This window comes from Bradyrhizobium sp. FW305-F6, assembly GCF_058782905.1.
Window position 1 is genome coordinate 1 of sequence record NZ_JBYSYD010000010.1, and the last position, 57,671, is coordinate 57,671.

Here is a 57,671-nt window from a genome sequence, read left to right on the forward strand (position 1 = left end):
TTCAGCTTGGCGACGTATTTGTCGTGCTCGTCGAAATAGATCCGCACCGGAACGCGCTGCACCACCTTAACGAAATTGCCGGTGGCGTTCTGCGGCGGGAGGATCGCGAATTGCGCGCCGGTGCCTGGCGAGAGCGAGCCGATCGTGCCCTTGAACACGTGGTTCGGGAAGGCGTCGACCTCGAGCGTGACGGACTGCCCTTCGGTGACGTGGGTGAGGTCGCTCTCCTTCGGATTGGCATCGACCCAGGGGTGCGCGACATCGATGATGGAGAAGACGGGCGTGCCGGCGGTGACATAGCGGCCGAGCTGAATCTGCTCGACCTGGGTCGCGACGCCATCCATCGGCGCGCGCAGGACCGTGTGATCGAGGTTGCGCTCGGCATCCTCCAGCTTCGCCTTAGCCTGGGCATAGGGCGGAAACTGCTCTAGTGGCAGTTCGGGGTTACCAAGCAATTGCGTCCTGGCATTGGAGAGCTGCTGCTTGATGAACTGCACCTGTGCGCTCGCGGTCACCATCGCATTGGCCGCATTGTCGAGGTCGAGCTGGGACCCGAAATTGCTTTTGACCAGTTGCTGTTTGCGTTCGACATCCCGCTGTTTCAGGTCGACGCCCTGCTGGGCAAGATCAAGCATCTGGCCATAGATCTTCACGTTCTCGACCAGATTGTCGTAGTTCGTCTTCGCCTGAGCGAGCTGCGCCTTAGCCTCGTCTACTGCGAGGCGAAACGGCACGGCGTCGATCTCGAACAGCTCGTCACCCTGCTTCACGGTCTGGCCTTCCTTAACCAGCACCTTGATGATCTTGCCGGAGATGTCGGGTGTAATCAGCACCTTCTGGGCGCCGACATAGGCATCGTCGGTGCCGACATAACGTCCGCCGTGCAGGTAAAACGCCAGTCCGCCGAGTGCGGCAGCAATGGGCAGCACCACCAACAGAAGGGGACGGCGATAACGGCGCAGACCCGCTATCATACGGCGGCGCGGTTCGGCAGCGACCTTCCTATTCGCGCCTACTTTGTTGATGGTCGTCCCATCAAGGCGATCTGCCGAGAACTTGGCGTATCGCGGAAGGTGGTTCGCAAGGTCATTCGTTCTCAAGCGACGGAGTTCCGCTACGAGCGAGACGCAGCCGCTCCCGAAGATGGATGCCTGGAGTGCCGAGCTTGATCGGTTACTGGCAAGGAATGAGAGCAAGGCGGCGCGGGAACGGCTGACGCTGATCCAGCTATTCGAGGAGCTCCGCGGCCTGGGTTATGCCGGCGGCTATGATGCGGTTCGTCGATACGCCCGACGGTGGAGCAAGGAACGCGGCACCTCGACAGCGTCGGCTTATGTGCCGCTGAGCTTTGCACCAGGCGAAGCCTACCGGTTCGACTGGAGCCACGAGGTCGTCCTGCTGAGCGGCACCACGGTGATGGTGAAGGCTGCTCATGTCCGGCTCTGTCACAGCCGCATGCTGTTCGTGCGGGCCTATCCGCGCGAGACGCAGGAGATGGTGTTCGACGCCCACGACCGGGCGTTCGCCCTGTTCAAAGGCACCTGCACCCGCGGCATCTATGACAACATGAAGACCGCCGTGGAGACGATCTTCGTCGGTAAAGGGCGTCTCTAGAATCGCCGCTTCCTGCAGATGTGCAGCCACTATCTGGTCGATCCGGTCGCCTGCACGCCAGCGTCGGGCTGGGAGAAGGGGCAGGTCGAGAACCAGGTCGGGCTGGTGCGAGAACGCTTCTTCACGCCGCGGCTGCGGTTCAAAAACCTTGCGCATTTCGCAAAAACGGGACAGTGGTTTCGCTAACTGCCGGACAGTAGTTTCGCTAAATCGCGGACAGCGTGGCGGCGCTGGTTTTTGGTTGCCTGGTTGTTGAGTCAATTGGTATTCGTTTCGCTGTTTTCAGCGTCGGTCAAGGGGCGCGTGGCTTTTTTCCTTCGCATGCTGTCGCCTTCAAGGGCGATGCGGTGGGCATTGTGGATGATGCGGTCGAGGATGGCGTCGGCGACGGTGGGCTCACCGAACACGTCAGAGTACCCCTATTCTCGAGCGGGTCGTGTCTCACGTCACGATCACTGACCCGCATCATTTTCTGTTCGGGCACCGGCTTGAGGTGCTGAAGGAGCGGTCGGGGCGCGGTCCCGCCTATGTCGTTGTCGCGCTGCCGGACGGCCGGCCGCGGGCGGTTCGCATCGCGTCGACGGATCTTGCCGAGACGATAGATTCTGGCCCGAACGCCGCCGATCTGCCGCGCATCAGCGCACGTACGCTGATCCCATTGATGCAACATTTGAGCGCGAGTCTGAGCCTTCTTGACGAGAAGGTGATTCGCGATGACCCACCCACCGCTTCCAGGTCGCGTTGCGTATCGACCCATGCCGACGTTGGCAAATCCACCCGGCCGTCCGACGGACGATATTCCTCCCCTGTGGCCGAATCTGTCGACCGCGACGCAAACCCAGATCGCTCAAATCCTCGCCACGCTGCTGCGGCGGATGCAAGCGGCTCCCGGCACGCCCGGAAGGGAACTGGGTCGTGCTGATCAACTTAAACGTCGCTGACGAGCGGCTCACGACTGCGCACAGAGCGAAGTTGGCCTATGTCTACGTGCGGCAGTCATCCGTGAACCAGGTGCGCCAGCATCAGGAGAGCACGGAGCTGCAGTACCGCCTCGTCGATCGCGCCATCGGTCTGGGCTGGCCGCCGGAGCGCGTCCAGGTCATTGACGAGGATCTGGGCAAATCCGGTGCTGGCGGTGTGGATCGTCATGGCTTCCAGAAGCTCTTTGCCGAGATCGGTCTTGGCAACGCCGGTCTTGTGGTGAGCCTCGACGCTTCTCGCTTGGCCCGCAACAACCGGGACTGGCATCAGTTGCTCGAACTGTGCTCGGTGTTTGGTGTGCTCATTGCGGGTGGCGAGCGGCTTTACGATCCGCGCGCCTACCACGACCGCCTGCTGTTGGGCTTGTCCGGCATAATGAGCGAGGCGGAGTTGCATCAGCTTCGGATGCGCCTTCACCAAGGGGAACGCCAGAAGGCGGCGCGGGGCGAACTGCGGCTGCCCCTGCCAGCCGGGCTCGCCTATGATCGCGCCGGAACGATTATTCTCAATCCTGATGAGGAGGTGCAGGCCCGCCTTCATCTCGTTTTTGCCAAATTCCAGGAACTGCAAAGCGCCCGCCGTGTGATGCGGTACTTGGACCGGAACGGATTGTCGTTGCCGGTTCGGCCGCTGCTTGGACCAGCTCCACACGAGACCGTCTGGCGTATGCCAGATAGTGCACGCGTCCTTAGTATCCTTCAAAATCCAGCTTATGCTGGGGGGTATGTTTATGGCCGCCGGCAAAAGGATCCGAGCCGATGCCAGCCGGGATCGCTGACGGGAACGGTCAAGGTGGCGATCGCCGACTCGGCGGTTTGCCTCCGCGCTGCTCACCCGGGTTATATCAACTGGGAGGAGTTCATGGCCAACCAGCGGCGACTGGCAGATAACGTCGCGCATTTTGAGGCAGGACACGCTGGCGTGCCGCGCAAGGGGGCAGCCCTGTTACAAGGAATTGCGATCTGCGGCCGTTGCGGACGGCGCATGAGCATGCGCTACACTGGCCTGAATGCCGACTATCCGGTCTATTGCTGCCGGTCGGATCGGGATCAGGAAGGCAGTGCACTGTGCCAGGAAGTCCGGGCCTTAGCGGTTGACGCCTTGGTCCAGCGGGTGGTCCTCGACGCCCTGGTGCCGGATCAGATTGAGATCGCACTCGCGGCGGCGAGCCAACTGGAGCAGGACAGCCGCCAGCTCGAGCGCCAATGGGCGCTTCGCGTAGAGCGCGCCCGCTACGAGGCCGAGCGCGCTCGACGTCAGTATGACGCCGTAGAGCCCGAGAACCGTCTCGTGGCGCGCTCACTTGAGCGGGCTTGGGAAGAGAAGCTGCGTGCCGTCGAGGCGGTCGAGCAGGAACATGCGCGTTGGCGTGGGCAAGAGCCGCTTCTGATTGGCCCGGTGGAACGCGCAGGGCTACAAGCACTCGGCGAGAACCTGCCGCAGATTTGGAACGCGGCCACCACGTCGGCAGCCGATCGCAAGCGCATTCTGCGATTTGTCATCCGCGAAGTCGTTCTTGATCAGAAGCGGATCCGAGGTCAGGTGTGGCTCAAAATCGTCTGGCAGACCGGCGCAACCAGCGAGCATCACGTGCAACGGCGCGTTCACACCTACCGCAATTACATCGACATTGATGGGTTGCGGCAGCGGATCGTCGAGTTGAATGCTGAACACAAAATGGACGCCGAGATCGCGATAATACTCAATCAAGAAGGCTTCGTCGCGGCCCGAGGCTGCGCCTTCAAAGGCGATAACGTCTGGCTGTTGCGCACCCGCTGGGGCATCCCCACCGTCAAGATCAACTGCGTGGACCAGAATCCCATGCGCTGGCCCGACGGCAGCTTCTCGATTCAGGGGGCAGCGGCTGAGCTTGGATTAACCCCGCAAACAGTGTTCGATTATCTTGCGCGCGGATTGCTGGTAGGTCGTCAGTTAGTCAAAGGTCAGCCATGGCAGATCGAGCTCTCAGACGAACAAATCAGTCAGCTGCGCAATCGGGTACGACGCACCAAGCATTCGAAGAAGGAGGCATCATGAAGTCATCGGCTCGGCAATGACGTCGTGCCATTGCGACACGGGGACCTGACTTGTGATCAACAAGGATCCCTTGTCGTAGCGATCATCGACAATCTCGAGCAGATCGCGGTGCTGGTCGGCGGTGAGCGGTTCGGGTCCCCAGTCATCAAGGATGAGGAGATTGACGCGTTCCAGGGCGGCGATCAGGCGCGCCAGACGGCCTTCGCCGCGCGCCTGGGCGAGATCGGCGAACAGGCGGGATGTTCGCTTGTAAAGGACGGAGAAGCCGTCGCGGCAGGCCTTGTTGCCGAGCGCACAGGCAAGCCAGGACTTGCCGGTGCCGGTTGGGCCGACGATGACCAGGTGGTTGGCCTCACGGACCCATTGGCAGGTGGCGAGGGTTTGGAAGAGCGAACGGTCAAGGCCGCGAGCGGTGCGATAGTCGACGTTCTCGATGGCGGCGACTTGACGGAGCTTGGCACTGGTCAAGCGGCGCGTGAGGCGGCGGTTGTCGCGGGCGGTGACCTCGCGATCGACGAGGAGGCCGAGCCAATGGGCGTGCGGCATCCCGGCCGCCTCTGGGTTGTTCTGCAGTTCGGCGAGGGTATCGGCCATGGCGGCGAGGCCGAGGGAGCGCAAGCGATCGACGGTGGGATGAATAAGCATGCTGATCTCTCCTGATCAATTGTAGTAACTGCGGCCACGGATGTTGGCGTGGAAGAGGATGGGCGCCTCCTCGGCGGGAGGCGCGGTTCTGTCGGTGCCGTTCTTGAGGATGGCGGCGACCGATTTGTACGAACGGGCGTTGAGCAGGAGGGCCCGGGCGCAGGCGGCGTCGACGCGTTCCTGGCCGTAGCGCTTGACCAGCCCGAGAATGCCGATAGCCGAGCGGAAGCCCTGTTCCGGATGCGGCCGCGACCGCAGGATGACATCGATCAGGGTGTCGGCGTCGGGGCCGACCTTGGCGGCTTCGGAACGAATACGCTCATGGGTCCAGTCGCGATAGCGGCGATGCGAGCTCGGCATATGCTCGGAAATCGTGGTCGGGCGATGCGGTAAGGTGCTGCGCAGATGCGAGGCCACGCGCTTGCCATGGAGGAATATCTCGACGGTCTTTTGGGTGATCCGAGCCTCGACCTCCTGATGTACGAGGCTGTGAGGGACGCTGTAGTAATGTTTGGCGATCTCAACGTGATAATCGAGGTTGACCCGGCAGCGCTTCCACTCGGCATACTCGTACGGTTCATCTGGCAAGGGGGTAAGCGCCGGGCGATCGAGCTCTTCGAACAGGTCGCGCCGGCTTCGTCCCCAGCTCCGGAGCGGTCGATTGTTGAGATCGACGAGCAGCGCGTGGATCGCCTCGTTGAGGGCGGCAAGCGAGAAGAAGCGGCGGTTGCGCAGGCGCGCCAGAATCCATCGCCCGACGATTTGGACCCCGACTTCGACCTTGGCTTTGTCGCGCCGCCGATACGGCCGTGCCGGTACGATAGCGGTGCGGTAATGGCGGGCGAGATCGGCATAGGTCCGGTTGACCATCGGCTCGTGAAAGCAGGCCCGGGTGACGCCGGCCTTGAGATTGTCGCTCACCGTCTGCCGGGCCACGCCGCCGAAATAGGCAAATACCCGAACGTGCGAGGCGATCCAGCCCGGCAGGCCCTGGCTGAGACTGGCCTCGGCGTAGGTGTAGTTCGAGGCGCCGAGCACGGCGACGAAGATCTGCGCGCTGCGCACCTCACCGGTGAGCCCGTCAACCACCTCCATGGTGTGGCCGGAATAGTCGACGAACAGCTTCTCGCCGGCGACATGAACCTGGCGCAGGGTTGGCTTGAGACGGCCGGCCCATTCCCTGTAGCGTTCGCAACCACGCATAGCTGAAGCTGTCGGAGTTTGCGTCGCAATACTCCTCTCACAAGAGCATCAGCGTGACGTTCGGGCGCCGCAGCTCGCGATGCACAAGCGCCCAGTCCGGATGCGGACGCTCGTCGCTGGGCCGATCGGACGGCGGCGGAAACAGGCGATTCTCGAGCCGGACGTCGTCATCGAGCTCCGGCGGCAACGGCCAGGTCAGGTCAGCGCGGCGGGCTTGGTTCACGTATTTGCTGACCGTGCCCTGGGCCAGGCCGAGGCTGCGGGCAACGGCGCGTTGCGACATGCCGACGCTGTAGTGCAGGCGTAGAACTTCGCGAATGTGGCGCATGGACAGTCTCTCGGTCGGCATCTCGATCCTCTGCGGTTAGGCAAAAGACCCAAGCTACCCGGGTTGCAGACTGTCAGCGGTGCGCGCCTCCTGATTGCCCCTGATCGCGATCGCTGGAAATAGCGATCACGATCGCCTGGAATCGGTGATCACGATCGGCTGGAACACGCACCACGGCATCGTCGCGACTGTGTGGGCGAGTTGATTCAGATCGACGGCTCTGAACACTGGTGGTTCGAGGATCGCGGCCCACATTGCACCCTGCTCGTCTTCATCGATGATGCGACCAGTCGTTTGATGCACTTGCGCTTTGCAGAGCCCCTTGCTCGCGCCCTTGGCCCGATCAATCGGGCCCCTCACATCCGATCACTGACTCGCCGACGCGCGGCGACCACAGGCGCGCCTTCTCGGCAGCCGCACTGGCTGCACTATCCCCATAGCGCCCACAACTCCGCGGCTTCGTTCAATCCGGCTTCTATGAGGTCGCAGGCTACGACAGAGCGCGCGGCTGGCCTTTGCCCGGCGACCTCACAGAACCCTCAAGAGTCCTAGCGCGTCCAATCTGTGATTCACTGCGTCGCATGGATGCCGATCGCGACGCTGCTCCGGGCGACGTTACCGCCCCGAAGGCGGCGCTGGCAGCCGAGCGCGCGAGGGGTTTGGAAGTAGCTGCCGAGCTCGCTGTCGCTCGTGCGAAAGCGTCGGAAGACGAGGCGCTGATCGCACAGCAGAAGCTGCAGATCGCCAAGCTAAAGCATCAGATCTATGGGCAACGGGCGGAGCGTTCTTCGCGCCTGATCGAGCAGTTGGCGCTGACGTTCGAAGAGCTGGAAGCAAACGCCACCGAGGACGAGCTTGCGGCCGAGCGGGCCGTGGCCAAGATGACGACGGTGCGCGGATTTACACGTAAGCGCCCCGAGCGTCAGACCTTCCCTGAGCATCTGCCACGGGAACGGGTGGTGATTGATCCGCCGACAGCTTGTGATGCTGCGGCAGCAACCGTCTGCGCAAGCTCGGGGAAGACGTCACGCGGACGCTGGAAGTGGTGCCGCGCCAGTGGAAGGTAATCGAGACGGTCTGGGAGAACTGCCGCGCCAGGCGAGCTTCCAGCTCCACACGTTGGCATTCGCCGCCGCCGGAGTTCCTTCCAGGCAAAGGCATCGTCGATGTTGTCGTGCGCAGCCAAGGGCCGGTGAAGATCCTTGTCGTTGAACGGCTCCTTGGCAAAACGGCGATTATAGTCCGCCATGAACGCCGGCAGGAACGCGTTGCCGGCCTCGATGGTCGAGATTCCGGCCAGCCGCATCTCCTTGACCAGGCGGTCCTGCAGTGTGCCGTTGGCTCGTTCCACGCGCCCCTTGGCCTGTGGGACATTGGCACAAATGATATCGATGTTGAGCTCGTGCAGCGCGCGGCCGAACTGCGTCATCCCGTCGCCGCCGGTGGCGCCGACCTTGTTGACCCGGAACGTTGCGTGCTTGTCTGAGTAGAACGCAATGGGCTGCCGTAGCGCTTCAGATAGGCGGTCGTCGCCGTAAGTAGTCAAAGGTCGACTCCGTCTCGACAAATTGCAGATGCATCAATCGGCTGGTGGCGTCGTCGATGAAGACGAGCAGGGTGCATTGCGGGCCGCGGTTCTCAAACCACCAGTGTTCGGAGCCGTCGATCTGGACCAACTCGCCAACGCAATCGCGGCGATGCCGCGGCTGGTGCACCGGCTTCAACCGCTGCCGGCGGTCCTTCTAAATCCCGTCCACCAGCATCCAGCGCCGCACCGTCTCAACGCCGAAATGCAAGCCATGCCGCTCCGCCCGCTTCTCTGCAGCAAGCGTCAGCCGGAGTGCCTGCCGCGATGTGAGCCGAAGCAGTTGCGCTGCCTCTCGCAATGTATCCGTTCCGCCACAACATCCCGCAACACATGCACCCGGTCGATCTCAGCCCGGCTCATCGACAGCACCGTCATCACTCAAAACCCCCAGGCCCATGCCTTAGACAAGTCCGATCGTGACATCTCTAGCACTACTTTGGCAGAATGTTGATTTTGTCGCGTTTTATAGGATTCCCGAATCGATTTTTCAATGATCATGGGTGGTCAGCTCTTGAAGGGCTGACCATGGCGGGATGGGAAGACGAACTCGAACGCTGGCTGATGCCGTTTCTTGGACCGGCTGGGTCATAAGACCCGGCAGCGGATGTGTCCTCTGTATGTCGCGGGATTGATTGGTCCTGGCGATCGCAAGAGCGTTCAGCCAATGGCAGAGCGCCTTGCCACGGGCAACTACGATTAGTTGCACCATTTCATTGCGGAGGTGTCTGGGAGGCGACGCCGCTGGAGACAGAGCTGCTCAATCAGGCGGACCGACTTGTCGGCGGCAGGGATGCGGTGCGGGTTATTGATGACACCTCACTGCCGAAGAAGGGTGAACGCTCGGTTGGTGTTGCTGCTCAATACGCGTCGGCTCTCGGCAAAACGGCAAATTGCCAAACGCTGGTGTCTTTGACGCTTGCGCGCGGCGAAGTGCCAGTGATGGTCGCGTTACGTCTGTTTCTGCCTGACAGTTGGACAAACGACGTGTCTCGTTTGAAACGCGCTCGCGTGCCAGTCGAACACCGAACGCCAGGAGATTGCTTTGGCCGAGATTGACCGCGCGATGGCAGCCAACGTGCGCTTTGGATGTGTGCTGGCGGATGCAGGATACGGGCTCAGCGCACCGTTTCGACAAGGGCTAACAGAGCGCGGGCTCGCGTGGGCTGTCGGTATCCCCCGGCACCTGAAAGTGTATCCGGTCGATGTGAAGCTCATTTGGCCGCTTACCAAAGTCCGCGGGAAACCACGAAAGCACCACGTACCCGATATCTTATCGATTGCGGCAGAACAAATGCTGGCCAGCGCCAAATGGAAAACCGTGAGTTGGCGCAGCGGAACGAGCTCGATTTGCAGCTCTCCGTGTCCGCGCCGCCGACGGCCCTCCTCAGCGGATTTGGGATAAGGGTCAGCAGCATCTCCCGGGCGACGAAGCCTGGCTCATTGGCGAGCAACGTGCCTCAGGGGAGAAGAAATACTATCTTGCCAATCTTCCTGCGGCGACGGATATGCGCACACTGGCCGCCACCATCAAAGGCAAGATGGATTTGTGAGCAGGCCCATCAGCAGTTGAAGGAGGAGCTTGGACTTGATCACTTCGAAGGGCGATCTTGGCAGGGTCTTCATCGCCACGCGCTGATGACAATGATTGCCTACGCCTTCCTGCAACATTGTCGCCTCGCACACGCGGAGCGGAAAAAAAGAATCAACGGTCCTCCGCCTCAACCAACCAGCCCGCCATACGTCACGCCATCGTCGATCTCATCCTATCCTTGAAAAACACTGGCGAAAACACATTCTGCCAAAGTAGTGCTAATGGGGAGGATGGTGACCTTTCTAATGAGCGTCTACATCCGTGATTCGCATAATATTGATTATGGAATACTTTTGCAACTCTTGGAATGTGGCCGCAGAGGACTTAGGATTACTTTGATATACTTGCACTAGCATTTTGTCCAGATCGGGCAGCTTGCAGCGTGTCGCATGCTGGCTCCAGGCACGGAAAGTGCCGCTGGACGTAACCACGGCGGGTTTTGCGCCTGAGCCAGGACTCAAGAGCCTCGACGGCCTGCACCTGACCATCGAATAGATCGAGCCGCCGTCGACCGCGCCCACCGAGACGGCCCCATTCACGCACCAATGCGGTATCGCCAAAGAGCGTCGGCTCGATCGTGAGCACATAGAACCGCGCCATGTTACGGGCCGGATCGCGACGCTCGAGCACGAGATATTGCACGGTGAGTTCGGACATGCGCCAGAATCGCAATTACCGAATCGAGCGTCCAATTAAATAAATGAATCGATCCGCGCCAACGATTCAGAAAATTTATGCAGGCAACGAGACAGTCGAGGTCAGGCTAGGGATAGGCGGCTGAGCTAAAGCCCGCAAGCTGGCGCACTCCCTGGAGATGTCGTCTGAACAAGTCGGCCCGCGCGCGCTCGACGGAGATCCCCTCGTCCGACCTCAGGCATTGCGCAAGACTTCCTCGAGTTGCGCGACGAGCTTCGCCCGTTGCGCGGAAGGAAGTTTGTCCAGATTGATCTGCTTCCAGCGCACCGCCGGCAGGTCCGCCGCGCCAGGGACGCCCAGCAGGCTCCAATCCGGCTCGCCGCGCTTGAATCTCATGAGGAAATCCTTGTGCGCTTGTGGCATTTTTCCGGCGATTTCGGCGATTAGCGTCTCCCGAGCTTCGAGCAACTCGTCCAAGGTTACTTCGTCGGCGGTCATGCCCTCGAAGCCGTGCGTGAATTCGTGCTGGATGTCCTTGCGACGAGGAACCACGACCTCGGAAATCGGCCTGTCATGGCTGATGAGGTAGACGATGAACGCCTTGCGGAGATCGTCTGTGATGCCTTCGTTGGCGAGCAGATCGCGGACATCGAAGAGGTCACGCGGATGCTGCCGGTCGAGCGCCGCGACGAGCTTGCCGGCGTATAGATCGGCGAACGAACGACTTTCATCTGTACGAAGCCGAACGTTTCTTCGACGCTCGGCGAGACGTCGCGCAGCTCTGGCTCGAAGACGCTGCCCCTGATCACCGGCGTGACCTCAATCTTGATCTGCGCATCACCTTTCTGGACGGTAAGCTTGGTGACGATCTTTTCACGGGCGTTGACGACTTCCGTCACCCGTGAGCCCGGCAATCCTTTCCTGATGGCCGCTGCCATGCGCTTCATCGCCGCATCGATCGCAGCAAGAGATTCGGGGCGCGGAGCCACCGGCAGATAGGTCAGGTCGATATCGACTGATAAGCGTGGCATATCGCGGTGGAAGAGATTGATGGCGGTGCCGCCCTTGAGCGCAAAATCGGGCTCCGACGCGACGAACGGGATCGTCTCGATCAACAAGACCACTTGATGCCGGTACTTTTCAGACAGGGGCATTGAGGTCGTCTGGGATGGTTATGAGGTATTTGGTGTCGAGTTTGCCGCCCTTGACGAGCATGCGCTTTCCCGTGCCGAGATTGACTTTCGACGTGTCGATCTGTTTGAGCCAGGCGTGTTGATGTCGCTCTGCGAACCAGAAGAACAGTCGTTTGACCTTGATGCTTTTGCAGTCGTTCAGAAGCGTTTGCAGCCGCCGGGGACTTAGGCTCCTCAATCCTTCCGCCAATGCATCGACTTGGTGGAAGCTTTCGTGGCGGGGCAATTCGTCGAGCAGTTCGAGGAACGCACGTTCGGGAGTCGATACCATGAGAGGCCAGTCGGATGGTCCCGGTATTTCCCGTGTCGTCCCCGACTTTGATCCGGGCGTGCTCCCGTGCGTTTTGAATAGACTTTGCGTGCGGTGAACACGGAATTTCTGTTTGAGCGGAAGTTTGCCGAGCCAGCCGGGAGCAGGCAGCGTTCCGTATAGATGTACGGTCGAAGGACCGGTTTGGCTCAGGTAGTGACTGAAGCCTTGCGCTTCGATGGCGGTACGTCCGCCGACGACGAGGTCGGAGCCGAGCAGCCGCTGGAGTGACACGACGACGCCCTGCCAGGAGAGTTCGCCGAGCGGACGCTTGAAGGTTCCCCGCGCCGGCTGAACCAGCCAGCCGGCCGATACGTATTGGCTGCGCAGGCTGGTGGAATATCCATGTCGTTCCATCCAGGCGGCATCGACCAGAAGTCCCTTGCGAGGCATGTCATTCGGCCCTTTAATTGCGGATTGTTGTCAATCACCTTTTGAACTTTCCGACGGCACGACGGTAGCGCTCGCGCTGTCGGAGCTGGTCAGGGTTGCGGAGACGGCGCGAGCGCGGCTGATGCGTACTTTGCCGGCCAAGCATTGGATCGCCCTGGCTGGTTATGTCTTCACTGGGGTCACGGTCCTTTCCGAGGTCGCGCAGCGCCTCATGATGATGTCCGGGTCGGACGCCTCAACGTTTGCAGCGGAGTACGGTCGAGCCGCCACCAGCCGAATGAACGAGGTCGCCTCAACACCGTCCCAGCGGGACATCGCCAGTCCGGCAGACCGGACCAGGAACTTGCGAGCAAATATCAGACTGGCTGCGGCTGCCCCCAGTCGAAGGATGTGCCATCGACCCAGATGCAGTGAAGGATGACTGCGATCTTTCGGGCGACGGCGACCTTTGCCTTCCTCATGCCGATCCGCTTGGCGAGCTTCATGCCCCAGGCCTTAAGGGAAGACCACTTCTTTGTCCGATAGAGAAGTACGGTGGCGGCCTCAAACAAGTAGGTTCGGAGAAGCCGGTCGCCCCATCGAGATATCTTGCCGTTGATGTCAGTTTCGCCAGATTGGTTGCGCCGAGGTGTAAGGCCGAGGTAGGCACCGACTGTCAACGCCGATCGGAAGCGCAATGGGTCATCGATTGTATGGCGGAAAGTCAAGGCGGTCACCACGCCGACACCGGGAACGGTCATTAGGCGGCGCGTCGTCTCGTCCGCCTTCGCCAACTGGCGAACTTCGTCGTCGAACTTGTTCTGCTGATGACAGATATGCTCATGGATCAACAGGAGCGGCGAGATCACGCTAAGGAGTGGATGATTATCGCCCAATAGCTCGCTGACCAGGTTGCGGAACTGCTGGCCGATTGCGCGCGGGAACAGCAAGCCGTATTCTTTGATCAAGCTCCGGACCTGGTTCTCGATGTCTCGGCGCATGGACACAAGCCGGGATCTCGCGACGAGTATCGCGCGGATCTTCTGACTTTCCTTGCTCTTGACCTTGACTTCTCGATACCAACCAACCCGCACCAGTTCGGCCAGACCTCGAGCATCATTCTGATCGCTCTTGTTCATGCGTACGGACAAAGCCGCGTGGGCATGCCGCGCGTCGATGCAAACCACTGGGAGATCGACCCTACGAAGTTCATGCCATAGCCAGCTCGCCATCGCCCCGGTCTCAAATCCGATGCGCTCCGCTTGTGGCGCCCGCTTGCGAAGCAATGCCGCGAGCGCCCCGGGGTCGGACTTTGCCTTTCCTTCGAACAAGATCTGACCCACTTCGTCGACTACACATACTGATGTTTCTTTTTGCGAGACATCCAGCCCAACATATTGCTTCATGGCCCCCTCCGATTCGTGAGATTGCGGGAAGGCTTGAAGATAGCGGACCTTTTGAGCCGCGGGCGCCGACCGCAATTACGACATCGTCTGCAATATTGACCCCCCGTATTGCCGCATCTACGAATGTTACCCTGATGGTGCCATTGCCGATGGCGATCCGATGTCGATTGATTGACCGCGCCAAATGGGCTTTCCGGCTTGCTCGACGAGAGGGGCTGTGGGCGGGTCGGGCCCTTCATAGCCCGAGCCGTCCACAACCCCGGGCAATGGGGCAGCGGTCGTGGCGTCGTCGAGCGGGCCCTGGGCGACCAACCGTTCGGCAGCCCTCCGTCTGAGCGCCCTCAGCAGACGTTGCACAATCGAATGCTGTCTCTTTCCGAACTCCTCGGGATATTTCTCGCGCAGCCGACCGACAATTGCGAGCGCCGTCAGCTGCGGCTGCTCTGCGAGCCAGGCTTCAATCGCAGCAATATGCGGATCGAGCTTGGACGGCATGCGAACTCTGGTCTTATAGGGCCGACGAGTTCGCCGGTGCGTGGCACGCGGCTCGCCGACCGTCGCGGTCTTGCCGAGCGTCTTCGCGAACGACGCCGCGGTCGCTGGCAGGGTGCTAGTGTGAGCGGGTTGCAGGCCGCGCGCCTGTCCGGCACGACGATCGACGCGATTGCCTAGTTCCTCTTGGGTTGCGCGAATCTCCGCCAACAGCGCGACCGGATCGAGCGAGCGATACTGATCGCGCAGCCGTTTCTTCACGGCCGCGGTCACCTTGGGATGCGCCAAGGCACGCTCATAGGGCGTCGATGGGAGATGATAGCGCTTGATCACTTTAGCCCCTTCGCGACGCTTCTCCTTCAGCTTGAACGACGGCTGGAAGAAGTTGACGTAGAGCCGTGCCGCCGCGTAGAGGCGGCCCATCATACGCGCCGTCTCGACGCCATCGAAGCGGCCATAGCCCATGAGGCGGCGGACGACAGCACCATTCTTCTGCTCGACGAACGCTTGATCGTTCTTCTTGTACGCGCGCGAGCGTGTGACTTCGAGTTTCTGTTCGCGACACCATGGCACGACGACATCGTTCATGAAGGCGCTGTCGTTGTCGAAGTCCACGCCGCGCAACAGCCAGGGGAACAGGCTCTGTGCGCGGTTGATCGCCTCGACGACCAGCGAACCTTCCCGCGTCAGCAATGGCAGGCACTCCGTCCAGCCGGTGGCAACATCGACCATGGTCAAGGTCTGGATGAACGAGCCAGCCACCGACGTGCCGCCATGGGCGACCATGTCGACCTCGCAGAAGCCGGGCACCGGGCTGTTCCAGTCATTGAACGTGCGGATGGGGACCTCGCGCCGGATTGCCGAATAGAATCCGGCACGGCGCCGCCTGCCGCCGCTCGCCGCGATCTTCACATCGACGAGCAGGCGATCGATGGTGGCGGCGCTGATAGCCAGGACACGATCACGGTCCGACTGGCTAAGCTGCAATCGGCCATGTTGCTCAAGGGCAGGTAGCAAGGTCGGGATCATCACCTTGAGCCGCTTGCCGCACACCCGATCCGACGCCTCCCACAGCGCCGTCAGCGCGTCCTTGATCGTCGCGCCATATCTGCGTCTTCGCTTTCTTTTTGCCTCGACCTCGCCCGGTCCAACCGTCTCGCGTCGCCGGAGCGCGCGCACCGCATGCTTGCGATGCCAGCCCGTCGTCGCGCACAGCTCGTCGAGAATCCGCCCCTTCTCCGCTCGTTTGGCCGACCGGTAGCGCTCCGTTACCGCCGATACCACCTCGCGCCGCGCGCCCATGCTGATCTTTCCCGCCATAGACGCCACCGAACCAATTCGATGGCACCGACCCAATCATCGGCGAGAAGTTGTCCAGTAACATTCTGGATGAGGCAATGCGCTCTGACGCAATTTTGGTGCAGCTCCGATTATTCTGCGCCGATTAGTCTCGCTTGAAGCAGATCGATCTTGCCGCGGCCGTACATCTGGCGTTTGACGAGCTTGAGGCGCGTGATCTGACCTTCAGTCTGGCCGTTAGACCAGGGCAAAGTGATTGCTGCTCGGACTGCCGCTTCGTCCCTGGCGACGCCGCTGGCGAACGAGGCGACGAGACTAGCGCGGGCGCGCTCGATCCACGTCATGAGACCCACCTCGATCTTGCGGCGGATCATCATGTGGAATTCGGCAATGATCTCGCGTGCCTCGACCAAGGTTGGCACGCCCGCTTCGATCGCCACGACCGTGACGGTCTCCGCTTTCGTGAGGGAGTCCCGCCCGATTGTCATGAGGCGCGCGATCGTCCTGGCCGACGGGATCCTCTGCAAGTTTTGTGTGTCGGCCCTCTCCGCTCGTCGTCTGCGGGTGGCCCACTCGCTGATGACGCGGAGCGAGCCTCGGAAGCCACGCCCTGTTAAGCGGCGCCACAGTTCAGCTCCATTGCGGCAGCCGGACGCCCACTGCTCGTCCAGCCAAGGCAAGTGCAGATCCAACGAACTTTGCCGGGTTCGGAAGACGTCGTGACGTTCGCCGCGGACCACCTGTCGTACCAGCTTCCTGCTGTGGCCGGTCTGACGCACAATCTGCTTGATAGGTATGCCGTTCTTCGACAATGCTAAGATGGCCGCGTTAGTCTCCTCGCGGCGCAGATAGCCCTCATACTGAAGGCGTTCGGCGGCCGTGAGCAGCTTGGGGTTGATTGTGGTGGCGCCGATGACGGTGCGTATCTGGCGCATCGATTTGCGTACGGCGTCGAGGAAAGCCCGACTGGCGTTCTCCATCAGATGCCAACGATCGGCGACCTGTACTGCATGCGGTAGAGCCTTGGCTGCCGCTTCGCCATATCCGCCGCCACGATCACGGGCGACGATTGCGATCGTGGGATGAGCAGAGAGCCACGCTTGGGCAGTTGCCGGTTCACGATCCGGCAGCAGGGTGACCACCCGGCGCCTTTCCAGGTTGCAGATGATGCTGGCGTATCGGTGATTGCGCCGCCAGGCCCAATCATCAATGCCGATAACCTTGAGCGGGTCAGTTGGAGGACGGCTACGGCGCCGAACTACCCGAAGAAGCGTATCTTTGCTCACCGGCAGCATCAGCCGCTTTGCAAAGCCTGCTGCCGGTCGACCGCCAAGCGCCAGGCCGAGGTGATGGACGATGGAGTCCAGCCTTGCCGTACGTCGCGCCGATGGCGCCAGTACGCCTTCAGCGAAGCGTTCGGTGAAGATTTGGCGCCCGCATAGAACCGCGTCACAGCGAAAGCGGCGGGCGATTACCAAGAGCTGGACGATCCGCCCCGAGAGCGGCAGATCGGTCACGCGGCGTCGATAGCGGCTATGGACACGTCGGGAAACCGTTCCGCAAGATGGACACAGGCCGACGCTTCCGGACGCCCCAACCACAACAATGGCCTTATCACCCTCGTAGTAAGCACTCTCTACAACAAATCCACGCGGCACCAAACTGGAGCGGTGGAGTGCCTGCTGCATGGCGCGATTCTCCTCCTATCAAAGCGCCAGTCGTCCCTCAAACTGCATCAAAAGTGAGTCAGAGCCCAAAAATTGACCCCCTACAGGTTGGTCTGTTGCGCTGCCTGCTTCGTAACAAAGCAGGTGGTGGAGGATGCTGGTCGTGGAGACGATTGCGCGGATTCGGCGCGAGCACTTCATCAAGGGCAAGACGATCAAGGAGATCGCCCGTGACCTGAAGGTGTCACGGAACACGGTCCCGAAGGTTCTGAGGTCGGGAGAGACCTCCTTCGAGTACGAGCGGCAGGTGCAGCCGCGGCCAAAGCTCGGACGATGGGCTTGACGGATTGCTCGCGGCGAACGCGGCTAAATCGGCTCGTGAACAGCTGACGTTGATCCGGATCTTCGAAGAGCTGCGCGGCCGCGGCTACGACGGCGGTTACGATGCGGTGCGGCGTTACGCCAGGCGGTGGAGCAAAGAACGCGGGCAATCGACGGCGGCCGCTTATCTCCCGCTAAGCTTTGCCCCAGGCGAAGCCTACCAGTTCGACTGGAGCCACGAGGTCGTCCTGCTGAGCGGCACCACGGTGATGGTGAAGGCCGTCCATGTCCGGCTCTGTCACAGCCGCATGCTGTTCGTGCGGGCCTATCCGCGGGAGACGCAGGAGATGGTGTTCGACGCCCACGACCGGGCGTTCGCCCTGTTCAAAGGCACCTGCACCCGCGGCATCTACGACAACATGAAGACCGCCGTAGAGACGATCTTCGTCGGTAAAGGGCGTCTCTACAATCGCCGCCTCCTGCAGATGTGCAGCCACTATCTGGTCGATCCGGTCGCCTGCACGCCAGCGTCGGGCTGGGAGAAGGGGCAGGTCGAGAACCAGGTCGGGCTGGTCAGGGAACGCTTCTTCACGCCCCGGCTGCGGTTCAAAAACCTCGACGAGTTAAACGCCTGGCTGCTCGACAAGTGCATCGCTTACGCCAAGGCTCATCGCCATCCGGAGCTGGTCGATCAGACGATCTGGGAAGTGTTCGAAGCCGAACGCCCCAAACTCGTTCCCTATGCCGGCCGCTTCGACGGCTTCCATGCGGTAACGGCATCGGTCTCGAAGACCTGCCTGGTGCGCTTCGACAACAACAAGTACTCGCGTGCCTTTCCGAGGCCCAGCCCAACAGCTCCGGCTCCGATCACAAACGAACGACGCGATACAGTTCCCATGACCCTCCTCCCCCTTTCAGATCATTGATTTGGCAATAACGTTGCGAAGAATTTCGCTGGTGCCGCCGCCGATGATGCCGATTCGCGAATCGCGGAAATACATCTGCATCTCCGAACTCATCATCAGGCCAGCGCCGCCCATCACCTGAATACCCATATCGGCACAGCGTGAATTGCCCTCGGTCGCATAGATCTTGGTGATTGCCGCGGCCGTACCGGGAGCGATGCCCTTGTCCATCAGCGACGCCAGCCGATACGTCATCACACGAGAAATCTCGGCGCCGATACGCATGTCGGCGAGCTTGTGACTGATCGCCTGATATTCGGTGATCGGCTTGCCGAACTGGACGCGCTGCCGCGCAAATTCCAGCGCCGTGTCGATAATACGGTGCGAGTTACCGCTGGCCGCCGCCGAGAGGCAGAGCCGCTCGACGTTGAGGCCGCGCATGATGTTCTGCCAGCCGTTATTCAATCCGCCGAGAATGCGCGCCGCCGGCACTGTCACCTGATCGAAGAACACCTCATTGGTATGGATCATCTTTCGGCCGAGGCCACGCAGCGGGCGAATGGTCACCCCTTTTGCCTTGGCATCGACGAGAAAACTCGTGATGCCACGGTGCCGTTGGTCGGGCGCGGTCTTGGTTGCGACCACGAGGTGGTCCGCGACGTGTGCGCACGTGATGTAAACCTTCTGACCATCGATCACATAGTCATCACCGTCGGCAACGGCACGCGTTCGAATGGCGCTTGCATCGGAGCCGGTGTCCGGTTCCGTCAAACAGAAGGCGAGCCGCAAATCTCCTGAAATCAATTTCGGCAGCAACGCGGCCTTCAGGCTCTCACTGGCGCCGAACCTGAGCTGCATTCCGCCATAGACAACCGTGGTTAGATAGGCGGAGGCCATCTGGGCGTTGTGTTAGGCAATCGCTTCGATCAGAACAGCCAGATCCATGTAGCTGCCATTGGCGCCGCCATAAGCCTCGTCATGCGGCAATCCGAGCCAGCCGGCTTTGGCGAGCGCCGCATAGGCATCGAACGGAAATTCGCTCGCATCATCCAACTCGGCTACTTTAGTCGCGGGTAAGGTCTCGCGAAGCAGGTGCAACACGCTGTCACGCATCCGCACCTGATCCTCGCTGAGATCGAACTCAGCGTTGTTCTGAAAAGAGGTCATCAACAAATCCCTGAGTTGCGTTTACAGACGCATGGAACGCCTTATCGATGATGGACGCCTACGCCGGCCTACGGCGATAGAGCAGCGTGGCCTGCATCTCCTGAACCACCTTGCCATCGTGACGCACGCACTCACGTTTGAAAGTGACGACGCCACGATCCGGCTTGCTGCTTTCCTTTTTATCGACGACCTTGGAGCGCAAGCGAATGGTGTCGCCGTGCTTGACGGCGTCGAGCAAACGCCACTTGTCGATTTGCAACAACGCCAGCAGCGTGCCGTCGTTGATACCACTCGCGTATTGCAAGCCGCCCATGATCGCGTAGACCAGCGGACCGTGCGCGATCGACTCGCCGAACTGCGTCGTCTTGCAGTATTCGAAATTGGTGTGGACCTCGTTGAAATCGCCGGACAGACAGGCAAAATTGATGATGTCGGCCTGCGTGACGGTACGCGCCGGGCTTTCGAACTCTTGGCCCACTTCGAAATCGTCGAAATAGCGGCCGCGCGGTTTTTGATTGCTCATTGTCTTCTCTCGTCAGTTGGGTTGGTTGCCAAGAATGAGTGTGCAGTGGGATGACAGAATGCCACCCTCGTTGTGGACCAGAGCGAGTTCGGCACCCTCGACCTGGCGCGGGCCAAGCCCGCCACGAAGTTGCCGGACGCCTTCCACGATGCCGAACAAGCCGCCCGCAGCGCCTGCATGAGCGTGCGACAGCATTCCGCCATGGGTGTTGATCGGCAGCTTTCCGCCGATCGAGGCTCGGCCGTCGGCAAAGAAGCGCCGCCCTCGCCCGGCTCGCAGAACCCGCGCTCTTCCAGCTCGATCAGCGGGACGATGGAGAAGCAGTCGTAGAGTTGCGCGACGTCGATGTCGGACGGCTTGACGCCAGCCATCTCGTAGGCGCGCTTGCCGGATTCCTTTGCGCCAATTCCGTCAGGCTTGGCGCGCACATGATGTGTTCGTGCGTGTGATGTTCTCCGATGCCCAGCAGATAGGCCGGCTTGGATTTGAGATCCTTGGCGCGCTCGGCCGACGTCACGATGAACGCGCCGCCTGCATCCGAGATCAGGCAGCAATCCAGCATCCCAAACGGATCGGCGATCGGCTTCGCCGACAGCACATCCTGCAAGGTGATCGGCGTCTTCATATGCGCATTGGGATGCAGCAGCGCGTGCCGACGGGTATTCACAGCGATATGCGCGAGGTGCTCGCGGGTCGTGCCATACACATGCATATGCCGTTGCGCGATCATGGCGTAGAAGCCGGGGATCGATCCGCCATAGGGCTGCTCGAAGTACGGATGGCCCACCGCCAGCAACGCCGACACGGCGGAATCACGCGATTGACCCGTCGCCCTGTTCTCCCCGGCGCAGACCAGGATGGTGTCCGCGCTGCCGGCCAGGATCGCTTCCGTAGCGTGCTTCAGCATCACAGCGGGTGATCCGCCGCCGACGATGACCGACGCATTGTACCGCGGCTTGAGGCCAAGATATTCACACAACACCGATCCGAGCATGAAGTACGGTTCGGTGAAGGAGTACGCGGTCAGAACCCCGTCGATGTCCGACACCTTGAGACCGGCATCGTCGAGCGCGCGCTTGGCGGCCTGCGCGTTCAATCCGAGACCGGTCATGTTGGGGACCTTGCCGATGTCGGATTCGCCGACACCGACGATCGCGACCCTGCCTGAAGCTGACTTGTTCATTGCTTATCCTCTTTCTCGCGCAGCACGATCAGCGCATCGACAGCGGTTGCGCTGACGGCCGACAGTTTCACGGGGTTGATATCCAGCTCGGCGACGTGGTCTTGCAGATCGAAGCCGAAGCGCTGGAGATGATCCAGTCGCTGCGCGGCGGCAGGCTGCTGTCCGGCTATCGCAACGCGGCTCTCGCGAATGTGGATGCCCTCGCGCAGGCCGTGTGCCGTGCGTCCGAACAGCGTTCGCGTCAGCGACAGGATGCCGGCCTTGGCAGCGGCGGCATGCGCCGCGCCCGGCTATCCCGACAGCGCCTGCATGGTAATGTTGTTGATGATGCAGCCGCCGCCACTCGACGCATCGAGATGTTCATAGGCGGCGCGGCAACCGTGGAACGTGCCATTGAGATCGATATCAACGACCGTCTTCCATGCGTTCGAAGACATCGCGGCCGTTGGGCAGAAAAAATTTCCCGCCGCATTGTTCACCAGAATGTCCAGCGATCCGAACCGATGGACCACCGCGCGCACCGCCTCGGAAACCTGTTCGTAGTTTCGAACGTCGGCCTGGACGCCCATGACATTGTCAAACCCGCGCTCCTTCAGCGCGGAGGCCGCTTCGGCCGGTATGCGATGCGTGCCATTCTTTCGAAACCCGGTGGGTCGAAGCATCGGGGCAAGGTACAATTCACAGCTGGACGATCACGCATCATCCGTTTCACGACGGTTACAGGTCCGATCTGCCCTACACGCTGGTGACGGTCGATCTGGAGGAAGGTGTACGCATGCTGGCGCGGCTACATGCCCCTGCGGACACACGGCTCGATATCGGCATGTCCGTCCGCCTCGTCTTTGAGAAAGCGAAACCTGGCCTCACTCTGCCTGGATTCGTTCTGGCAGCCCCCGCGACCGACATGTCCGTACCCAGCTCGGGATAACGATGATGGCTGCCGAAATCGACATTGACGGCTTGCGCAAACACATAGGCACCAAGATCGTGGAAGAAGACGAAGCTACGCGAGCGCCCCTCTTCGGTCTAGTCGCGGCATTCGATCGAGACGATGCGGTACCTACCAAGGGTGAAGCGATTCCGCCCGGATGGCACCTCGCCTATTTCAATTCATTCGCGCGCAGGGCGACGCTGGGCGAGGATGGCCTGCCAACTTCGGGAGGCGTCATTCCCGATGTGCCGTTTCCGCGACGCATGTACGCGGGGACAAGTCTGACGTTTCATCATCCGCTCCTCGTGGGAGACGCCCTCAAACGTGAGACGGAGCTGACGGACATGACGTTGCGTTCCGGCAGTACGGCCCACTCATCTTTGCCACACAAACGCGACGCATATTCTCGCCATGCGGCCTCGCGATCGTGGAGGAGAGTTTCACCGTGTTTCGCGACGCCGTAAAGCCGGGTGAGAAAAGCGGGATACCGAAACGAGACACGCCGCCCGCCGATCTACCTTGGACGCGGCAGATCACAACGGATCCGGTATCGCTCTTCCGCTATTCTGCTGTGACCTTCAATCCGCATCGTATTCACTACGATCGGACTTACGCGATGACCGTGGAGGGCTACCCCGGGCTGGTGGTGCACGGCCCTTATTCGCAGCAATGTCTCATTGATCTCGTCCGGGACAACAATGCGAGCAGGACTATCGCCTCGTTTACGCAACGCGCACGCGCACCCTTGTTCGATACTGCGCCGTTCAACGTCGCCGGACGTCCGGTCAACGGCGGCGCCGGCGCCGAGCTGTGGGCAATGACGTCGGGCGGGACCATCGCCATGGAGGTGCAACTTCGGTTCACCTGACCGTTTGGCCGCGGGAAGCGACGGCAGACACATCGTCAACTTCCGCCCGGGCTTAGAGATCGACGTCACCTGACAGTAATCGCTGGGCAATCATTCGCGTCGGGATTTCATTCGTGCCGTCGGCAATGTTGACGATTCTCAGGTCTTGCCAGGCGTGAACAAGACCGATTTCGTTCGTCAATCCCATGCCGCCGTGTGTCTGAATTGCACGATCCACGGCGCGAAATCCGGCTTGTACCGAATAGGCCTTTGCCATCGAAAGCTCCTTCGGCGCTTTATCGCCGCGGTCGAGGAGCATCGCTGCATTCAATCCCATCAGGTGCGCAGCGTGCAATTCCGTAGCTGCTTCGGCTATCGGAAACGAGACGGCTTGATACTCCGCGATCTTTGAACCGAAGGCCTCACGTTGCTTCGAATAGTCGATGGCCATTTCCAGCGCCCATCTTCCCTGTCCGACAGCTCGGGCGGCGTTGTAGACCCGACCCAGCGAGACTCCATATAGTGCGATCTTGAATCCCTGGTCGAGCTCGCCGACCAATTGCCAAGGGTGTACCTCTACCTCCTCAAGCACAAGAGCGCCCTCGTGCCCGCCAACGTGACCAAACAAGCGCACGACGCTCTCAACATGAAATCCTCGTGCATCGGTTGGAACGAGAAATGCGCTGATGCCTCCAGCCTTTCGCACAGCTTTCTCGACGTCGGTGACGGCGAAAACAATGCACCATTCCGCAGTGGGAGCGTTGGTTGTCCAGAGCTTGCGGCCAGAGATTTTCCAGCCTGTTCCGGTCTTGTCAGCCCGCGTCTTGATCATGCTGGCGTCTGAGCCGGCCCCCGGCTCGGAAAGACCAAAGCACATCGATGTCTTCCCGGCCATCATGCCCGCCAAGCATCTCTCGCGGGCTACCTCTGTGACCTGGGTGAGCAGTCGGCTGGGCCCGAAAGCCCAGTGTGCAATGACCCAGGGAATAATGACGCCCTGCCCCCCGAGCCGGCGATATATCGCCTCCCAGGCCACGTAGTAGACAAGGTGCCCCAGCCCACCTCCCCCGATTTCCGCCGGTGCGCACATCGCATAGAAGCCGGCTTCGGCCGAAAGCATCCTAACTTGTTGGATCAACGTGCGTACTTCGGCGCTGTATCGACCATATTCGTCGTACAGCCGTCGCTGATCTTCGAGAAGCGTGCGATTCCCATCGATCAGCGGCACGACCTGCGAATCGACAAAACGCAGAACGCCATCGCGCACTTCAACGACGTACTCGGGAAGTTCAAACGCAACACTGCCCACTGCGATCGCCCCGCTAGTTTCTAAATAGGCAACGCTCGTCACGGAACCTTGCGTTCTGATCTCCCGACAGAGCCGCTAGATCACGCGCACCCTTACCTGCCCTGCCAGACCGGTTTGCGCTTTTCGGCAAACGCTCTGGGACCTTCGATTGCGTCTTGGCTGGCATAGACAACTTCGTGAAGGCGTTTACCCTCTACCAGTCCCTCGCGGCATCCGAGGTCCATCGTCGAGCGAACACTGGCTTTGGCAGCAATGACAGACAATGGCGCACCGTTGGCAATGCGCATAGCCAAATCCTTGGCACGAGAGCGCACAGCGTGTGGTGTATCTTCAAGATAATTAGTGAAACCGTAATCGTGCAGCCGTTCAATTGGCATGAGATCGCCCGTCAGAACGATCTCCATAAGGATTGCCTGAGGTAGCATATAGAGGGCCGGAGCGGCCCAGGGCGAGCCACGACCGATCTTTACCTCCGTGATGCCGGCCTTAGTCCCTTTGAGACCGACGCGCAGATCGCACATCAGCGACAGCATCATTCCGCCCGCCATCAGCGAGCCGGTCATCGCGGCAATGATTGGCTTGGAGCACGTGCGCATGCGCTCGTGGAAAGGATCGCGCATTTTGGACAGGATATCGATCTGTTCGTTGCGAGCGATCTCGGCCGCCTCCTTGAGGTCAAGCCCCGCGCTGAAGACGCCACAGTCGGCAGAGGTTAGAATTACCGCCCGGATCTTGCTGTCCGCTTCGATCCGGTCCCAGGCATCGGCCAGTCCATTAGCCGCCGCCACAGATAGCGCGTTCTTGCGGTCAGGACGATTGATAAGAACGGTAGCAATATCTTCTTCGACGCTGACTTCGATTGGACTATCGATCATGGAGTTCACTGGCTTTCGCGCTGAAGGTTGGCAGTCGGCGGCGGATGCATTATCCACCGCCCCCGGGCGGTTGCACCCGCCGACACGTAGGATTTGAGCCAACGGGATCGCCGGAACTATTCGGCCTTAAATCCGGATGAACTCGTTTTCACGATCTGCCAGATGAGGTCCTGATAGTCCGCCAGCCAGCCGGTCTGCGGCACCCACTTCTGACCGTCCCACATTTCGATTCTTGTCTTGCCTCCGCCACCATGATCTTGAGCAGTGACGGTCAAAGGGGCAAGAAGGCCATTGGCATCGAAATCCTTGAGGCTCTCATAGCCAACTTTCATCGATGCGGCGGTCACTGGCCAACCGGCTTGTTTCACCGCATTTCGTGCGGCTTGAAAGGCAACCGAGTAGTTGGCGAGACCCAAGTTGTAATACACATCTTTCAGGTTTTTTTCGGGGCCACTTCCCTTACCCTTTGCGTAAAGCTCAGCCATTATTTCCTTAATGATGGGAATATCCTGGCCGCCGACCACGTTTGTGCCACGCTTGATGCCCTTGGCAACATCGGGACCAATATTGGCAATATCCACCTCGTTAAGCCAGTTGACCGAAATGTACTTTTCGATCGGATAGCCGTTGCGCTTCATTTCTTTGGCCGCGACGACATGTCCTCCGGCCAGGAGCCAGCTGATCATGAAATCAGGCCGGTCGCGCCTTACCTGCGTCCAAGCGCTCGTCTGATCGCTGCCGGGCAACGGCACCGGGTAGAGCTTCAACTCGAAGCCTTCGCGTTCAGCGAGTGTCTTCAAGACACCGATCGGCTCCTGACCGAAGGGATAGTCGAGATAGATAAATCCGATCTTGGCCCCCTTCAAATCGCCGCTGCGCTGTTGTTTGATGTAGGCGATATCGTTGGCGGCTTGCCCCCAATAAGTCGCACCCACGGGGAAGATTTGCGTGAACACCGAGCCGTCAACGGCATCACCGCGTCCGACCGATGACTGCATCAAAATGTTCTTATCCTTCATGATCCGCGGTAGGACAGCTATCGACACCGGTGTCGACAGCATGTCGAATACGAACACGCCGTCACGTTTAAGCCTTTCGTAGCATTCAATGCCGCGTTGGGGCTCGTTGCCGTGGTCCTGAACCACGATCTCTACCTTGTGCCCTTCGATACCACCCTTAATATTCGTCAGGGCGGCAAGGTCTTGCGCAGCTTGCGCCACCTGTGGCGAGACGAACGTGTAGGATTTGCTTAGATCGAAGCACAAGCCGAACTTCAGGGTTCCTTCCTGAGCCAAAGCGTCTGTCCAGCCTGCGGCACTGAGAGCGGCAGCGACCGCCAAGCCCTTTGTCACCTTCCCGATTAACATTCTACCTCCCAATCTGTTGGTCGAATTTCAGTACGCCTTCTGCTGTCCTCGGCCTTTAAGAGCGCTGCTGAACGGAGTTGGCGTTCGTCATGTCTTCAAGTGCTAGTTGTGATAGTTGGAAGAACTTTTCCTTACCACTTCCCAGATGATATCTGTGTAGGCGGCGATCCATTCTGTTTGGGGTATCCATTTTTCTCCATCCCACATCTCGATGCGGGTCTTCCCACCACCGCCGTGATCGCTTGATGTCACAGTTACCGGCGCCATAAGTCCACCGGCATCGTAACTTGCGATATTTTGGAGACCCTCGCGCATTGTGGCGGAGGAAATTGGAGTGCCATGCAACTTGGCAGCTTGGCGAGCGCCTTCAAGGACCATCGAGTACATCGCTAGTCCGGTGTTGTAGTATACATCTTTGAGATTCTTCTCTGGCCCGCTGCCCTTACCCTTCTTGTAAAGCTCAGCAATAATCTCTTGAATCACTGGAATATCCTGACCGCCCGCGACGTTGGTGCCACGCTTCAATCCTTTTGCAGCCTCAGCGCCGATATTGGCAATGTCAACTTCGTTCAACCAATTAACCGAGATGTACTTATCCATTGGGATACCATTGCGCTTCATCTCCTTGGATGCCACGACATGCGCTCCCGCTAGCAGCCAGCTAATGATGTGATCTGGCTGGTCACGGCGCACTTGGGTCCAGACACTCGTCTGATCTTTGCCAGGGAGCGGCACCGGATAGAGCTTCAATTCAAATCCTTCCACCTTGGCGAGCGTCTGTAAAATTGGAATCGGCTCCTGTCCGAACGGATAGTCGAGATAGACAAAGCCGATTTTTACCCCGCGCAGGTTGCCAGCGTGCACCTGCTTTAAGTAGGCAACATTATTGGCAACCTGTCCCCAATAAGTAGGACCCAGCGGAAAAACCCACCCGAATACGCCGCCATCGACAGCGTCTCCGCGGCCAACTAGTGCTTGGATGAGGATGTTCTTGTCCTGCATAACTCGCGGCAACATGGCGATTGAAACGGGAGTCGACAGCGTGTCAAAGATGAACACGCCTTCCCGCTTAAGTTTCTCGTAGCATTCGATGCCGCGTTGCGGCTCATTGCCGTGGTCTTGCACGATGACTTCGATCGGAGCGCCCCCGATCCCACCCTTGAGATTGGTTAGCGCGACCAGATCCTGTGCCGCCTGCGATACCTGAGGCGTGGCGAACGTGTAGGCCTTGCTTAGGTCGTAGCAGACGCCGAGCTTCAGCGGTTGTGCGGCGCCGGCAGGCGGAGCTACCGAAAGCGCCACAATGCCAGCGATTGCCGCAGCCACTGAGTATTTGAAAAATCCCATCATGAGTCTCCTCCGTTCACAACTGACACATTGGGGCGTTCTGATCAGCTGAGCCAGCGCTTGCGTCTGCGATAGTGCTTGATGTCGTGGAAACTCTTGGCTTGACTGCCCCCGAGGTAAAACTCCTGAATATCGGAGTTTGCTTTCAGCCTCTCTGCCGTGTCGTGCATGACGACACGTCCATTCTCGATCAGATAGCCACGCGAGACGATATCGAGAGCTGCGAGCGCATTTTGCTCGACAAGCAGGACGGATAGGCCATGATCGCGATTGATCCGTTTGATGATCTCGAAAATCTCGGCGACCAGAAACGGAGCCAGACCCAGACTTGGCTCGTCCAGCATGAGCAAGCGCGGCTGCGTCATTAAGGCCCGTCCGATTGCGAGCATCTGCTGTTCACCGCCCGAAAGATATCCGGCAAGCGAAGATTTTCGCTCAGCTAGACGCGGAAAGTAGTCGTAAATGCGCGCCTTCTCCGATGCGACCCGCGTTCTCGACAATGACATCGGAGCGGCAGCCTCGAGGTTCTCATCTGGCGTAAGATGCTCGAAAACTCGGCGCCCCTCGATCACGTGGCAAATCCCCAGTCCGACACGCTGCTGAGGCGGATTGTCGCCGATCACTCTACCGTCAAAGCGGATCTCGCCCCGGCTTACCTTTCCGCGTTCTGCGCTCAGAAGGCCGCTTATGGCTTTCAATGTGGTACTCTTCCCAGCTCCATTGGATCCGAGGAGCGCGACCATTCCGCCGTAGGGCACCTCAATCGACACGCCCTTGATGGCGAGCATGACCGAATTGTAAAGCACCTCCACGCTGTTCATCGACAGGATTGGGCCATCTTGTTGAATGTCGTTTGGTTTCATGCCGATTTCTATTTCTTGAACTGGTCGAAGGGCCAGACCAGGAAATAGTCCCTGATATTCGCATAAAGCTTCCCGAGTCCCAAAGGCTCAACCAGCAGGAAAATGATGATCAAAGCGCCGTAGACGGTGGTAGGGATATGAGCAAGGGTTTCATTTCCGAGTGGAAGCCCAAGGAAAGACGTCAAATTCGCAATTATCTCATTGGCGATTCCCGGCATGAGGAGGATCAATGCCACTCCAAAATACGTACCGATGATGCTGCCGAGCCCGCCGACGATGATCATGGCAAGCACCTGAATTGAAACATTGACCGAGAATTGCTCGGGCGCAGCAAGGAAAAAGAACGTAGCAACAAGCAGGGCGCCACCAATCCCACCGATGAACGAGCACATCGAAAACGCGATTAGCTTGTAGTAGAAGCTGTTCACGCCGAGAATTGCAGCCGCATAATCCTTCTCGCGCACGGCAACCAGGGCACGTCCCAAGGCGGTTCGCTGCAGGTTCATCATGAAAACGGTCACCAACGCGCACCATCCCAGCGCCACGTAGTATAACCCTCTGCCTGAAGCGATTTCCTGCCCAAGAAGCGCAAAACGAGGGGATTGAAGCGAGGCATGTGAGCCGCCAGATATCGCTGGTGAGTGATTCAGTACCCAATCCATGACGAACTGCATCGCAAGTGTCACGATCGCGAGATAAAGCCCTTTCACCCGCAGGGCCGCGAACGCAAACAGGCTTCCTATCAGGGATGCGGCGAGGCCGCCGATCAGAAGAGCAAATTCCCAGGGTATGCCGAACCTGGCTGCGTGGACGGCCGCATAGGCGCCCACCGCCATCGTCGCAGCGTATCCCAGATGCAGCTGCCCCGCCCAGCCTGTCGCCAAATTGAGACCGAGCGCCAGCGCCGTCCAGATCAGCCAAGGCTGAACGTAGCTGTTTAGATACAACGAACTCAACAGGAACGGCGCAGCGATAGCAGCGACGGTAAGGACGATAAGCAGGTTCCGGTCCGTTGGCACCGGAAATAGCTTGCTGTCCGATACATAGCTCTGATGACGAACGCCCGCGAGAGGATAAAACATGCGTCATACTCTTTCGATGTCATGGCGTCCGAAGAGTCCGTGTGGACGCAACATGACGGTGAAGATCAGCACGGCAGCGACGATTAGGTCACGACTACCTCCTCCAACCACCAAATCGAGGTAGGAGGCGCCCACGTTCTCGATGACCCCAAGGACAATTCCGGCGAGGATCGCACCAACTATGCTGTCAAGCCCACCCAGGACGGCGACAGTCAGTCCTTTTAACAGGAGTTGCGAAAGCGATTGGTCGACGCCCTGGATCTCTCCCCAAATCACGGCTGACGCAACGGCGACCACCGAAGCCATACCCCATGACAACGCTACGCCGTGTTCAACGGAGATTCCGATCGACCAAGAAGCGACGTAGTCGTCCGAGATTGCGCGTAACCGGATTCCACGGCGCGTTCGGAAGAACAGGAGGAATGCTACAAAAAGTGCGATCGCGACGCAGGCCCCGGCCAGATTGATGCGGCTCAGCAGCAACGGTCCAAGAAACAAAGGATCGTAGCTGACGCCGAGCTCCATCGAACGGGAGGTACCGCCCCACACTGCCAAAGTCGAACCTCGTATGAAGATGTCGAGGCCGAGCGTCATCATCAGGATCATGACAATCGGACGCCCCGCCATTCGCCGCAACGTCACCTTCTCCACACCAAAGCCGGCCAAAAACATGATGATCGTTGTCACAGCGATTCCCAGCCACAATGGGAAACCCAACTGCCGGGACAAGGCCAGCACCACGTATGCGGCCAGCATCGTCAATGCGCCTTGGGCAAGATTGGGAACGGACGATGATTTGTAGATCAACACTAGTCCAAGTGCGAAAAGCGAATAGAGCAGTCCGGTCAATGCGCCATTTACAGCTAACTCGCTGACATATGCGATGTCCATTAGACCTCCCGAATTACCAGCGTGCGCTCAACCAACCCGACCTCACCGCTCTCGTACGTCACCGCAGCTTTGACGTGGATTTCTTTCGATCCATCATAAAGTGCGTCGATAACCGATGCGTATCGTTCTTCAACAACAGAGCGGCGAAGCTTGCGGGTGCGTGTTATCTCTCCATCGTCCGGGTCGAATTCCTTGTGAAGGCTGACGAACCGATGCAGCTTCAGTGATTCTGGAAGCGCTTTATTGACCCGATGAAACGCGTCGCCAAGTAGTCCGGCAATTTCGTTCCGTTGCGACAGGTCAGCGTAGGAGACATAGGGCACCGCGTTGGTCTCTGCCCAATGCCCGGCGGCCTCCAGATCGATACAAACAATAGCCGTTAGTTCGTCCCGACCGGCTCCGAAAACGGCTGCGTCTTTTATGTATGGGCTGAACTTCAGCCGATTCTCGATGTAGTTGGGGACGTAACGCTCACCTTCCTTGGTATGGACGACCTCTGACACACGCCCCAGCACGACAAGGTGACCATCGTCTTCCAAATATCCGGCATCGCCGGTGTGCAGCCAACCGTCCTTGAGCGTTTCCGCGGTTGCCAGGGGATTGTTGTAGTACCCCCGAAACACGCTTTCTGCCTTCAGCAGTATTTCACCCCCGTCCGTGACCTTGACCTGAACGCCGGGAAGCGGTCGCCCTACGGTGTGTAGCTTGACCTCATCGGGCATCTGGATAGCGTTGAAGGCCGCATTCTCGGTCTGGCCATAGAGCTGCCGCAACTTGATCCCCAGCGCGCGGTAGAAAACAAAGGTGTCCTCCCCAATGGCCTCGCCGCCCGTGAACGCGCTTTTTAGTCTGCTAAGACCGTAGAGGTCTTTTATCGGTCCGAAGACGATGCGTTCGCCGAGCAACCGGCCCAGCCATTCCAGATGGCTACCCTCTTGACCGTCGAGCTTTCGCCTTTCCGAAGCAATCGCTCTGTCCGTGAAAAAGTGGTAGAGCCATTTCTTTAACGGAGTGGAGTTTTCGATTCCGACCTGAATAGAGGTCAGCAAATTGTCCCAGCTGCGCGGGGCAGCAAGATAAAGGCTGGGCGCAATCTCGCGCATGTCACGCAAGACCGTCTCCTGCCTTTCCGGTACATTGACGGTGAAACGAAAAGCGATTCCGGCAGCCACGGTCAGGGCAAAATCTCCGACCCATGCCATCGGCAAGTAAGCGAGAACCTCTTCACCATAATTGAATGCCCCGCCAGAATATGCATTGCGAACTGCGGCGATGACATTTCTGTGGCTGAGCACGACCCCCTTTGGTTTACCGGTCGTGCCTGACGAATGCAGGAATATTGCCGGATCATCCGGCGCCGCGCGATTGACGATGCGGTCCCGCAGTTGCGGATCGGCCTTAAGGTTCGTCTCGCCTTTATCGTTAAGTTCCTCCCACGACAGGAGCCCCGACGCGTCATAGGTATTAAGGCCTCTCTTATCCTCGTAGACGATATATTCGATCGTACTGCCGGCCTCCCGCAAATCGAGAAATTTGTCGACCTGCTCCTGGTCTTCGGCGAGCGCCGCCACAACCTTCACTTCACCGACGAAGTGGCGCAATTCGTCCAGCGTCGTCCCAGGGTAGGCTGGCATCGCGTATGCTCCCAGCATCGACGATGCAATCACGCCCGCGTAAAGGCGCGCGCGATTATCGCCAAGAATCATGACTGCATTGCCCGGTCGAACTCCGAGAGCGTCAAGGCCCGCAGCGCAAACCAGCACCTCATTGAAATATTCTGACCACGTCATCTCCTTCCAGATGCCGCGATCTTTTTCCCGCATCGCGATTTTGTTGCCATGCTGGGCGGCATTGTGGACTAGTAGGCGCGGCAGGGTATCGTCTGCAGCGCATGTAGGCATGCTCATCACTTTTTCATGCCGCATGACCGACACCAATATAGGCTTCAATGACCCGCTGATCCTTGACAACCTCCCTGGGCTTGCCCGTTGCGATCATTTCTCCGTAGTTCAATGCCAGCACGCGATCACATATGCCGGTAATCACATCCATACTGTGTTCGATCAACAAAACGCTCACGCCGCGTTCCGCGCGCGCATCGAGAATGAACCTTGCCATATACTCCTTCTCCTCCTGGTTCATTCCAGCCATCGGTTCATCGAGGATCAGAAGGCGCGGTTCCGCCACCAACGCGCGTGCAAGCTCGACACGCTTCTTCATTCCGATCGGAATGCCGTCGACGAGTTCGTGACGGACACTTTCGAGTTGCAAGAACTCGATCACTTCCTCCACGATTTCGCGGCTTCGCATTTCGTCGCGACGCGCCAACCACCAGTATAGCGCCGTACGAATGACGCCCGGGCGCATGTGAATATGTCGTCCAAGCAGAATATTGTCGAGCACACTCATGCCATTGAAGAGCGCCAGATTCTGAAACGTGCGGGCAACGCCTAAACTCGCCACCTTGTGAGGTGCTGTGCCAGTAATGTCCTTGCCGTCGAGTTTGATTGTTCCCTTGTTAGGCGGATAAAAGCCGGTTATGGCGTTTGTCAGCGTAGTTTTGCCGCTACCATTTGGGCCGACGAGCCCAAAGATTTCGCCGCGGTACACACTCAGATCGACACCGGTCACGGCAACAAGGCCGCCGAAGCGTCGTTCAATGCCAGTGCATTGCAGTACCGGTTCCGCTTGGTGAAACGATTTCGGCACACAATCTTCTGTCATACCAGCTCGCTTCGCATTCGCGGCCCGTTGAACCTGGTTAGCCTAATTTAAAATAGCCTGGACGCCCCGTCGGCCACGGATCACCCCACAGCTGCTGACCACCGTCGACCGTCAAGACTTCTCCAGTAATGAACTTGCCCGACGGCGCAGCCAGGTAAATTACAGCTTCGGCAATATCCCACTCGTCTCCAGACCGGCGCATGGGATTTGATTCCTCGAAGGTGGCCGCGCCTTCCGGCGAATAGTTGCCGAATCCGCTGCTTTCACAGCATCCGGGCGCGACGCAATTGACCCTGATTTTGTACGGCGCCCATTCCACGGCCACCGATTTGGACAGATAGATCACGCCGGCGCGCGCCGCGCAGGAATGCGCGATGCCTGGCAGGCCGCGCCAGATGTCGGCGACGATGTTTACGATGGTTCCGGGCTGTCCTGTCGCAACCCATCTCTTCGCTGTCGTCTGCATCATCCACCATGTGCCATTGAGGTTGGTGTCGACCACTGCGTTCCAGCCCTTAACTGAGTAGTCGAGTGCCGGCTGTGGGAACTGCCCTCCAGCATTGTTAACGAGAACATCCAGCCGGCCAAATCGCTCGCCTACTGCGCTGATAAAATTTGCTACCTGCTCTGGATCGCGGATGCTCAATTGACCGCTGAGGACATCGCCGCCGAATCCGCGCAAATAATCCGCAGCGCTATTCAGTTTTTCTTCATTGCGGCCGCAAATCGCCAATGATGCACCAAGCCGCGCGAAGAGCGAAGCGATTGCCCGACCCAAGCCGCTGCCAGCACCGGAAACGACGACGGCTTTTCCTTTGAAAAGATCAGGCCTGAAAACCGTCGCGCAATTGCGCAACTTGGATTCCGATAACCCGAACTGCGCTCGCGGTGAACTGTCCATTTCCTCCCTCCCCCCGATCTGTTGTTGTCGGGCTCGATCACATCTAACATGTGTTAGAAAACACCGCAAGGTGCTTCAGGGGAGGCGCTTTCGCTCTTAGCCAAAAAAAGGAACGAGCCTTTCGGGTTCAACACGCAGTCTATTGTGTCCGGCCGTGATCCGATGACCTTCACTGACGCTGCATGCCGCGCCCGGTCGCGCCGAAGGAACGACGATCGCTCCATCGGCATGTCGTTGGTCCGCATCTCGGCTGCAACGACCGCTTTCCTGAATCTGTTCAATTGGCACAATCGCCGCAATCTATACAGCCGCCAAATACTTCACGCGAGCATTCTCAGATGTCGCAGGTGTAGGCCAAACGACTACATTCGTTTGGCGACCTCTTCTAGCATGACCTCGCTGGCGCCGCCGCCAATGGCCTGAACTCGGGCATCGCGCGACATCCGCTCCACCGCCATCTCACGCATGTACCCCATGCCTCCGTGAAACTGAACACAGTCGTAGAGAACCCGGTTCACCAACTCACCGGAGTAGGCCTTGACCATCGAGACTTCACGCACACAGTCGCGGCCCTCGCAGTCGAGACGAGCAGCGTGATAAACGAGTTGACGCCCCGCTTCGACCCGGGTCTGGCAAACCGCCAGGCGTTGGCGCACAGTCTGCTTGTCCCACAATGCGCCGCCGAATGCTTTGCGTTGCTTGACGTAAGCAACGGTCAGGTTCAGTGCGGTCTGCGCTTCGGCCACTGCTAGTGCACCCAGCACAATCCGCTCATTCTGGAAATTCTTCATCACCGAGTAGAAGCCGCGATTGATTTCGCCCAGCACGTTTTCGGCAGGCACGCGAACATTCTCGAAAATCAGCTCGGCGGTGTCCGAACACAGCCATCCCGTTTTCTTCAACGCTCGGCTTACCGAAAAGCCGGGCGCACCTTTCTCGACGGCGAACATCGTGATCCCGCGGGAGCCCTTCGCTCCCGGATCGGTCTTGGCGGCGACAAAATACAAGTCGGCGTGCACGCCGTTGGTAATGAACATCTTGGTGCCGTTCAGCACCCAATCAGAACCGCTTTTCACAGCGCGCGTACGCATACCGGCGACGTCCGATCCCGCGCCCGGCTCAGTGACGGCCACTGCCGTGATCTTCTCACCGCTGGTGATGGCGGGCATCCAACGCGCCTTCTGCTCCGGCGTCCCGGCGTTTTCCAGATGCGGCGATGCCATATCGGTATGGACCAAAACCGTCGCCGAGAATCCGCCAAAGGTGGAGCGGCCCAGCTCCTCGGCCAGCATCACACTCGCCATCGTGTCGAGCCCGGCACCGGCATATTCGGGATCATAGCGCATTCCCAGGACGCCGAGCCCGCCCATTCTGCGTAGGACGTCGCGAGGTACTAAGCCTTGCTCCTCCCACGCGTGTGCCACCGGAATAACTTCGGTGTCGATGAACCGCCGCAATTGAGCGCGGATCATCTCCAACTCTTCGTTGAAGGGGAACGCGGTCGCCTCGGTTAGGACTTGACGGGTATTCATGTGTCTTCCTTTCGCTCCATTCGGACGAGCGGGGCGCCACCAGCAACGGTGTCGCCGGTCACGCAATAGATCTCCTTCACGTTGCCGCTCAAGGGGGCGACCAGGCTTTGCAGTAACTTCATTGCCTCCAGCACCACCAATGTCTGACCTCGTTCGACAAAGTCGCCCTGCCTGACGCTGAGCTCGACGATCGTGCCGGGCATCGGCGCATTCAGAGTATCCTCGTCAGCTGAACCCGCACCAGCGCCGTGGCCATGAAGATCCTCGAGCGTGAGGAAATGGACCTGCATCATGCCATCACGGCCCGAAAGATGGACACGCCAGCTCCCGTCGGTACGTTCCAAGTGCGCGATGCGGGCAAATGGCCGCCCGGCAACGCGCCCCATCAATCGTCCATCGCGGAGTGAGATGTCTTCAACCGAGACCGGTGTCATCTTTGCTCCGCGAACCTCCAGCCGCAAATCCTGCCCGACCGCCAAAAGCTCTTCCAGCTCGTCCCCTGCTTGCCAATAGCGCGCCGCACCAGGCCGTCCCGCCCGGTCGGTCACACGCCAGGCACCCAGCGTATGCCACGGGTCGGCATTCACGCTCTTGGAAAGATGCTGATGCAGCGCCAACGCAGCTAGCGCTCGACTTTCATTGTCTGCCTCTGGCGCCTTCCAGCCGCCGGGAAAAAGCTGTTCGAGCGCTGCGGTGTGGTGGCGCAGCGAGGCGAAATCTGGATGAGTGAGCAGCGCGCGCTGATAGGCGATATTCATGCCGACGCCCCCGACGGCGAATTTGTCGAGCGCAGCAACGGCCTGGCGGATTGCACCTTCACGATCGCCTGCCTTCGCAATCAGCTTAGCGAGCATCGAATCGTAGTGATGGCTCACAACGCTGCCCATCTCGACCCCTGAGTCGAGCCGAAGGTCTGGACCCTTGGGGGGTGCCCAGAGGGTGATCGTGCCAGTTTCGGGGCGAAAGCGTTCGGCGGGATTCTCAGCTGCAAGGCGAATCTCGATGGCATGACCCGCGCAGCCAATGTCCTTCTGGGTGAAGGCCAATTCCTCGCCGCGCGCGACTCGCAGTTGCCATTCCACGAGATCGATGCCGGTGATCGCCTCGGTTACGGGATGTTCAACCTGAAGGCGCGTATTCATTTCGAGGAAATAGAATTCCCGACGTTCAGAGTCGTAGAGATATTCCACCGTGCCAGCCGAGCTGTAGCCGATGGTGCGGGCGAGGCTGACGGCGGCCCCGAGCATTTTCTCGCGCAGCGGCGCCGGCAGGCCGGGAGCTGGCGCCTCTTCGATCAGCTTCTGGTGGTTGCGTTGGAGCGAGCAATCGCGGTCCCACAGGTGCACAATATGACCATAGCTGTCGCCCAAGATCTGCACTTCGACATGGCGTGCGCGTGGAGCGTAGCGTTCAAGAAACACGGTTGCATCGCCAAAGCCGGCAAGCGCTTCGGCTTTGGCGGCGCGGATCGCCTCACTTGCCGTCTTGAGTTCCATAACAAGCCGCATCCCCCGCCCACCGCCGCCGGCGCTGGCTTTGACGAGGAATGGCACGCCGAGGCTCTCGGCTTCCGCGAGCAGCCGCGCTTCGGACTGATCCGCCCCGCGATAGCCGGGCAGAACGGGCACCCCCGCCGCCTCAGCGGCCGCCTTGGCCTCGATCTTCGAACCCATCCGCGCGATCGCCTCGACAGAGGGGCCGATGAAGACGAGCCCCGCCTCCGCCACGCGGCGAGCGAATTGGGCGCTTTCCGACAAGAAGCCATAGCCAGGATGCACCGCGCCCGCGCCCGCAGCGCGCGCGGCCTCCAAGATCGCATCGATGTTCAGGTAGCTCCGCGAAGGTGCCGGCGGGCCGACGCAGATAGCGTGATTGGCCTCGGTTACGAAGGGGGCGTCGCGGTCAGACTCGGAATAAGTGGCGACACTTTCAAGCCCGAGTTTCGCGCAGGCGCGCTGAATGCGCCGTGCGATCTCGCCTCGATTGGCGATGAGGACGCGCGTGAAGCTCATTTCACGCGCCATGAGGGCGTGCCCTTGCTCAAGAAGCAGTTGATGCCTTCAACTCCCTCTTCGGTCTCCCAGGCGTCGGCCAACCGGTCGGCGGTATAGATCATGTTGGCGTGGAGATCGTGCCGGGCGACATAGGCGATGAGCCGCTTGGTTTCGGCCACTGCCCCCGGAGCGGCCTGTAGATGGGCATTGACGACGCGCTCGACTGCCTTGTCTAGCGCCTCGGCTGCCACGACCTCGGTCAAAAGCCCGAGCCGCTCGGCACGCGCACTATCGAATAACGCTCCCGACAGCATGGTCTCGCGTGCGGCAGCCGCTCCGATCTTCGCCACCACATAGGGGGAGATATTGGAGGGCAGCAGGCCCATTCGTACCTCCGTAAGACCGAACTTCGAGCCTTCGATGCCGATCGTGTAGTCGCACACCGAGATCAGGCCAACGCCGCCACCGTAGGCCGGGCCGTTGACGCGCCCGATCAACGGCTTGCGCAGGGTGTCGAGGCTGCGTAGCAGATGAGCCAGCGATGCGCTCTGTGCCACCCGCTCAATGCGCGTCTTTTCCACGTTCGAGGCAAACCAGTTGAAGTCGCCTCCCGCGCAAAAGCTCTTGCCTGCACCGGTCAGCACCACGATGCGCACGGCTGGGTCGTCCGCCAGTATCTGAGCTGCCGCACCCAGGTCAGCAATCAGTTCGCCATTGATCGCATTGTGCTTCTCCGCACGACTGAGCGTCAGCGTCGCAACCCCGCGGGCATCCACGTCGACGATGACGGTGTTGTGTACGCCGAGCTTCATGGTTGCATTGTCTCACATTCTAAAGACGGGCGTATGGCGCCCGGCCTCGGGCACCGAGGTCACGATGGCCAGGCACAGCCCGAGGACGTCGCGCGTTTGACCCGGCTCAATCAGACCGTCGTCCCACAGCCGCGAGGTTGCATAGTAAGGATCGGATTGTTCCGCATATTGCGCGCGCACTGCGAGCTCGATCTTCTCCAGCTCCGCCTGCATCTGCCTCTCGTCGCCCCCCTTTTGACGACGCAACTCCATCATCACGCTTGCTGCGATGTCCGCTGACATGGTGGCAACTTCTGCCGTCGGCCATGCAAACAGGAAGCGCGGCGCAAATCCGCGGCCGCACATTCCATAGTTACCCGCCCCATAGGAGCCGCCAACGATCATCGAAAGTTTGGGCACTTTGGCCACCGACATGGCATAAACCAGCTTGGCGCTATTCTTGGCGATGCCGCCGCGCTCGGCCTCCGTGCCGACCATGAAGCCTGTGACATTGTGCAGGAAGATAAGGGGCAGATTTCTCTGATCGCACATTGAGACGAACTGTGCACCCTTGAGCGAAGAGTCCGACAGAAGCGCGCCGTTGTTACCCAAGATGCCGACCTGATAGCCGTGAATACGTGCAGTGCCACAGACCAGCGTTGCCCCCCAATCGGGTTTGAATTCGTGGAACTCACCGGCATCGATGATACGCAACAGGAGCTCGCGCACGTCATAGGGCTCCTTACGGTCGCCGCTCACGACACCCAGAAGCTCCTCGGGATCATAAAGCGGACGGCGCGGTGGAGCTGTGGGCGCGGTTGGGCGTGTCAGCCCCAGACTAGCGACGATATCGCGCATGAGTGCGAGCGCGTGATGCTCGTTTTCGGCTAGATGATCGCTCACGCCCGAGACGCGGGTATGCATCTCGGCCCCCCCGAGGGTCTCGCCATCGACTTCCTCGCCGATCGCCACCTTGACAATCGAAGGGCCACCCAGATGAATGCGGGCATTGCCGCGCACCATGATGACCTCGTCAGAGAGCGCGGGAATATAAGCTCCACCAGCGGTGCAGCCGCCAAACACTGCCGATATCTGCGGCAGCCCCGAAGCCGACATGTTGCATTGCCGATAGAAGGCGTTGCCGAAATCGCGCCCCCCAGGAAACACTCGGTCCTGCTCGGGCAAATAGGCACCGCCGCAGTCAACGAGATAGAGACAAGGCAGCCGATTTTGGTCAGCGATCTCCTGTGCGCGAATGTGTTTCTGCACCGTCTCGTGATAGAATGATCCGCCTTTGACCGTAGCGTCGTTGGCGATCAGCATGCAGTGCAGGCCGTGGATGATTCCAATGCCAGTGACGATGCCCGCACCCGGTACCTCGCCGCCATACTGCCCCCATGCCGCCAAGCTCGAAAGCTCCAGAAATGCCGAGCCGGGATCGACCAGGACGTCGATGCGCTCGCGCACCAGCAACTTGCCACGAGCGCGGTGCCGCTCAACAATTTCAACCCGTCCACCACCTGTGGCCTCGGCCATTCGGTCGCGCAGAAGCGCTACGCGCGCCTTTTGTGTAGCGCGGTTGCGAATAAATCGTTCAGAGGCGATGTTGAGTGATGAAGAAAGGCTCCTCATTCGTTCTTCTCAGACTGTTTACCGGTGCTACTGTAGCGGATGCGTCCAGAGCAATTGCCGTTTTCTAACATCCGTTTGATTTTTGTCAACGTCTTCGGTAAGCTGCATCTGGGGAGAGTGCACGTGTGCAAGAAATGGCAATCTGACCATCATCGGCGAGTCGTTCTGGGAATAATATTGGAAAGCGGAGATGAAGAGAGAAATCGGAAGTCGCTTCGCCCCTAGTTTAATGCTCGGTCAGGTTGCACTTGTCACCGGAAGCGGCTCTGGCATGGGCCGCGCTACCGCGCTTGAAATGGCATTCTGCGGTGCAAAGCTCGTGCTTTTCGCCCGCCGCGAGGATCCGCTGCAGCAAACCGCCGAGATGATTCGTGCCCAGGGCGGCGAAGCATTGGTAATCTCAGGCGACATCCGAGATGAAGCAAGTGTTACTGCTGCGATGCGCCGGATTAAAGAGAATTACGGGCAGCTGGATGTCCTGGTCAACAACGCTGGTGGGCAATATGTTGCCGCCGCACGCGATATCACCAACAAGGGTTTTGAGGCCGTAGTGCGTAACAATCTAGTTGGATCATGGCAGATGACGCGCGCTGTCGCCGATCATTTCATGTTCGAACATGGCGGCTCCATCGTATTCGTGACGGCGGTCAGCCGCACCGCGTTGACCGGCTTTGCTCATACCGCCGCTGCACGCGCCGGCGTGACCGGACTGATGAAGACCCTCGCCGCCGAGTGGGCAAAATACGGCATTCGGCTAAATTGCGTAGCACCCGGCACTGTAAAGACGGAGGCGCTCGGTCGCTATCCGATCCCACCACAGAAATGGAATGAGTTTAACCGCTCGCCCGAGGATGTCGCTGGCGCGATTGTCTTTCTTGCGTCGAAGTTAGGTAACTTCATCACCGGCGAAGATTGGTACGTAGACGGCGGCGAAACCCTTCACCTAGCACACGATGCCCGTGACATGATCAACACCGAAATGTTTGCCAACCGTCAACGCGGAGATCGCCGACATGGCTGATTTCGTAACCGTTCCGCATCCGGAGTATTGCTTGCGCACCCTCGCATTTTGACGGCGCTCGAGCGGCCTACAGAGGAAAGCACTGAAATGGGTTGCTGTTGTCAAGACAACGCCGCTTCCCCTCGAAGAGTCAAAATCTCCATGAACTGAAAGAAACCGCGCTTATTTTTTTCAATAGTCATCAGCTAAGGTCGCACCGATGCTCCTCAAAGAACAGCAACGCTTTGAGCAAATCAGCACTCTCTGGATCACGAGAGCCAAGGGTTTCATTACCCACATGAACTTGCGGATTGAGGGGCACGGGCCTGACGGCGTAACCGTCCGGATGCCGTTCAATCCCGCTTTTTGTATCGACGAGCCACCAACTCTTCTCCATGGCGGAGTGCTGACTGCGCTGCTGGACAGTGTATTCGGGCTGGTCAATTTCATCGCGATCGACGACATCAGCACGATGGCCACGCTTGATCTGCGCGTGGATTATCTTCGACCGGCACAATCCCGCGCCGACGTGTTGGTCCGCGCCAAATGCTATCACCAGACCCGCCATATTGCCTTCAATTCCGGCGTTATCTGGTTCGATGATGACAAGGGCGACGAAGTCGCACGTGGCTGTGCTACCTTCGCTCTCACACGAGGCGAGAGAAATCTTTTCGATATCCAAACAACACCGCGGAAACCAGAATGACGCCCGAGGAAACGAACACGCTACTGATGAAGAGGCCCTTCTTCAGGTTCCTCGGCTTTACCATCGTGAACATTGAGGAGGGACACGTCGCTGCCCAAATGCCCTTTTCCGAAAGCTATATAGGTAATCCTGTCATGAACTACTATCATGGCGGCATCATTGCCAGTGTTATGGAGGCGGTGGCATCCGTCGCAGTTTGGCAAGATCTCAGGAATCGAAGTCTGAAGCCAATCAACCTTACGGTTGACTACCTGCGGCCCGCCATCGCAGAGCCGTTGAATGTGCGGGCGACGGTCTTACGAAAAGGGCGTCGGATGGCAAGCGTCGAAGCCGTGAGTTGGCAGGCGGAGCCGGAGATTTCTGTCGCCAAAGGGCTATTTCATTTTCTGCTCGCTTGAGAGCGCGATCGCTTATCGCCCGACAATAACGCAGGTGACAGACCTTGGCACTAACCGGCCTGCAAAGAACAAATACATTATCAAGTACGATACAAAGGCCTCGTAGTTCCGCCGAAAGCCTAGATCGTCATAGCAGTTCCGATCAGTCAGCGTTACGTGTTCGGCTGCCAGAAGCTTGATCCTTCAGCCGATCTTCGAGAACGTGACGCTGGACTTTGCCGCTGGTCGAACGCGGAAAATCATCGAACGCAATGAACCGGATCTCCCTTGGCCGTTTGTATCCGGCGAGGCGTTCGCTGCAGAGCCGCAAGATTTCATCGGCGGATATGTTTGCCTCGTCACAAGCGACGAACGCTACGGGCCTTTCTCCCCATTTTGGATCACTAGCCTTGACTACCGCCGCTTCCAAAACTGCTGGATGAGCCAGTAACACTCGCTCGATCTCGGCTGGGTAAACGTTTTCACCTCCGCTCTTGATCATGTATTTTACCCGGTCAACGAAATCCACACGTCCATCAGGAAGCCGCCGAAATGTATCGCCCATATGGAACATACCGCCTCTGAAATCTACAGCATTGGTTTCCGGCGCATTCCAATAGCCCGAAAAAAGCGTGGGTCCTCGGACCACCATTTCACCCGGCTCGCCATCAGGTACGTCGTTGTCAAGCGGATCGACCAGCCTGATCTCGCAGAATGAAGAAATGCGTTTGGCGAGATCGGTCGGCGTCACTCCGACCTCTATTACAGAACCGCTTGCTGGCGGAAGACCGGTCTCCGTTGCGCCGAAGGAATTCAGATAGGGAGCGTCAAGCAGGCGGGTCAATTCCGAAATTTGATGCCGCGGTACGAGATCCGCCATGGCGCCACAGATTTTGATGCCTTTGATGGGTGTTGGTCGCGCTTTTCGCTCTTCGATGAATGCGTCGACCACACCCGGCATCATCACCAGCCAACCAATCTTGTGCTGAGACAACGCCATATTGATCGCTTCCGGCTGGAAGCCGTTTATGATGACGACCGTACCACCCCGCATGAGTGTCGCCAGCATATGGTCGGTCGATGCCATATGAAACATGGGCGCCCAAGCAACGAACGCGTCACGTGGGTCCAGCATTAATTCAGCCGAAAAAGCCATCGCACGCGCCACATGTGCGCGATGGCTGACAAGTGCGCCCTTGGGCAGCCCCGTGGTTCCTGAGGTGAAAAGAATGGTCAGCCCCTCCTCATCACTTTCAAGCAACGTGCCGAGCCGAGAATCGAGGGCGGCCGACGAGCTCATTCGGCTCAACTCAGGGCCGACTTGGATTGTCGGCAGTTCCGACACGGCTGCAAACGTCGCATGTAATTCCGGCTCGACGACAGCCATCACCGGTTCCACCAGTTCGATGCAATGCTTGAGTTCAGCCGGCGAAAGTCGCCAGTTCAAGCAAGCAACGATGGCCCCGATTGCAGCTGCAGCCAGCTGCAGTTCGACGTAATCAGGACGGTTATGCGAAAGGATCGCGATACGGTCGCCAGGATTGACACCTCGGCCGAGCAGCGCGGAAGCAATCGCGTCGACCCTCTTCAGAAGGTCACCGTATGAAACGGTTAGCCCCTCATACTCGATCGCGGCACTGGATGGCTGTTTTCGTGCACAGGTTCTGAACAGGCCATAGACGTTGGCCTGACCCGCAGCCAGGAGTATTTCCGGCATCAATTCCTCCCTCGGTCACTCTAACCAAGTCGCATTCCTGCCGTTGTGATAGATCGCTCTGCGATTTGGCCGCCCTTTTCGAATTCGAACGCTAACACCGCCGTCGACGTACGGTTTGCAGCATATCTAAAATTGAGTTGCCGCAGCACCAGTTCCGTCGAGCAACTTAGCCATCTCGGTTTTTCCTCAACTAAACTTTACGGTACTTATCGAGTCCGCCGGAATGCATCACACGGCCCATTAGTGGTGAACCAATTATCTTTTCGGCATAAACGGAAGCGGCAATGAGCTTATCGAGATCGACGCCAGTCGCAATGCCCAGTTCATGGCACAAAAAAACTGCATCTTCGGTGCAGACATTCCCGGCCGCGCGCGCATGGCCGTGACCAGCAAACGGGCATCCGCCCAGTCCTGCGACGGAGCTCTCAAACATGTCAACGCCCATAGAAAGCGCCGCATAGATGTTGGCTATGCCGAGGCCCCTGGTGTCGTGCAGGTGCATGCCGATGCGCGCATCCGGCTTGATTTCCCTTATCGCCCCGATCATGCGCTTAACTGCCTCAGGATTGCCCCACCCCATCGTGTCGGCGACAACAAGGATCGGTAGCGGAATATTTTCTTCTGCGCAGAGATCCAGCACGAAACGGAAATCGTCTAAGACCCGGTCCTGCGGGATCGGTCCTTCGAAGTTGCATCCGAATGCGGTCATCACATATGCCGTGTCGACAGTGTAGCCCTCCTGCTTGTAGAGGTTGACCCATTCGCGCTGCTTCTCGCGCATCTCCATCGAGGAAGCATCGTTGTTCTTTCGCGAGAATGTGTCGGATGGATAGAACAATAGCCGCGGATCGATATCGACTTGAGGCGCTGCGAGCGCCTTGCGAAAGCCCTTGTCGTTCAGCCAGAGCGACGTGTATCTTACGCCATGCACCCGCCTAATGCGCTTGAACAGCTCGGCTGTATCGGCCATTTGGGGCACCTTTTGGGTGTTGACGAAGCTACCTACCTGAATCCGCTTCAGCCCGGTTTCGCTGAGCATATCGATCAGTTCGACCCGTTCTTCGATCGGGTAGATCTTTTTTTCGATCTGAAACCCCTCGCGGGGTCCCTCTTCTCTAAACTCGACGAATTTTGGAAAATCGCTCATGAACTCTCACTTTCTAAGGGAGTTATCTCGACGATTGGCTGCCCTCGGTCCACCATTGCGCCTCGCGAGATGGATATATTTTTCGCCACTCCCGAAACCATCGCCTTTATCGAGATCTCAAGCTTCATGGACTCCAGGATCGCCACAACCTCGCCGGCCGCTACTGAGGCCCCCTCGTCGATCAATACCTTCACAATTGTGCCGGTTAGAGGAGACACGAGAATGCGGTCCGCAGTGCTATCTACTTCAGCGAAAGCCAGCGATGTCGACGCTTGGTACAGCAGACGGCCGCCAGGCGTGTCGATTTCGATCGAATTGCCTCGGACGCGCGCTTCGATGGTAATCGTTTCGTCCTCATGCGTGATCTGCAAGCGGCCGGATCGAAGCTCAGTTGCGTTCAGCGCCAAGGGCATGCTGTCGTCGCTGTAGACAACAAAGAGGTTGTCATTTCCCACCGGGCTGACGCGCAGCTCTTTGCCGGATGTTCCCGGATGCGCGAGGATCACACGCTGGCCTGCCTCCTCCAGAGCGCCGCCAAGGCCGAGCCGCCAACCGGTAAACCTATCACGGTTGCGCCAAGGGTTGGCATCGCTGTCGGCGCGGCCACGGGTGACGAACAGAACGGCGGCCACCGCCTGCCACAGCCGCCCATCCGAGCGCTGCGGAGCGGCGGTTAGTGCATCGATGCAACTGTCGATCCAGCGGGTATGCACCTGCATTCGCGCAAAATCGGCGTCTCGGGTGAGTGCAGCAAGAAAGGTACGGTTCGTCTCGACCCCGTCCACAACCACGTGATCCAACGCTTGAGCCAGGCGCGCCAGCGCCGCATCCCGATCGGAATGATGCACGATGAGCTTTGCAATCATCGGATCATAGAAAGGGCTAACACTGTCGCCTGCCTCAACGCCACTATCAATCCTAAGACCGTCGGGCAGCGAAATCGCCGTGATCCGCCCTGTTGAAGGAGAAAACTGCATCCGCGGATCCTCGGCGTAGAGCCGAGCCTCCACAGCATGCCCCGTGCAGGTGATCTGATCTTGGGTCAGGCCCAAGCCTGCGCCCTCTGCGATGCGCAGCTGCAGCGCCACGAGGTCCAATCCGGTGACCGCTTCGGTTACCGGATGCTCGACCTGGATTCGGGGATTGACCTCCAGAAAAAAGTACTCTTCGCCTAGCACAAGAAACTCGACAGTGCCTAGCCCACGATAGTTCAGCGCCTCCGCAAGCCGGACCGCATCCTGGGCGATATGATCGAGAAGTGGCCGCGGGAGACCCCAGGCGGGAGCTTCCTCGATCACCTTCTGATGGCGGCGCTGTAGCGTGCAGTCGCGTTCGAAGAGGTGCACCACGTGGCCTGTGCCATCACCGGCGATTTGTATTTCGACATGGCGCGCCGCAGGCAGGAAGCGCTCGAGCAAAAGTCCCTCGGAGCCGAAAGCGGATTTCGCCTCGCGCTGCGCGCTCTCGATGTCGGCCTTCAGCGTAGCCTCATTGTCGATCAGCCTCTGACCGCGCCCACCGCCGCCCCCAACGGCCTTCAAAAGAGCCGGAAGCCCAACTTCTCGTACCGCCCGTGCGATTTGATCGGGGTCGGACATGACACCATGGCCTCCGGGAATGACCGGCACGCCGGCGGCTGTCGCGGCCTTTTTAGCACTGGCCTTGTCGCCGAACCGCTGTAGTGTCTCGGCGGTAGGGCCGACGAAGATCATACCGGCGGCCTCCACCGCACGAGCGAAGTCCGGATTTTCCGCGAGGAAGCCATAGCCGGGATGGATTGCGTCCGCTCCGGCTTGCCGAGCGGCCGCTATCACCGCGTCGATCCGCAGATAACTTTCGACAGCGGGTCCGCCTCCGATCCTGAGCGACCGACCGACTTCGCGCACATGCAACGCCTCGGCGTCAGCGTCAGAATGGACGCCGATCGGAACGATTCCGAGCGAGCGAGCCGTGCGTGCGATCCGGCATGCGATTTCGCCGCGGTTGGCAATGAGAAGAGACTTAATACGCATGGTGTCGCACACCTAAAACCGAAAAACGCCGAAGTGACTGTCGACCTTCGGACGTCGGGAAGCTACATCCAGAAGCAGCGCCAGCACATCGCGCGTTTCAGCGGGTTCGATAACGCCGTCGATCCAAAGATTCGAAGCGAAATTGTACGCGTCTTGAAATGACTCGTACTCCCGGCGAATTGGAGCTTTAAAGACCTCTTCCTCTTCGGCCGTCCAAATTTTACCTTCGCGGTCATTGATCTGGGCACGCACTTGGGCCAGCACGCTCGCTGCCTGCTCTGGCCCCATGATAGCCGCGCGTCCGTTCGGCCAGGCAAACATGGCGTCCGGCTGAAACGGTCGGCCCAACATCGCGAGGTAGCCCGCGCCGTAGGAGCCGCCGGTAATCACCGTAAACTTCGGCACGCGGGCCGACGACATAGCAGTGATCATCTTGGCGCCAGCCTTAGCGATGCCCGCCTGTTCCACTTCGCGACCGACCATGAACCCATTAACGTCGACGAGAAAGACCAGCGGAATGTCGCGTTGCACGCATAGATTTATAAAATGAGCCGCTTTCAGAGCTGCATCGACGAAAAGCACTCCGTTGTTGGCCAGGATGCCGACCTCATGGCCGTGAATGCGAGCCCAACCAGTTATTAATGTGTCGCCATACAGCGGCTTGAACTCGTGCAATTCGCTGCCATCGACCAGCCGCGCGACGATTTCGCGATTATCCGTCGGTACCTTGGCGTCACGACTGACGATGCCGTAAATTTCATCAACCGGATAAACGGGAGGCTTCGGAACGATGGGGATTTTCCGAGGACTGGTCTTTTCGCCCAGATGTGCCACGATTTGCCGAGTAATCGCCAGCGCATGGGCGTCATTCTCGGCCAAGTGGTCGGTCACGCCGGAGATCGCGCAATGCATCTTCCCGCCGCCCAAAGTCTCGGCGTCGACCTTCTCGCCAGTCGCGGCAAACGTTAATTCGGGCCCGCCAAGATACATAAATCCTTGCCCGCGCACGATCACGACCTCATCGCATAATGCCGGGATATAGGCACCACCCGCGGTACATGGTCCCATCACAACAGCAATCTGCGGTATGCCATCGCCCGACATGCCCACTTGGTTGTGGAAGATGGAGCCGAACTGGCCTTCGTCGGGAAAAATATTTGCTTGTTCGGGCAGAAAAGCCCCACCACTGTCGACCAGTGTGATCACTGGCAGCCGGTTGGTCCAAGCGACGCGCTGGGCGCGAACGTGTTTCTTGCTCGTCATCCCGAAATAAGTGCCGCCCTTTACGGTGGCGTCGTTTGCAATAATCATGCAATGCCGGCCCTCGATCATGCCGATGCCGGTAATGATGCCAGCGCCAGGGGGCACGCCTTCATATTTATTCAAGCCCGCAAGTTCACCCAGTTCCAAAAAGGGGGTGCCTGAATCAATCAGCCGTTCGACGCGATCACGCGGCAGGACCTTGCCCTTCTCCTCGTGTCGCTCCCGTGCCTTCAGCGGGCCGCCGGCACGTTGCTCCAGCCGCAGTTCGTGCAGCCTTTTGATTCTCGCGCGATAGTGCGTCTCATTGGCCCGGAAATTCTCCGAACCCTTATCGAGAAGTGATTTAAGGATTGTCATGACAGATCGGGGTATTTGCGAAGAGTGAGCGCAACCTTCGCCGCGCCGGGTTTCTCGAATGTGTCGGGCTTCACAATGCGGACGTCGGCCTTGAATACCAGCGCATCGCGAAGACGCGTCTCGATCTTGTTTCTTAGTTCGTCGTCCCTGTTGGGCGGACGGTGGGGTCCGCGTTCGACAATGATTTTGAGTGCCGACTGCGTCGTATGCCCCTCGAAATCGGCAACAACGCGGACAACCCCGTTGGTCTCGGGCATCATTTCGTTGATGATGCTGTGGATGGCTGAGGGGAAGACGTTGGCACCGCGGACAATCAGCATATCGTCGGCGCGACCGATACAACGGATCTTTGGCCCTGTTCGCCCGCACGAGCAGCTGGTGGCCAGGACGTCAATGTAGTCGCCGGAGCGGAAGCGCAGCAGCGGGCTCGCCTGACGGCCTATCGCCGTATAGACCATCTCACCCCGGGCCCCGTCCTGGAACGGGATAATCTTGCCAGTTTCGGGGTCGAGCAGCTCGGTAATAATGTAGTCCATACTGACCATGTGCATGCCCGACTGTTCGTCGCACTCGGCCCAATAGGTCACACCGAGGTCCGTGCCACCAAGTAACTCGGTGCATTTTGCGCCCCACAGCTCCTCAATGCGGCGGCGGACGGTGGGGATGCCACCGCCCGGCTCGCCACCCACGATGACCCGCTCGACGCCAAGCTGCGATGCGGGAATGCCAAGGATCTCAGGCGCTTTCTCACCCAAGTGCAGAACAAAGTTTGGCGCACCGACCACGCAGCGCGGGCGGATGTCGGCACAAGCTCGGATGAGACGGTCGGCACCGCCATCGGCACCAATCGGGATGTCGATGGCGCCCAAGTATTGCAAACCTTGCATGACCGGGATGCCGCCAACAAAGCCTTTGGCCAGCGAGAAGGCATGCAGCACCATGTCGCCGGGCCGCACCCCGGTTGCGAAAAAACAGCGTGCCGACATTTCATGCCACATTGCGGCGTCGGATTCGGTCAGAGCCACGTAAGATGGGCTGCCTGTAGTGCCGGAGGACGCCTGCATCTGAATTATATCTTCGGGCTTGGCCGCGAGGTGGAGGCCGAAAGGCTTGCGAGCGGCAAGACTGTCGCGGATCTCCGCTTTGAACGTGTAGGGCAGCTTCTGCAGATCATCGATAGTGCGCACGTCGTCGAACCTCGCACCGGCCGCGCCCAGCTTCTTCTGATAGAATTCCGAGTTGGCCTGCAAGTAGGCCATCTGCGCGATCAGCTTCTCTTCTTGAATGCGTCGGACTTCGCTGAGCGGCGTTGTTTCGATCGCATGCCAGCAGCGCGCGCTTGACTTTTCGTGAGCGTCCGCTCTTCGGAAACGCATCCCGAGATTCATTGCTTAACCTCCTTGCCGATCCGCAGCTCTCAGTAAGAGCGTGGCAGGCCCATGATCTTTTCGCCGATGAAACTCAGACAAAGCTCGCGGTTCACTGGGGCCGTGCGCAGCAAGCGCATCAGTGGATATAGCTCGTAAATGCCGGTATCTTCGGTAAACCCCGATCCGCCATGAGCCTGGAGCGCCGCATCCACCGCCTCGATGCCAGCCTCCGCCGCAGCATATTTGGCCATATTGGACGAGGCGCCAGCGGGTAGGCTGTTGTCGAATTCCCAAGCGGCGCGGCGGGTCATGAGGCTCGCCATTTCGACTGCGGTGTGGGCCTTGGCCATCGGATGTTGGACACCCTGATGCGCACCGATCGGCTGGCCGAAAACGTTGCGCTGCGACGCATAGGCGACGCCTTTATTTAGCGCGAATCGGCCAATTCCGCAGCATAGAGCAGCCAGGATGATGCGCTCGGGGTTAAGCGAGTCGAAAAGAATCGAAAAGCCTTCGTCCACTTGGCCTACAACATCTTCGGGACCAAGATCAACCTCGTCGAAAAATAGCGTCCATTGTTCTTCGGGTAGTGGAATCGAAATCTTCACCCGTTGTTTGTCGACGCCTTTCTTTTTCAGATCGACCGCAAAAAGCGTGAAGCCATCGGTCTTGCGCTTGACCTCTTCGTGCGGCTTGGTACGGGCTACTACCAAGCAGTAGTCCGCGACATCAGCGCCGGTAATAAAGGTCTTTTCGCCCGATAATGAAAAGCGGTTACCTCTTTGCCTTGCCAATGTTCGAGCCTTGATCGTGTTCGAACCAGCTCCGGGCTCTGTGATCGCAAAACAGAACTGGATTTCGCCACGACAAGCCCGCGGCAGGAGCTCCTTTTTCTGGAACTCGCTTCCATGGTTCGCAATATGCGCCAAGGACATGGTCGGCCCGACGACCATCATCAGAAGCGGAATACCGTGATTGGCCGTCCCCTCCATGAACAAAGCCATCTCAGTCATGCCGAGGCCGGCCCCGCCAAACTCTTGAGGCACCATAAGCCCCAGAAATCCATCATCGGCGATCTTAGAGAACATCTCTCGCGGAAAAACATGCCGACGCGCATGATCGAGCCAATAGGCGTTGTCGAAACGCTGTGCCAACTGGGCGCCGTATTCGTAGATCTGGCGCTGCTCATCGTTCAAGTTGAAATCCATATTGAACTCCGACGCGATGTTATTGTTCAAATCTCGGCTCGCGGCGATTGGCGAAGGCATCCAGCCCTTCGGCCACCTCCGCTCCCGGCAGGTGGCGCAATGCAGCGTCGCGCTCAAGACGCATGCTTTGGTCGAGCGTCAGTTCCAGACCCTCGCGACCCAGCCGTTTCATCTCAGCCATGCCCTGCCGCGAGCGCGTGCCGATCTTCTGGCAGTAAGCCAAGGCCGCGCTGTGGAGTTGATCATCGGCCACGACATAGTTTACGAGTCCAGCCTCCTTGGCCTCGTCCGCCTTCAACCAACGCGCAGAGAACATCAGATCGAGCGCTCGGCGCAGTCCCATAAGACGGACCAACCGCTGACTGCCGCCCCAACCCGGAATGAGACCGAACTGCGCATGCTGATCACCAAATTGCGCGGTCTCCGCCGCGAAGCAGACGTCGCACGACAGCATCAATTCGATGCCCCCCGCCAGGCACAGCCCCTGGACCGCCACGACCACCGGCAGGGGACTCTGCTCGAGCCGGCGCAGCACGCTCATGCCGAAGCCAATGAAGTGGTCGAGCGCCGCCGGATCGTCCATCTTGCCCTTGACTTCGACGAGGTCAGCACCGGTGCAGAAGTGTTTGCCCTGTGAGCAGATCAGAATGGCCCGAACAGAACGGTCAGCCTCGAATTTCACGCGAGCCGCGTCTATGAGTTCGTGCACCTCGAGCGAGAGACAGTTGAACTTCTCCGGCCGGCTCAGCTCGATGATCCCGGTGCTGCCTTCACTTCGGATATTGACCGGGACGCTCATTTCGCCGCCCCCTTCGCTCTCTTGTCATATTGGAGCGCCACACGCCCAACCCTCTCGCGCGCGATGACGAGCTTCTGGATTTGCGCCGTACCGTCGCCGATTTGGAGCCCGAGCACGTCGTTGTAACGCTGGTGGTGTGGTAGATCCGTCGTGTAGCCGTAATGTCCGTGCAAAATCAGGCACTGCTGCATAATCTCGCAAGCCGTCTTAGGCACATACCATTTACACATGGCCGCCTCGGCCGTATGCGGCATGTTGCGATCGCGGAGATCGAGGGTGTAATAACAAAGCTGGCGCATCATCGTTAGTTGCGTCTCGGCCTCCGCGAGCGGGAAGGTGACGCCCTGATATTGGGCCAAGGGCGCGCCGAACGCCTCGCGTTCCTGGACATAGGCCCAGGTCTCGTCGACAGAGGCCTGCGCCGGACCGAGGCACTCCAGCCCGATCAGCGCGCGGCTATAGTCGAAGCCCGCCATGATGGTCCCGAAGGCTCGGTCCTGTTCGCCCATCAAGCATTCAGCCGGCACATGGACATCATCGAAGAAAACCGAGCCACGGCCGACCGGCTTGGTGCCTATATCGTCGAAGTGAGTCCGCTTGATCCCCCTTTCCGTCAAGTTGACAAAGAAAGCGCTGACGCCACGCGACCCGCCTTTTGGATCGCCGGTGCGGGCGAAGACAACTGCAGCGTCTGCCTGCGCAGCAAAGCTCATGGAGGTCTTTTCGCCATTCAGCCGCCAGCCATTACCTGACTTCTCGGCGCGCAGCTGAAGATTTGCCGCGTCCGAACCGCCGCGCGGCTCGGTGAGGCCAAGTCCGATCACCGCGTCCCCTGCAATCACTCGCGGCACCCAATCGCGGGCGATGTCCTCCGAGGCGTGTTTTGCGACCATGCCGCCCATGAGCGATCCCAGGAGTTGCACGTAGCTGACGTTGAAATCGGCATAGGCGATCTGTTCGGTGATCAACCCGGCCGTGACGGAGCTTTCACCCATTCCGCCAAACTTCTCAGGAAGATCCGACGCAATCAAACCGAGCGAGCCCATTTCACGGATCAGTCCCCGATCGAGGACATGGCCTTTGGCGCGCTTTTGATAGCCATCTGCCAATCTTTCGCGTGCAAAGCGCCGTGCGACCTCCCGAAAGGCGAGCTGATCTTCGGTCGGCTGAAAGGGCATTGAATGATCCTCCCGCGGAGCGTCTTAAATCGACTTTCCAAGAAACCTAACAAACGTTAGAATAACCGGCAAGTGCCAAAGGGAGGATAATTATGAACACGACGGCTTCGTCGACCTACGCCAGACTGCTTTCGCCACTCAAGGTCGGGCGCCATGAAATGCGCAACCGGATCATCATGGGTTCCATGCACACCAAGCTCGAGTGCAAGCCCGACCCGATCGCCGCGCAACTTGCCTTCTATGTCGAACGTGCGCGCGGCGGCGTTGCGCTCATCGTCACTGGCGGGTTTTCGCCTAACGCCGAAGGCGTGCTTGACGCTCAAGGACCGCGGCTCGACGATCCCGAAGAGGCCCAGGCGCTTCGCCCGATCTGCGATGCAGTACATCACGAGGGCGCTCTCATCTGCGCGCAGCTCCTTCATGCAGGGCGCTACGCGAAGATTGCGTGCTGCGTGGCGCCTTCCCCAATTCGGGCACCAATCAACCGCCATATCCCGCGCGAGATGCTCGATAGCGACATCCGGCGCACAATCAGCCAATTCGCCGAGGCGGCAGCGAACGCGCAGGCTGCAGGCTTTGACGGTGTGGAGATCATGGGATCCGAGGGCTATCTCATTAACGAGTTCACGGTGACCCACACCAACAAGCGCGAAGATGCTTGGGGCGGCAGCGCGGAGAACCGCCATCGTTTTCCTGTCGAGGTCGTGCGCGCGGTGCGCCAGCGCTGCGGTCCGGATCTACTGATCATCTATCGCATTTCGGCTGCCGATCTCATCGAAGACGGCGCACCGGCAGACGAAATCGCCGCCCTTGCCCGCAAGGTCGAGGCCGCCGGCGCCGACATCATCAACACTGGCATTGGCTGGCACGAGGCCCGCGTGCCTACTATCGCCTACCCCGTGCCACGAGGAGCTTGGCGCAAGGCCGCCGCACGGGTCCGCGCTGCCGTCTCCATCCCCGTGGTCGCGTCCAACCGCATCAGCACCGCGGAGATGGCCGAGGACATCCTCGCGAGCGGCGATGCAGATCTCATCTCTATGGCGCGGCCAATGCTGGCCGATCCGTTCTTCGCCAACAAGGTCCGCGATGGACGAGTGGACGAGATCAATACCTGCATCGCCTGCAACCAGGCTTGTCTGGACTACATCTTCTCTGGCCGCGCGGTGAGTTGCCTTGTAAATCCTCGCGCTGGCCGCGAGTCCGAGCTGCGCGATACGCCCGCGGAGGTCCGGAAAAAGATCGCCGTGGTCGGCGGCGGCGCGGCGGGGATGGCTACGGCAACGGAAGCGGCGCGACGCGGTCACTTTGTTTCATTGTTCGAAGTTTCTCAAACGCTCGGAGGACAGCTTACGCTGGCGCGCGCAGTTCCTGGCAAGAATGAGTTCGACGACACTCTGCGTTACTTCCGACGCCAGGTAGACAAGCACGGGGTCAACCTGCATCTTGGCCGCCGCGCCTCCCCCGAGGATCTGAGCGGGTACGATCATGTGGTGATTGCTACCGGCGTCAGCCCCCGCATCCCCGATCTGCCGGGCGTTGACCATCCCAAGGTGGCAACCTATGCGGAAATCCTATCGGGCACACGGGTCGCGGGAAAGACCGTCGCCATCGTGGGCGCTGGCGGGATCGGCTTCGACGTGGCCGAGTTTCTCGTCACTCCCACCGCCGAGGCTAACGGCAGCGAGGCTTTTTTCGACACTTGGGGCGTGGATGGAAATTTCTCCGCGCCCGGCGCGCTCAAGGCTGATCCGCAGGCACCGGTGGACGGCACCCGCAAAGTCGTCATGCTGCAGCGTAAGACCACTAAGCCCGGTGACGGACTCGGCGTTTCCACAGGCTGGATCCTTCGCAACGCGCTACGCAAATACGGCGTCGAGATGTTGGGCGGCGTCAGCTATGAACGAATCAACGATGAGGGCCTACACATCAAGATCGCCGGCCGACGTCAGGTCATCGCAGCTGACACGATCGTGCTTTGCACCGGGCAGGAATCTGAGCGCGCGCTTCACGCCGCACTGATTGAGCGCGGCATCCCGGCCACAGTAGTCGGCGGGGCCAAGGAAGCCACCGAACTCGACGCCTTACGCGCGATTGACGAGGGCATCCGGCTGGCACAATCGCTTTAAGGGTGGATGATATCGTTTGTTGACATTGGTCTATGTAGGGCCTCAAGAGGTTGTTCCTGGCTAAACCGAGTCGGCTGATGGGAGTGTTGGCCTTCAGACTACCATGCGGCCGATGCCAATTGTAGCGATGAGCCAATGCACCAGCTCGGCTGATCGTTGATTTGAGTTCTGGTAGGCGCGGGCATATGCCCATTCGCGAAGGGAAGTTTGGATGAAGCGCTCGGCCTGGCCGTTGGTCTTCGGTGTATATGGCCTGGTGAAGATTTGGTGAAAGACCAAGGCGCCTGCAAGCTGCTCGGAACATCCTTGAGCGGTAGCACGAGCCATTATCAGTCATCACGCGCTCGACGCGGACTCCGAGCCTGGCAAAGTAAGTGACAGCGGCCTCAAGAAAAGCCACTGCACTTTCCTTGCGCTGATCGGCCATCACCTGCACGAAGGCGATGCGTGAAGCATCGTCGATGCAGACATGGACGAACTCCCAGCCGATGCCATGGTGGCGATTGATCGCGCCGGGATACCGCCCGGTGATGCGATGTCCCACAGAGCCGATCCGGCCGAGCTTCTTGATGTCGAGGTGGATAAGCTCGCCGGAGTGCTCGCGCTCATAGCGGCGGATCGGCTCGGCCGGCTCCAGCGCGGCCACCTGTTCAGGCCGAGCCGGCGCAGGATGCGGCTAACGGTTGCGGGCGATATTCCGATTTCGGCAGCGATCTGCCTGCCCGTGTGGCGCTGCCGACGCAACGCCTCGACAGTGGCACATGTAGCTGCCGGGGTTTGGCCTGGCAATGAATGGGGCCGTGAGGAACGATCCCGCAGCCCATCGACGCCTTCTGTGCGGAAGCGGGTGACCCACTTGGCGACAATCGTTGGTGATGTTGAATTGGCGCGTGGCTGCGGCCTTGCTGAGCCCTCCTTCAACAACACTGCGCACCATGGCCTCTCGACCTTTGGGCGTCAGAGGCGCATTCTTGTGAGTGTCCATTCGATCCCCCGCGAATCACTGTGTGTTTGGCGACATCAGCGTTCACGGTTGCGGTCGAATGGACAACCTCCTGAAAGCTCACAGCTAGCCCGCTCGCAGCGGGCCGTCGGCATTGCGGCCAAGCTATCGAAAAGAAACCTGTTGGGGCACCGCGCCTCGAAGGACCGACAATACCATACCAAAGCGGCGGATCCCCCTTGGCGGGGCGGTCGATGAGTTGCAGCCTGTCGCTCCCTTCCAAGACGGCGTTCAGCGGCCTTTGTTCCTCAATGCAGCGATGGGAGCAATGACCTCGGGATTCTGCAACGGCGACAGGTCGCCCGGCTTCTCGCCCAGAAACGCCGCGCGGACGACGCGGCGCATGGTCTTCATACTGCGAGTCTTTGGCAGCGCCTCGACAAAGTGTATCTCGCGCGGGCGGAAAGGTTGGGAGACCGCGGCGGCTACATTGTCCTTCAGTTGCTCCACCAAGGTGTCGTCGGTTTTCACGCCGGCGGAGGGTACGCACACGCACACCACAGCGAAGCCTTTCAGATCATCCGGCGCTGCGATTGCCGCAGCATCGATCACCTTACCAGTGCAAGTCAGCGCGGCCTCGATCTCGGTCGGGCCGATACGTTTGCCGGCGATGTTGAGCGTGTCGTCCGAACGGCCGAGAATGAACCATGTTCCGTCGGAATCGCGGCGCGCCCAATCGCCATGCCGCCAAATGCCGGGATAATCCGACCAATAGGTCTCGAGATATCGCGAGTGATCCTGCCAAATCGTGGGCGTCAGGCCTAGCGGCGGTTTGGTGACCACCAGTTCGCCCACTTCGCCATCCCTCGCCTCGGACCCGTCCGGTCGTAGCACTTTGGCCCCGACGCCCAACGCCTCGCT

47 protein-coding genes and 10 pseudogenes (1 of these 57 running past the window's edge) are annotated in these 57,671 nt (G+C 59.5%); 15 read left to right on the forward strand and 42 right to left on the reverse strand.

Going from position 1 to position 57,671, the window contains the following annotated elements; translation table 11 throughout:
* A partial coding sequence (locus AC3WLX_RS34215; protein ID WP_492339201.1) for an HlyD family secretion protein occupies positions 1–1,025 on the reverse strand: 1,025 nt, incomplete at its 3' end.
* Between AC3WLX_RS34215 and istA (AC3WLX_RS34220) the strand changes: the two are divergent.
* A pseudogene (gene istA, locus AC3WLX_RS34220) lies at positions 1,005–1,761 on the forward strand (IS21 family transposase); the annotation flags it as partial. The gene AC3WLX_RS34215 and the pseudogene istA (AC3WLX_RS34220) overlap by 21 nt on opposite strands.
* 110 nt (positions 1,762–1,871) lie before the next feature.
* On the opposite strand, the gene AC3WLX_RS34225 reads toward istA (AC3WLX_RS34220), so the two are convergent.
* A complete protein-coding gene (locus AC3WLX_RS34225) occupies positions 1,872–2,021 on the reverse strand; it encodes an ATP-binding protein (protein ID WP_024343431.1) in 150 nt (49 codons plus the stop codon).
* A gap of 29 nt (positions 2,022–2,050) precedes the next feature.
* Here AC3WLX_RS34225 and AC3WLX_RS34230 point away from each other — a divergent pair, with 29 nt between their 5' ends.
* Positions 2,051–2,536, forward strand: coding sequence for a hypothetical protein (locus AC3WLX_RS34230; protein WP_196232451.1), 486 nt, complete (start codon positions 2,051–2,053; stop codon positions 2,534–2,536).
* Entirely contained in the window at positions 2,530–4,632 is a 2,103-nt protein-coding gene (locus AC3WLX_RS34235; protein ID WP_049820501.1) for a recombinase family protein, read from the forward strand. Before AC3WLX_RS34230 ends, AC3WLX_RS34235 begins: the two co-directional genes overlap by 7 nt.
* Here the strand turns inward: AC3WLX_RS34235 and istB are convergent.
* Both istB and istA (AC3WLX_RS34245) read right to left on the reverse strand, forming a co-directional pair.
* Positions 4,627–5,277: an IS21-like element helper ATPase IstB gene (gene istB / locus AC3WLX_RS34240; RefSeq protein ID WP_080655024.1), complete on the reverse strand. Its 651-nt coding sequence runs from the start codon at positions 5,275–5,277 to the stop codon at positions 4,627–4,629. The two genes, AC3WLX_RS34235 and istB, sit on opposite strands and share 6 nt — an antisense overlap.
* 15 nt (positions 5,278–5,292) lie before the next feature.
* Positions 5,293–6,829, reverse strand: a pseudogene (gene istA, locus AC3WLX_RS34245) (IS21 family transposase).
* A 144-nt stretch (positions 6,830–6,973) separates the two neighbouring features.
* On the opposite strand from istA (AC3WLX_RS34245), the pseudogene AC3WLX_RS34250 reads away from it, so the two are divergent.
* Both AC3WLX_RS34250 and AC3WLX_RS34255 read left to right on the forward strand, forming a co-directional pair.
* Positions 6,974–7,123 (forward strand): annotated as a pseudogene (locus tag AC3WLX_RS34250) (ISNCY family transposase); the annotation flags it as partial.
* A gap of 266 nt (positions 7,124–7,389) precedes the next feature.
* Positions 7,390–7,940 (forward strand): annotated as a pseudogene (locus AC3WLX_RS34255) (IS66 family transposase); the annotation flags it as partial.
* A 3-nt stretch (positions 7,941–7,943) separates the two neighbouring features.
* Here the strand turns inward: AC3WLX_RS34255 and AC3WLX_RS34260 are convergent.
* Positions 7,944–8,771, reverse strand: a pseudogene (locus tag AC3WLX_RS34260) (ISNCY family transposase); the annotation flags it as partial.
* Positions 8,772–8,921: 150 nt separating this feature from the next.
* On the opposite strand from AC3WLX_RS34260, the pseudogene AC3WLX_RS34265 reads away from it, so the two are divergent.
* A pseudogene (locus AC3WLX_RS34265) lies at positions 8,922–10,097 on the forward strand (IS701 family transposase); the annotation flags it as partial.
* Positions 10,098–10,317: 220 nt separating this feature from the next.
* Here the strand turns inward: AC3WLX_RS34265 and AC3WLX_RS34270 are convergent.
* The 6 genes and pseudogenes from AC3WLX_RS34270 to AC3WLX_RS34295 form a co-directional block, all read right to left on the reverse strand.
* Positions 10,318–10,644 carry a WGR domain-containing protein gene (locus tag AC3WLX_RS34270; protein ID WP_024343427.1) on the reverse strand — a complete coding sequence of 109 codons (327 nt, stop codon included), beginning with the start codon at positions 10,642–10,644 and terminating at the stop codon, positions 10,318–10,320.
* A 213-nt stretch (positions 10,645–10,857) separates the two neighbouring features.
* Positions 10,858–11,777 (reverse strand): annotated as a pseudogene (locus AC3WLX_RS34275) (nucleotidyl transferase AbiEii/AbiGii toxin family protein).
* Entirely contained in the window at positions 11,764–12,519 is a 756-nt protein-coding gene (locus tag AC3WLX_RS34280; protein ID WP_024343426.1) for a type IV toxin-antitoxin system AbiEi family antitoxin, read from the reverse strand. The pseudogene AC3WLX_RS34275 and the gene AC3WLX_RS34280 overlap by 14 nt, the downstream one beginning before the upstream one ends.
* 356 nt (positions 12,520–12,875) lie before the next feature.
* On the reverse strand, positions 12,876–13,904 hold the full coding sequence (locus tag AC3WLX_RS34285; RefSeq protein ID WP_024343425.1) for an IS110 family RNA-guided transposase: 1,029 nt from the start codon (positions 13,902–13,904) through the stop codon (positions 12,876–12,878).
* A gap of 126 nt (positions 13,905–14,030) precedes the next feature.
* Positions 14,031–15,716, reverse strand: coding sequence for an integrase catalytic domain-containing protein (locus tag AC3WLX_RS34290; protein WP_028139145.1), 1,686 nt, complete (start codon positions 15,714–15,716; stop codon positions 14,031–14,033).
* A gap of 110 nt (positions 15,717–15,826) precedes the next feature.
* A complete protein-coding gene (locus tag AC3WLX_RS34295; protein WP_024343510.1) occupies positions 15,827–17,383 on the reverse strand; it encodes an ISL3 family transposase in 1,557 nt (518 codons plus the stop codon).
* Between the two features lie 133 nt (positions 17,384–17,516).
* On the opposite strand from AC3WLX_RS34295, the pseudogene istA (AC3WLX_RS34300) reads away from it, so the two are divergent.
* Positions 17,517–18,516: pseudogene (gene istA, locus AC3WLX_RS34300) on the forward strand (IS21 family transposase); the annotation flags it as partial.
* An 81-nt stretch (positions 18,517–18,597) separates the two neighbouring features.
* On the opposite strand, the gene AC3WLX_RS34305 reads toward istA (AC3WLX_RS34300), so the two are convergent.
* The 5 genes and pseudogenes from AC3WLX_RS34305 to AC3WLX_RS34325 all read right to left on the reverse strand — a co-directional run bounded on the left by AC3WLX_RS34305 (position 18,598) and on the right by AC3WLX_RS34325 (position 21,461).
* On the reverse strand, positions 18,598–19,485 hold the full coding sequence (locus AC3WLX_RS34305; protein WP_210163731.1) for an acyl-CoA dehydrogenase family protein: 888 nt from the start codon (positions 19,483–19,485) through the stop codon (positions 18,598–18,600).
* Between the two features lie 12 nt (positions 19,486–19,497).
* On the reverse strand, positions 19,498–19,755 hold the full coding sequence (locus AC3WLX_RS34310) for an acyl-CoA dehydrogenase family protein (RefSeq protein WP_210163730.1): 258 nt from the start codon (positions 19,753–19,755) through the stop codon (positions 19,498–19,500).
* Between the two features lie 58 nt (positions 19,756–19,813).
* A complete protein-coding gene (locus AC3WLX_RS34315; RefSeq protein WP_024343108.1) occupies positions 19,814–20,278 on the reverse strand; it encodes a MaoC/PaaZ C-terminal domain-containing protein in 465 nt (154 codons plus the stop codon).
* Between the two features lie 12 nt (positions 20,279–20,290).
* Positions 20,291–20,649: pseudogene (locus tag AC3WLX_RS34320) on the reverse strand (thiolase family protein).
* Positions 20,580–21,461, reverse strand: a complete 882-nt coding sequence (locus AC3WLX_RS34325) for a thiolase family protein (RefSeq protein WP_210163728.1) — start codon at positions 21,459–21,461, stop codon at positions 20,580–20,582. The pseudogene AC3WLX_RS34320 and the gene AC3WLX_RS34325 overlap by 70 nt, the downstream one beginning before the upstream one ends.
* Here AC3WLX_RS34325 and AC3WLX_RS34330 point away from each other — a divergent pair.
* From AC3WLX_RS34330 to AC3WLX_RS34345, 4 genes are read left to right on the forward strand one after another with little or no spacing between them, the layout of a single operon-like run.
* Entirely contained in the window at positions 21,461–22,210 is a 750-nt protein-coding gene (locus AC3WLX_RS34330) for a hypothetical protein (protein WP_433994164.1), read from the forward strand. The genes AC3WLX_RS34325 and AC3WLX_RS34330 overlap by 1 nt on opposite strands.
* The gene (locus AC3WLX_RS34335) at positions 22,153–22,389 is read left to right on the forward strand and encodes a Zn-ribbon domain-containing OB-fold protein (protein ID WP_433994224.1); all 237 of its coding nucleotides are present in this window, start codon (positions 22,153–22,155) and stop codon (positions 22,387–22,389) included. The genes AC3WLX_RS34330 and AC3WLX_RS34335 overlap by 58 nt, the downstream gene beginning before the upstream one ends.
* Positions 22,390–22,394: 5 nt before the next feature.
* Positions 22,395–22,856 (forward strand): FAS1-like dehydratase domain-containing protein, encoded by a 462-nt coding sequence (locus AC3WLX_RS34340; RefSeq protein ID WP_155248782.1) that lies wholly within the window; start codon positions 22,395–22,397, stop codon positions 22,854–22,856.
* Entirely contained in the window at positions 22,820–23,260 is a 441-nt protein-coding gene (locus tag AC3WLX_RS34345; protein WP_491018466.1) for an HTD2 family dehydratase, read from the forward strand. Before AC3WLX_RS34340 ends, AC3WLX_RS34345 begins: the two co-directional genes overlap by 37 nt.
* Positions 23,261–23,312: 52 nt before the next feature.
* On the opposite strand, the gene AC3WLX_RS34350 is transcribed toward AC3WLX_RS34345, so the two are convergent.
* The 14 genes from AC3WLX_RS34350 to AC3WLX_RS34415 all read right to left on the reverse strand — a co-directional run bounded on the left by AC3WLX_RS34350 (position 23,313) and on the right by AC3WLX_RS34415 (position 40,547).
* Positions 23,313–24,590, reverse strand: coding sequence for an acyl-CoA dehydrogenase family protein (locus tag AC3WLX_RS34350; protein WP_049820504.1), 1,278 nt, complete (start codon positions 24,588–24,590; stop codon positions 23,313–23,315).
* A gap of 50 nt (positions 24,591–24,640) precedes the next feature.
* Entirely contained in the window at positions 24,641–25,423 is a 783-nt protein-coding gene (locus AC3WLX_RS34355) for an enoyl-CoA hydratase/isomerase family protein (protein WP_028139149.1), read from the reverse strand.
* A 116-nt stretch (positions 25,424–25,539) separates the two neighbouring features.
* Positions 25,540–26,790: an ABC transporter substrate-binding protein gene (locus AC3WLX_RS34360; protein ID WP_024343105.1), complete on the reverse strand. Its 1,251-nt coding sequence runs from the start codon at positions 26,788–26,790 to the stop codon at positions 25,540–25,542.
* A gap of 102 nt (positions 26,791–26,892) precedes the next feature.
* The gene (locus AC3WLX_RS34365) at positions 26,893–28,140 is read right to left on the reverse strand and encodes an ABC transporter substrate-binding protein (protein ID WP_245265978.1); all 1,248 of its coding nucleotides are present in this window, start codon (positions 28,138–28,140) and stop codon (positions 26,893–26,895) included.
* 41 nt (positions 28,141–28,181) lie between these two features.
* Positions 28,182–29,000 carry an ABC transporter ATP-binding protein gene (locus AC3WLX_RS34370; protein WP_029674699.1) on the reverse strand — a complete coding sequence of 273 codons (819 nt, stop codon included), beginning with the start codon at positions 28,998–29,000 and terminating at the stop codon, positions 28,182–28,184.
* An 8-nt stretch (positions 29,001–29,008) separates the two neighbouring features.
* On the reverse strand, positions 29,009–30,082 hold the full coding sequence (locus AC3WLX_RS34375) for a branched-chain amino acid ABC transporter permease (protein ID WP_024343102.1): 1,074 nt from the start codon (positions 30,080–30,082) through the stop codon (positions 29,009–29,011).
* 3 nt (positions 30,083–30,085) lie between these two features.
* Positions 30,086–30,973, reverse strand: a complete 888-nt coding sequence (locus tag AC3WLX_RS34380) for a branched-chain amino acid ABC transporter permease (RefSeq protein WP_024343101.1) — start codon at positions 30,971–30,973, stop codon at positions 30,086–30,088.
* Positions 30,973–32,898, reverse strand: a complete 1,926-nt coding sequence (locus AC3WLX_RS34385; protein WP_024343100.1) for an AMP-dependent synthetase/ligase — start codon at positions 32,896–32,898, stop codon at positions 30,973–30,975. Before AC3WLX_RS34385 ends, AC3WLX_RS34380 begins: the two co-directional genes overlap by 1 nt.
* Positions 32,888–33,682: an ABC transporter ATP-binding protein gene (locus AC3WLX_RS34390; protein WP_028139151.1), complete on the reverse strand. Its 795-nt coding sequence runs from the start codon at positions 33,680–33,682 to the stop codon at positions 32,888–32,890. The genes AC3WLX_RS34385 and AC3WLX_RS34390 overlap by 11 nt, the downstream gene beginning before the upstream one ends.
* 52 nt (positions 33,683–33,734) lie before the next feature.
* Entirely contained in the window at positions 33,735–34,598 is an 864-nt protein-coding gene (locus AC3WLX_RS34395; RefSeq protein ID WP_024343098.1) for an SDR family oxidoreductase, read from the reverse strand.
* 362 nt (positions 34,599–34,960) lie between these two features.
* Positions 34,961–36,130, reverse strand: coding sequence for an acyl-CoA dehydrogenase family protein (locus AC3WLX_RS34400; RefSeq protein WP_024343097.1), 1,170 nt, complete (start codon positions 36,128–36,130; stop codon positions 34,961–34,963).
* Positions 36,127–38,154: an acetyl/propionyl/methylcrotonyl-CoA carboxylase subunit alpha gene (locus tag AC3WLX_RS34405; RefSeq protein WP_028139152.1), complete on the reverse strand. Its 2,028-nt coding sequence runs from the start codon at positions 38,152–38,154 to the stop codon at positions 36,127–36,129. The genes AC3WLX_RS34400 and AC3WLX_RS34405 overlap by 4 nt, the downstream gene beginning before the upstream one ends.
* Positions 38,139–38,936, reverse strand: a complete 798-nt coding sequence (locus AC3WLX_RS34410) for a crotonase/enoyl-CoA hydratase family protein (protein WP_024343095.1) — start codon at positions 38,934–38,936, stop codon at positions 38,139–38,141. The genes AC3WLX_RS34405 and AC3WLX_RS34410 overlap by 16 nt, the downstream gene beginning before the upstream one ends.
* Before the next feature lie 12 nt (positions 38,937–38,948).
* Entirely contained in the window at positions 38,949–40,547 is a 1,599-nt protein-coding gene (locus AC3WLX_RS34415) for an acyl-CoA carboxylase subunit beta (RefSeq protein ID WP_024343094.1), read from the reverse strand.
* Positions 40,548–40,737: 190 nt separating this feature from the next.
* On the opposite strand from AC3WLX_RS34415, the gene AC3WLX_RS34420 reads away from it, so the two are divergent.
* The 3 genes from AC3WLX_RS34420 to AC3WLX_RS34430 all read left to right on the forward strand — a co-directional run bounded on the left by AC3WLX_RS34420 (position 40,738) and on the right by AC3WLX_RS34430 (position 42,651).
* Complete coding sequence (locus tag AC3WLX_RS34420) at positions 40,738–41,568, forward strand: SDR family NAD(P)-dependent oxidoreductase (RefSeq protein WP_024343093.1); 831 nt, start codon at positions 40,738–40,740, stop codon at positions 41,566–41,568.
* A gap of 199 nt (positions 41,569–41,767) precedes the next feature.
* Entirely contained in the window at positions 41,768–42,253 is a 486-nt protein-coding gene (locus AC3WLX_RS34425) for a PaaI family thioesterase (RefSeq protein ID WP_024343092.1), read from the forward strand.
* Positions 42,250–42,651, forward strand: a complete 402-nt coding sequence (locus AC3WLX_RS34430) for a PaaI family thioesterase (RefSeq protein ID WP_024343091.1) — start codon at positions 42,250–42,252, stop codon at positions 42,649–42,651. The genes AC3WLX_RS34425 and AC3WLX_RS34430 overlap by 4 nt, the downstream gene beginning before the upstream one ends.
* A gap of 142 nt (positions 42,652–42,793) precedes the next feature.
* On the opposite strand, the gene AC3WLX_RS34435 is transcribed toward AC3WLX_RS34430, so the two are convergent.
* From AC3WLX_RS34435 to AC3WLX_RS34470, 8 genes are all read right to left on the reverse strand, one after another.
* Positions 42,794–44,347, reverse strand: coding sequence for a class I adenylate-forming enzyme family protein (locus AC3WLX_RS34435; protein WP_024343090.1), 1,554 nt, complete (start codon positions 44,345–44,347; stop codon positions 42,794–42,796).
* A gap of 190 nt (positions 44,348–44,537) precedes the next feature.
* Entirely contained in the window at positions 44,538–45,494 is a 957-nt protein-coding gene (locus AC3WLX_RS34440; protein WP_024343089.1) for a hydroxymethylglutaryl-CoA lyase, read from the reverse strand.
* Entirely contained in the window at positions 45,491–47,506 is a 2,016-nt protein-coding gene (locus tag AC3WLX_RS34445; protein WP_024343088.1) for an acetyl/propionyl/methylcrotonyl-CoA carboxylase subunit alpha, read from the reverse strand. Before AC3WLX_RS34445 ends, AC3WLX_RS34440 begins: the two co-directional genes overlap by 4 nt.
* A 12-nt stretch (positions 47,507–47,518) precedes the next feature.
* Positions 47,519–49,126 (reverse strand): acyl-CoA carboxylase subunit beta, encoded by a 1,608-nt coding sequence (locus AC3WLX_RS34450; protein ID WP_024343087.1) that lies wholly within the window; start codon positions 49,124–49,126, stop codon positions 47,519–47,521.
* On the reverse strand, positions 49,123–50,514 hold the full coding sequence (locus AC3WLX_RS34455) for a phenylacetate--CoA ligase family protein (protein ID WP_024343086.1): 1,392 nt from the start codon (positions 50,512–50,514) through the stop codon (positions 49,123–49,125). The genes AC3WLX_RS34450 and AC3WLX_RS34455 overlap by 4 nt, the downstream gene beginning before the upstream one ends.
* 29 nt (positions 50,515–50,543) lie before the next feature.
* Positions 50,544–51,734: an acyl-CoA dehydrogenase family protein gene (locus tag AC3WLX_RS34460; RefSeq protein ID WP_245265977.1), complete on the reverse strand. Its 1,191-nt coding sequence runs from the start codon at positions 51,732–51,734 to the stop codon at positions 50,544–50,546.
* A complete protein-coding gene (locus AC3WLX_RS34465) occupies positions 51,724–52,503 on the reverse strand; it encodes an enoyl-CoA hydratase/isomerase family protein (protein WP_024343084.1) in 780 nt (259 codons plus the stop codon). The genes AC3WLX_RS34460 and AC3WLX_RS34465 overlap by 11 nt, the downstream gene beginning before the upstream one ends.
* Positions 52,500–53,681, reverse strand: coding sequence for an acyl-CoA dehydrogenase family protein (locus AC3WLX_RS34470; protein ID WP_024343083.1), 1,182 nt, complete (start codon positions 53,679–53,681; stop codon positions 52,500–52,502). Before AC3WLX_RS34470 ends, AC3WLX_RS34465 begins: the two co-directional genes overlap by 4 nt.
* A gap of 92 nt (positions 53,682–53,773) precedes the next feature.
* Between AC3WLX_RS34470 and AC3WLX_RS34475 the strand changes: the two genes are divergently transcribed.
* The gene (locus AC3WLX_RS34475) at positions 53,774–55,807 is read left to right on the forward strand and encodes an NADPH-dependent 2,4-dienoyl-CoA reductase (RefSeq protein ID WP_028139153.1); all 2,034 of its coding nucleotides are present in this window, start codon (positions 53,774–53,776) and stop codon (positions 55,805–55,807) included.
* A gap of 93 nt (positions 55,808–55,900) precedes the next feature.
* Here the strand turns inward: AC3WLX_RS34475 and AC3WLX_RS34480 are convergent, their stop codons facing one another.
* The 4 genes and pseudogenes from AC3WLX_RS34480 to AC3WLX_RS34495 form a co-directional block, all read right to left on the reverse strand.
* On the reverse strand, positions 55,901–56,134 hold the full coding sequence (locus tag AC3WLX_RS34480; RefSeq protein WP_366863932.1) for an integrase core domain-containing protein: 234 nt from the start codon (positions 56,132–56,134) through the stop codon (positions 55,901–55,903).
* A pseudogene (locus AC3WLX_RS34485) lies at positions 56,073–56,351 on the reverse strand (DDE-type integrase/transposase/recombinase); the annotation flags it as partial. The gene AC3WLX_RS34480 and the pseudogene AC3WLX_RS34485, both read right to left, overlap by 62 nt.
* Positions 56,234–56,734, reverse strand: coding sequence for a helix-turn-helix domain-containing protein (locus tag AC3WLX_RS34490; protein ID WP_366863931.1), 501 nt, complete (start codon positions 56,732–56,734; stop codon positions 56,234–56,236). The pseudogene AC3WLX_RS34485 and the gene AC3WLX_RS34490, both read right to left, overlap by 118 nt.
* 307 nt (positions 56,735–57,041) lie before the next feature.
* Positions 57,042–57,671, reverse strand: partial view of an AMP-binding protein gene (locus AC3WLX_RS34495; protein ID WP_028139154.1) — the final stretch only. The gene runs 1,308 nt beyond the window's last position; the window shows 630 of its 1,938 coding nt (coding positions 1,309–1,938); its start codon lies off the right edge, out of view; its stop codon occupies positions 57,042–57,044.

Coding starts and splice junctions, on each gene's coding strand:
- AC3WLX_RS34465 (WP_024343084.1), bottom strand. CDS start 52,503: ATGAGCGTCCCGGTCAATATCCGAAGTGAAGGCAGCACCGGGATCATC.
- AC3WLX_RS34455 (WP_024343086.1), bottom strand. CDS start 50,514: ATGAATCTCGGGATGCGTTTCCGAAGAGCGGACGCTCACGAAAAGTCA.
- AC3WLX_RS34385 (WP_024343100.1), bottom strand. CDS start 32,898: ATGCGGCATGAAAAAGTGATGAGCATGCCTACATGCGCTGCAGACGAT.
- AC3WLX_RS34375 (WP_024343102.1), bottom strand. CDS start 30,082: ATGTTTTATCCTCTCGCGGGCGTTCGTCATCAGAGCTATGTATCGGAC.
- AC3WLX_RS34270 (WP_024343427.1), bottom strand. CDS start 10,644: ATGTCCGAACTCACCGTGCAATATCTCGTGCTCGAGCGTCGCGATCCG.
- AC3WLX_RS34410 (WP_024343095.1), bottom strand. CDS start 38,936: ATGAAGCTCGGCGTACACAACACCGTCATCGTCGACGTGGATGCCCGC.
- AC3WLX_RS34475 (WP_028139153.1), top strand. CDS start 53,774: ATGAACACGACGGCTTCGTCGACCTACGCCAGACTGCTTTCGCCACTC.
- AC3WLX_RS34420 (WP_024343093.1), top strand. CDS start 40,738: ATGAAGAGAGAAATCGGAAGTCGCTTCGCCCCTAGTTTAATGCTCGGT.
- AC3WLX_RS34370 (WP_029674699.1), bottom strand. CDS start 29,000: ATGAAACCAAACGACATTCAACAAGATGGCCCAATCCTGTCGATGAAC.
- AC3WLX_RS34305 (WP_210163731.1), bottom strand. CDS start 19,485: ATGGCCTCCGCCTATCTAACCACGGTTGTCTATGGCGGAATGCAGCTC.
- AC3WLX_RS34355 (WP_028139149.1), bottom strand. CDS start 25,423: ATGATCGATAGTCCAATCGAAGTCAGCGTCGAAGAAGATATTGCTACC.
- AC3WLX_RS34325 (WP_210163728.1), bottom strand. CDS start 21,461: ATGAACAAGTCAGCTTCAGGCAGGGTCGCGATCGTCGGTGTCGGCGAA.
- AC3WLX_RS34315 (WP_024343108.1), bottom strand. CDS start 20,278: ATGAGCAATCAAAAACCGCGCGGCCGCTATTTCGACGATTTCGAAGTG.
- AC3WLX_RS34405 (WP_028139152.1), bottom strand. CDS start 38,154: ATGGCGCGTGAAATGAGCTTCACGCGCGTCCTCATCGCCAATCGAGGC.
- AC3WLX_RS34395 (WP_024343098.1), bottom strand. CDS start 34,598: ATGGACAGTTCACCGCGAGCGCAGTTCGGGTTATCGGAATCCAAGTTG.
- AC3WLX_RS34285 (WP_024343425.1), bottom strand. CDS start 13,904: ATGAAGCAATATGTTGGGCTGGATGTCTCGCAAAAAGAAACATCAGTA.
- AC3WLX_RS34290 (WP_028139145.1), bottom strand. CDS start 15,716: ATGGCGGGAAAGATCAGCATGGGCGCGCGGCGCGAGGTGGTATCGGCG.
- AC3WLX_RS34340 (WP_155248782.1), top strand. CDS start 22,395: ATGGCTGCCGAAATCGACATTGACGGCTTGCGCAAACACATAGGCACC.
- AC3WLX_RS34440 (WP_024343089.1), bottom strand. CDS start 45,494: ATGAGCGATTTTCCAAAATTCGTCGAGTTTAGAGAAGAGGGACCCCGC.
- AC3WLX_RS34435 (WP_024343090.1), bottom strand. CDS start 44,347: ATGCCGGAAATACTCCTGGCTGCGGGTCAGGCCAACGTCTATGGCCTG.
- AC3WLX_RS34365 (WP_245265978.1), bottom strand. CDS start 28,140: ATGATGGGATTTTTCAAATACTCAGTGGCTGCGGCAATCGCTGGCATT.
- AC3WLX_RS34310 (WP_210163730.1), bottom strand. CDS start 19,755: ATGACCTCTTTTCAGAACAACGCTGAGTTCGATCTCAGCGAGGATCAG.
- AC3WLX_RS34430 (WP_024343091.1), top strand. CDS start 42,250: ATGACGCCCGAGGAAACGAACACGCTACTGATGAAGAGGCCCTTCTTC.
- AC3WLX_RS34280 (WP_024343426.1), bottom strand. CDS start 12,519: ATGCCTCGCAAGGGACTTCTGGTCGATGCCGCCTGGATGGAACGACAT.
- AC3WLX_RS34360 (WP_024343105.1), bottom strand. CDS start 26,790: ATGTTAATCGGGAAGGTGACAAAGGGCTTGGCGGTCGCTGCCGCTCTC.
- AC3WLX_RS34470 (WP_024343083.1), bottom strand. CDS start 53,681: ATGCCCTTTCAGCCGACCGAAGATCAGCTCGCCTTTCGGGAGGTCGCA.
- istB (WP_080655024.1), bottom strand. CDS start 5,277: ATGCTTATTCATCCCACCGTCGATCGCTTGCGCTCCCTCGGCCTCGCC.
- AC3WLX_RS34425 (WP_024343092.1), top strand. CDS start 41,768: ATGCTCCTCAAAGAACAGCAACGCTTTGAGCAAATCAGCACTCTCTGG.
- AC3WLX_RS34445 (WP_024343088.1), bottom strand. CDS start 47,506: ATGCGTATTAAGTCTCTTCTCATTGCCAACCGCGGCGAAATCGCATGC.
- AC3WLX_RS34480 (WP_366863932.1), bottom strand. CDS start 56,134: ATGGCTCGTGCTACCGCTCAAGGATGTTCCGAGCAGCTTGCAGGCGCC.
- AC3WLX_RS34400 (WP_024343097.1), bottom strand. CDS start 36,130: ATGAATACCCGTCAAGTCCTAACCGAGGCGACCGCGTTCCCCTTCAAC.
- AC3WLX_RS34450 (WP_024343087.1), bottom strand. CDS start 49,126: ATGACAATCCTTAAATCACTTCTCGATAAGGGTTCGGAGAATTTCCGG.
- AC3WLX_RS34380 (WP_024343101.1), bottom strand. CDS start 30,973: ATGGACATCGCATATGTCAGCGAGTTAGCTGTAAATGGCGCATTGACC.
- AC3WLX_RS34415 (WP_024343094.1), bottom strand. CDS start 40,547: ATGAGGAGCCTTTCTTCATCACTCAACATCGCCTCTGAACGATTTATT.
- AC3WLX_RS34295 (WP_024343510.1), bottom strand. CDS start 17,383: ATGCAGCAGGCACTCCACCGCTCCAGTTTGGTGCCGCGTGGATTTGTT.